The following is a 56532-nucleotide window of genomic DNA, read 5'->3' as shown; positions in this document are numbered from 1 at the left end:
ATAATCTTATTGAATTATTCCTCTGACACAGTTTACGTTACAGTCTCACTTTTCGAAAACAAAATCGCCTCTTAATCCTCTATCTCTTTCGCTTAAACCACGATATTGAAATACAATATTTTCAATAGCTATTCCTTCAGATTTTAATTTATCTATTCTAAGTGGTAAATAATTTGGTTTTGTTTTATAATACTCGTCACCACAATCATTTTTACATTCGTGTATTATACCAGAGATTTTATTTTTGCTTGGAATTTCTGAAAGATTATACATAGGAAGAGTGTTATCTAAATCAATTTTAAAAGATTGTGTGGAATCGATAATTACAAAACCAGATACATGAGAATCTCTTCCCCCCCAAGCATCATATTTATAAAGTAATTTAGACGACCCCTCTATTTTTTGTACATATAATTCAGCAATATCCCATTCACTAGACATGTCAAAACCACAGCTATTTAAGACGATTGTAAGTATAGATAAAAATAAAAACTTAAATTTCATTTTGTGAGCGGTTTTTCTATTTGCAGTATTCATTAATTCGTTCTTTCGCATATTCTGCTCCGTTGTCCAATGCTTTATTCCAATTTTCGCAAGCTCTCTCTTTGTCTTTTATATTGAAATAAGTGTTGCCTAAATTAAAATATGCCTGTTGTTTTGCTTCCTGCTCCAGTTTGTCAAGTTGCAAAACTGTTTCATAGTCAGCGATTGCACCTTTATAATCTCCATTTTCGTCTTTAAGTCCACCACGATTTATTAAAGCACTCGCAAATTTTGGTGCAATTTCTATTGCTTTGTCGTAGTCTTTAAGTGCCAATTTCCAAGTGTATAGCTCGTTTTTTACGATGGCTCTTGAATAGTAAGCATTTGGGTCTTTGGGGTCAATTTGGATTGTTAAGCTCCAATTAAATATTGCTCCGCTTAAATCTCCATTGTTATAACATGCTAAACCTTTGTCAAAATAATAGTCCGCCTTTGTTGAGTCAATTACTGGAAATTTCTGTTCCTTTGGATCAAAGGGTCCACCGTAAGCATCAAGTTTCGCGTCAAATTCAAAACCTCTTTTATACATATCCAAACCCCAAAAAAGTAAGTTGTCGGCTGTCATTGGAAATTCATTTGTCTCTCCGTTTAGTTCCCACAATTTTCCGTATTTCTTAACTTCTTGAACAGTGTATGGATAGTGTACCTTGATAAATTCTCCAAGCTTTTGTAAGTTCTCACTTTTATCGGAGATAAAAGTAAAGTCCATTTTTGTTAAGCAGTTGTCTTTAAGACCACTCTTTACCATACTATTAAAAACGTCTTCGACAGAAATCATTTCTTTGTCAAATCCGCCAACAAAATTGTCCCAGGTGAAGAATGTCTGTTCCATTTTCTTTTGTCCGTAGGATATTAAGGTTGTTAATAAAAGTAATAGTGTCAATATCTTATTTCTCATTCGTGGTGTCAGTTTTTAAATCGACTAATAAAGCTGTTCGCTTAGCAATCTGATATATCCTTCAATTTTTTTGATTGATATAGTGATCATCTTTATAACTATTAAAATCAACATAAATGCTACTGTTATTAGTTACTATTATGGCATTATACTTTTCAATCGGGCAAGGTTAATACCCGAGCCTAATATACATTATTTATGCTGAATTAATAGGTCTACAGCTATTAACTTTCAAGATTATACAAACTGTAATGCGAAGGTATTGGTTTGAAAGTAGGATTGGTTAGGGGAAACCGTAAGATATTATAGGCTATATGATAAACCCAATAAAAAAATGCGGGGCATCGTATAGATAATTTTTTCGGAACTGACGTATTCTGTCAGTACCGCAGTGCGGTAACTTGTATTTTTTAACACGTTTAGCCCTTGAATATAATAACTGAATGGAGATTTTACTTTCTGGTAACGCAATTCAAAATTTCCATTTATATTAGTAGGATCAGCACTGCTATCACCCAGCCCTGTCTTCAAGAGACTCCAGTCTGTCTTAAATACAAAATTCTTCAGCTGATATTTCCCGGTAATGCTCCATTTATTGAGCGCGACCTTTTGATTATCTGCCAAACTCTTTTGCCAGCTATCTGTTCTTGTCCAGGCTATTTTTACATCAGCCAGCTTTGGTATAAACCACCTTAAGGAAAGGTCCGTCGAAACCGTATTCTGCCGTAGATAAATCTCGCTGTTATCGATACCTTGTGCTAACCTCATATGGATATAGGACAGATATACACCCGGTTCAAACCTACCGTATCTTATGCTATAGCCCCCGATATTGGTGAAATTGAGATCGGGTCGGTCAAACAGCTGCACTGTCTTCAACTGCTCATAGGAAGAAGTCAAAAGGCTGTTCCCTTTGATCTTATCTTTCAAAGTCAATGTACTGTTAAAATGGATTACCCGAAAGTCTGTAAGTCTAAAATTGTTATAGGTAAAAGTAAGTTTATGGAATGTCTGTCCCTCCAGCAGGATATTTCCCCGAGACAAACTATTGTAACCTGTGATCCAATAAGACGGATTAAGGTCCATTGCTGTCGCAAAAGTATAACCTCTTCGGTAATTAAGGCGAAATCCATCCAATGCACTTTTCCCATATTTTAGATCCACCTCCGGTTGTAGAAACCATTGCCCATGACGATTATAGTTTGTTGGAGTCTGGTTGATTAAATATAAGTAATACTGCTTTAAAGAAAATAATATTTTTAACTTATCAAAGTCCAACCGATAGCTCCCACCCAAATAATTGCTGCTGTTTCGATAATATTGTCCGTGATCAAATAACTGTGCCCCGGTTGTATCCTGGGCTCCAACTGACTGCCCATTCTGCCGTAATAATTCATTTTGGGAGTTGACTTCCAGGTGAAGTTGCTGGTTTTGATTGATGACCCAATAGTATTTATAAGACCCATTGAAAAGATGCTTCTTCCGCTCCACAGGTCTCACTATACTATAGTTCGCCATAGAATCAAAACGTATAAAACCACGCAGGAAAAGGCTGTCCGAAGAAAGGGAAAAATTGTCTCTCTCCGAGGTATACTGATGCTGGAAAGCAAATGAGCTGTAACTTCGCAAAGAATGCTTCCAGCTACCTTCCAGGTATTGTTTTAAAACAACAGAATGTCCATCCTGGATTTGTATACTATTGTTGTCTACTCCAAATCTGTCAATGACATTGTTAGTATGTACCTGCTGCTTGGGCATTGTCCAGAATGTACCCAGCTTATAATCCAAGCTAAAATATGGACTTGGCTTAAAATTGCTCGAAATATTGAAAGACGCCTGCCTATTAACCTGCGAAGAACGCATATTGGTTTGTTCTGTATACCGAAGGTCGGGAAAAGAATAATGATTAGTGCCTTCTAACATGGTGCCCAGTCTGTTTTCGGAATATACGCCATAGAGATTTACGTTCAATTTCTTCTTTAGCCCCTTTTGAAAACCGTTGAATGCGGCGAATTTATTGATGTTTTTTATCACATTTCGATTGTCACGATTGTAACCCGTCAGACCATCCTTGGGAACTGAATTTGAAAAATACTGCAACTCGGCGCCCTGCACGCGATCGATATCTTCCTTGGATACCGGTGAAGTACCGATATTATTGATATCCCCAATAAAAGACATAGTTTTTGCCGGTGAGTAATAAAATAGAGCGGCGTGTTCCTTGTAAGATTTTTCGCTTCCCAATGAAGATTCAAGATCTCCAAAGATGAAATTCTTCTTATTCTCTTTCAGTTTGACGTTCATGGCAAGCTGATCATTTACCTGCACGTTTTTCAGCAGGTCGTTTTGGGAAAATCTACTGATCATCTCAACCTTGTCTACTGCATTAGCGGGAATATTCTCGATAGCGAGCTTACTGCCGCCACCAAAAAAGCGTTCATTTTCCACTAAGGTTACATTGACCTGCTTTCCCTGAAAACGCACTTTTCCATCTTCGATAGAAAAGCCAGGCATCTTTTCAATAAGATCCTGTAATTTTCGGTCGGTACTGTCCCTGAAGTAATCGGCAGAAAAACGGATGGTATCTTTGGCAATTTCCACCGCGCGGTATCGGTAGTCAATCTTTACTTCATCAAGTTTCTGGACAGATTTTAATAATTTGTATTTGATTTTCCGTTCTGCTGACTGATTATCTAAGGTATCAACAACTTTCTGATAACCTAACCTGGAGATTGTGAGCTCAATTTTTCCTACGTTCGGAAATTCAAACTGAAAATGGCCCTGCTGATCACTTTTCTGAAATAAGGGAGCACTTCCGGAAGAAGGAATACGCTTGATCACGATACTTGCGTTCTCCAACGGTTTGTCACTCTCGTCAACAACAAGACCTTTAATTAGCAAGCTTTGTTGCGCCGGTAAACTAGGGGGAAGAACAAATAAGAGAATAAATAATAGTATAAATCTAAACTTCACGCGCTATTAGTAGGGAATATTCAAATCTTTGGCTTTTTCATATAATCTAGTACGCCACTCTTCTTTAGTAATAATTTCTTTATTCGGTAATGGTGCAATCTCAGGTTTACTTGCAAAATTCAATTCCTTCAATCCATAAAGAGTTCCACCTTCTTGAAATTCAAAGATCAGTCCTGGAAGATTCCGTGTGTATATAGGACCAAAGGATACCGGAATATCAGGGCAAAACCAAGCTATAACGAGCCTTTTCTTTATCTTAGTAACTCCTTCCTCGATATAGCTTGTTTCCCTATTTCCCGTTGCTTTATAACAGATGAATTCACCTATCTGCTTAGTTTCAGCGCTAATTTTCCAATCAAAATTATTATTTGTTTTTAGCATTAAACCCTTTTTATCAAGCGGGTTTTTCATATCCCGATCAAAATTATAGCAATACGCTGTATCCTGCCATGTAGAATCCCTATATCCTATTAAAGTCTCAGTACTCCTTACATCTGCCTTGGCCAACTTGTCAATTTCTTTACTTTTGACTCTGGTAAATAAGGACCTGCTTGCTGTAAATTCAAGTTTAAAAGTCATCATGGAAGCGATTTTCGGGACAAAAGAATGGGCGCTCAATATCCAAAGCTCCTCTGGCGTGTTAAGTGAACTATCGGCGCTTTTTATTACTGAATAATATGCATAGCCGGAAGTTCCCTGACCTTGGCTTTTTAAAATAAAAAATAATAAAAAAAAAGGAAGTAGAGTTCTGTGTAATCTCATTCTTAAAATTATTAAAATGGCTGGATAAATCCAGCCATATTTATGAAATATAAATTTACCAAATTAATAATGACATTATGTCTGCGGCAATGAAGAGTGTGTACCATCTGCACACTTTTCCATTTCAATCTGCAAAATGTCATCCAATACATCTTGTGGATATGCCCCAACCATCTGACTCCCTCGAATTAGTACTTGTATAACGCAAATTACCCTCGGATCTTGAGCTTCAACCATCGTATTTTCTTGTTTGGTAGAGGTTTCTTCAACCAATACATTTTCATGTTTGATAGGAGCTTCTTCAGCGATGGTTGATGCTTGAGCATGATTAAACCCAAAGATTACGCCACCTAGTAGCATCATCTTTAAAATACTTTTTTTCATAATTTATATTTAATATAATATCGAATATATTTATAAAAATCACATCTATAATATGGTTTTTTGAAATTTACACAAATGTGTAGTAAATAAAAGATTGTCTGAATTAATTAATGTCACCTGAATACTATTATTTACATACAAATAATATATCACTTTATAAATCACCGAATTACAACAATAAAAAAAAGATAATCAACATGAAACGACATAAATTTTACCCTAAAAAAAGGTGTACCCAACAATATATTTGAAGCTATTTTCTTTTACACCATTACCTCTGTTTCCGTAAAAGGAAGTTAATTGATTGATGTAAAACGGAAAAATCTCCTCCATTGGTTTCATTCATAGCATAATCTGTGGGTAAAGAAATAGAATACTTGCTTTCCCCTAATTACCTTTCTTCCAATGATTTTACAAAAGTGGTATCCACCGAATGATCCACAGATTTATGATCATTATTTTGTCCAAAGCTGGTCAATATTAATGTTGTCAGCAAGACAATCATTGTCAATTGTATCTTCATAACTTGGTTGTCTTTGTAAGGATTGGTTATTCTAAATTTTATACTTCATGACCTAGCATATGACTCACTTTTTCTGAAAATTCGCCAATATCTTCATTTAACCCAATAATAGCATCAGCACTAATTGCATGTAAATGCTGCTTGAGCGTTTCTGTAACATGTTTATACATTTCCCGTACCTCCTTTTCATTGCTGGTCGAGCGACCTCCAAGGAAATCTACATAGCTCGCTCCTTACTCGTATTGGTTATCACGACTTTCCCTACTCCGCCAGATTCTGTGGAAGCTGCAAACTGCCTTTCTCAAAGAACTATACCCAACCAAAGGTAAAAATTCACATGGAGGAAGAATTGCTTTATTATAAAATTTTAATTTTCCACATTTCCATATTTTGTCTCGATTTATTACGAATGGTGATATAATTATTGTCATCCCATTTATAGTCTAAATAATAAACTATTTCACCACCGCTAGGCTCGTCTTCTGTTATCAAGTCTCGATTGATTTCACGACTAGCCTTGTCAAATAAAACCCAAAATAACCTAAAACAGTTAATCTCCCATTCGCACCAAAGTCCTAATTTCCATTGACGATTTGGTGAGATTTTGTATTTACTATTTATAAAGAATTTATAATTCAAATCGTTGTCAAGACAATATTTATATGCTTTCAATAATGGTTCAGTATCCCACTTTTCCAATTCAGCAATATTGGTCATTCCGGAATGAATCAAATCAAGCTGTAAAAACTTCTTTTCACATGCACTCATTTCAAAATACTGGTCAAAATTTATTTGCTTATAAACTTCGCGGAAGCCCTGATATGATGTTATTTTATCCACTTCTGAAGGATCATCTCCAACCGAAATCACACATTTCCTGACACCATCAGTATTATATTCACGAAGAAATGACCAATACATTTCCGCAATGCTCCAACATTCTTCATTAAATTCTTTAAAATTTTCACCTTGAACAAATTTCGCTCTCAGACTAATTTCACTTAAATTCATTAGGTCTACTATTTACTTAAAAGTGAGAGATAGTTATTTCCCTATGCATCATGAATCGCATAATTATAGAGTAATTCTGCCAGTTCTTCATTAGAAAGTGATCTGTTTTGACCATTATTTGCCTCTTCAATGGCGTCTAAGAAATAATAAAAATCAAATAAATTATGGTAATTTATTCCATTATCTGAATATTCTATACTACCTCCAGTTTTCTCGATTTCAAAATATCGCAATTCATTATGAATATCCAATGGGATCTCCATAAAAACCTCAATCACTTCGGATTGCTCATGCAATGACTGCAGATGGCAGAATTCTTTGAACGAACCACCATCCCTAAAAAAATCAATTAATTCTAAAAGCTTCATCTAACGCTGCTATTTTATGTTAAATTTAAACAATCTTAAAACACCTGGCAAAGAATTGAAGATAACAAAAACAACTGCAGATTAAATAATGAGCATACTGTAGATTTCGGACATCAGGGCCATGCAATTCCGACGCAAATTGACCACTATAAATAGGAACCATAAAATAAGCAAAAATGGATTTTAAACTTCTCAGCATAATATTTTAATGGTCAAAATTTTCCGAATTGAATGGTCATGAATTTTCGAATTCGGATGGTCTGCAGTATCGAAATCTCCACGTTATCGTACATATAATATCTATTTGGGCCTTTTATCTCGAAAGACTTAAACAACAAAAGCCCAATCTCATAAACCTGGATTGGGCCACTTTTATTTTTCCACAAGCTACCTTTACTATTTCAATTCTGATAAAAATACTTTAACAACAAAATTTCTTATTTCATACCAATTATTATCTGTTAGAAAGTCCTCAACATTCCATCTAAACTGATCCAAATCCTCAATAGCAGACCGTATCTTCATTAATAAAACAACACCATTGCTGGAAATAACATTAGACTGGTGTAATTCTTCAATAAAAGTTTGATTTAAAAATGAATGATAGTCTCCTTCAAGCTCTTCTAAGCTTCTTCGAACTTTTTCTTCATATAAAACACCTGGTTCTTTGAGTGGAACAAGTATCATGTTTAATGTAGATACCAGTAACTCGTATTTTTCAATTATATTTAGACTATTTTCCATAAATTATCCGAGATTTATCATCTTTAGCAGGCCTATATCCCTCTCCTACAACTTTAGTTTTTCCTGAGGAACCACTATTTATTTTATAATATCTTTACCCATTCCCTATAAATTCTCACCTCCATTTGTGACTTTGCCCATTATAATTCAAATAATCAAAGAAGCTTTAGACAAAGGAGGTTACGCGGTCTGTTATGACCTGGCCTCCAAGATATGTCGCAAATTTGTTCATGAATAAATATGTTGAACAATCTGAGAAAAAACTATCTTCCCCATTTCAACGATTTACTTATATTCTGTTACTTTCTCAACAAACACCTGTTAATTTAAAAAAATAAAAAGATCAATTTCTAATGGCTCATGTCGATCTTCAAATACGAGGAAAAATAAGAATTTGCATCAGACCTGATATACTTCCCAAACCACGCCGCCCAATACCAATTTGACAAGAGTGCCATCTTCAACCAGTGTATGTAGCATCTCATGTAATTCAGACTCCTCCAATTTAACTATTCCATATGCTTTATTGGTCAAAATAAATTCACGCATTTTCCATAGGCTGAACTTTATGGAATATGCATTGATAGGCATAAAATCAAATTCACATACTACACCATCTTTCTCTAAACGGCAGCCCGCACCATGAAACTGGTAATTGAATCCACCAATTTGTCCAGAGCGATTTCGACTGCTTTTTTGTTCAAATTCATCAATATTTGGAGAGAACTGATATTTGAAGTCGTTAATGAAAGCAACATAGTCATTCAAAACCTTCCGTATAATTAGATTATTCATGTTGTATTAAGATACAAAATAGATACGTAAATTAGTCGCTTAGTTATATATATTAATACGATGAGAATTTCTTGGATTCGTAAGTTATCATTTATGTTTATTGTATCAATAAGCATCTTATCGCAGTCTGTCGGTCAGTCCCTTGTTTTGGATGACTCAATCGCGGATATTCCTCCTCACATGATTGAAATATTTCCTGAGCCACCTTATGGTACAAACGGATTTAAAAATTGGATTGTTAAAAATTATAAGATACCAACTGCAGCCAAGAAAGCCAAAGTAAACGGCAAACTGATGATCAATTTTACGATTGAGAAAGATGGACGGCTCAGTAATTTTCAGATAACCAAAGATATCGGTTATCAAACAGCTGAAACACTAATTGAATTGATCAAAAAATCCAGTCCTTGGAAACCGGGATACCAAAATGGACGTGCTGTAAAATCCGGCTATACATACCCCCTATCATTCAGTGAAGGTGATTTAAAATTAAAATCTGAGGCAAAAAGACAAAGATGAAAATCCACATCGTTAGCGACCTGCATAGAGAATTTGGATACAATGATTTCGATCTGAATTTAGCAGATGTACTTATATTGGCTGGAGATACGGATCTAGGAGTAAAAGGGATCAGCTGGCTCAAATCACTTTCATTGGATATACCGATCATTTATGTGCTGGGTAATCATGAGTATTACAAAGGAGCCTATCCGAAAACACTATATAAAATCAAGGACGCTGCAAGCAATTCAAATATCCATGTGCTGGAAAATGAATCTTTGGAGATCGACCACGTTTGTTTCCATGGCTGCACACTCTGGACCGATTTTTCCTTAAAGGGCAATCCTGCCGAATATGGATCGTTATGCCAAAGCCGTATGAATGATTATAAGAAGATCAGATTAGGTGACAATTATGCCAAATTAAGAAGTATCGTTACGTTTAGAATCCACCAAACTTCCAGACAATGGCTGACGGAAAGTCTTAGTGTCAGCGAAGCGAAACACAACATCGTAGTGACGCATCATGCTCCGAGCATTCGATCCTTGTCCATGAAGTATTTAGACGATCCGATCAGCGCCGCCTATGTCTCAGATATGGAAGACTTGATAATAAAGCATCAGCCCTCCTACTGGATCCATGGCCATATACATACTCCTGTAAACTATAAAATCGGTAACACCGAAATTATATGCAATCCACACGGCTATATCAATGAACTGTATAATGGATTTAATAAGAACCTCGTCATAGAGATATGAACAAAAAACAACAATGAGAATGGAACAAATCGAAGTCCTATGGCAGGGAAAAGCTATTCAATTTCCATATCGGATATATACATTCATAACGAAAAACGACGTTGAAACGATGAAGGATTTTTTACCATGACACCGTGGTGCTTCCACTCCACCGGTTTGCGCTTTAAGAATAAAAAATACTAGCCATAGACGGATAGTCCAGCCTAATTTTGTAAATTCAACGTATAAGCCATAGTATGAAACAGTTCATAAAACTATTCCACATTTCTGCCCTTACTATCCTAGTTACCGGTTGCAAGGATCCATCTCGCACAAAGACAATGGATTTTGGTCTATTTACGCTTGAAGTTCCCTATAAATGGCAGCAGGTCAAACAAAACGGAATAGACAGTTATGTCGGCGCAATTGCTGTAGACAACAACGATACGCTTTACTTCGATCTGGGCATGTATTCCAATAGTTTGACAGAGCATAACATAGAAGTCATTACCAGACAGATGATGGAGGAAAGTGCAATGGACTCTTCGGACTATATTATTGTAAAAGATATGCCGATACTGGATCTGGATCTCGACGCCGATCTGTACAGAAAACAAAATGTGTCCTGGGATACTATCGATAATAGAAGAGCGAAAATCGTATTTCCGAGAATATCTGGAAAAGGAACCACCGGAGTGTATATCGGCAACCTATGGGGAGACTCTTCAAAAGTCCGATTTAACCTTCATGGTTCAAACCTGAAAGCGCAAACAGAACAGGATCTTCTTAAATCGATAAAGACATTGATATTCCACAAACGTAATATAGATAATGAAGAGAATTAACGCTACACTATTTGTACGTCTCAGTTTTATGGCTTTGACATTTTATGTAGTATTAATAGACGGAGATTGGCTGAGGTATTTTACGGGGAGTTAAAATTTTAACCTGATTATCTTTGGATTTCAAGTTGCAGCACTTATTTATGCAGGGTACCTACAGGCGCAGAGAAATAGAAAGATATTCTCCATATTCTGGCCAGCATTGATTGGACTACTGATGTTAATATTGACTAATTTATTTAAATTAGAGCTAAATATTTAGAAAACTCTATTAAGCAAAATGAAATCAACGGAAGTATATCGAATAATCAATAAAATTATCTTTCCCGAATTAAAAGGTGCAGGGTTTAAAAAGACTAAAAGTGGCATGCTGGGATTTTACAAACAATTAAAAGATCACTATTTAGTTATTTGGTTCCAATGTGCCCAAGGTGGTTTTGATGCTTATGCTGGTTCTAAATTTGTCGTTGAAGTACAGATTAGCAAGAACAATGACATCGGCTCTCCTTCTATTTTCAGGGAAAGAATCCCATTTTTTTTAACAGTGGACGATCTAGCCAGAGTAACTGAGCTCGAAAATAAAGTTAAAGACAAACTGCGTTTGCCACCTAATAACCATTATATTTTTGGCATGGATGAAAATATACAGCTTTGGTACAAGAAAAAGTTTGAGAAAGTTGAAAACATCTACAAAAATTCTAGTGATATCTGGTTTGTATATTTTGACGAAACAGATATCAACAATTGGATTGAATCCTTACAACCTGTCATAAGAAAGGTCATATTTGATTTTGAAAAATCAAATTACTAAATGGAAAGTTTTTAATATCTTATCTAAAAGAATAGTTTTCCAACATGTTAAATGCCAACAGTTCATTTCGGCAGAAAGAAACCATCTACATCGATGGAAAGGACAAAACCAAAGATATCCAGTCCTATTCTTTTGTGAGCGAGAAACGTATTGTGGCATTTAAAAGCAGTAATAAACAATACACCTACAACAAGGATAAAGTTCAGATCATCAAATCTGCTTTTCAGAGCAAAAAAGCGGCTACCACTTTCAACTATCTAAAAGCGATTGCCGATGCTGTAGGGCTTAATTCTGAAGATGGAAAAAACATTCTTGAAGATAGCTTTATAGAATATCATTTATCCCAGAATATGCCATCCTATCCAATTATCTGAATGAAATACAACCCAAAAATTGTGATCTCCTCGCCCCTGTTGAAATCTTTCCTTTTGGATTCAATCCCAGTCAAAAAGAAGCTTTAAATAATGCCTTTGCCAACCTACTCAGTATTATCGAGGGCCCTCCTGGGACCGGTAAAACACAGACGTTTACATGAAGATGTCTCGCTTCTTTAAAAGCTAAGTCAGTATTATTAAAAACGAACAAATTCCCTGGATACATTGGCAAGAATTATAAATAATTTAAATAAAGTACAATCGCCTACCAGATTTGAATCATGGATGGTTATTCATAAAAAACAAAAATATATTAATGGGAGATATTGGATTTAAAGGTGCTCCTAATGAACATAGTGAAGTTGCTCTTGTGTTTGTTCGTTTTTTGTAGATTTGAACCGTATTCAACGTTTTGTTTTAATTTTCCGCTATACAATTGAGGCACCGTTAATTATAATTGGGATTATTAGTGACCTTGGTAATATCACAATCAGATAAAAAATGAGCAACAGTGATACTAAACGACTTTCACGATTGACCGCAATCTTGACCCGCTTACAAACTAAACATTTAATAACAGCTTCTGAACTAGCTGATAGATTTTCAGTGAGTAAAAGAACAATTTATCGTGACATACGCGCATTGGAAGATGCCGGAGTGCCCATTCTTACGGAAGAAGGGAAAGGTTATGCGTTGATGGATGGTTACAAAATACCACCTGTGATGTTTACGGAAAGTGAAGCCAATGCGCTGATAACAGCAGAACAATTGATTCTGAAAAATAAAGATGCTTCGTTTGTAAAAGACTACACTGATGCGGTTAACAAAATAAAAGCGGTTTTAAGAAATAATACAAAAAATAAAGCCAATCTGTTGTCGAGCAGAATTTTATCCGGACAAAATACTGAAAGAGTCCGTACAAGTAACAATTTATCAATTCTGCAGTTAGCTTTGACAAACTATAATTTGGTGAAGATTAAATATTATTCTCCCGAAAATCATCAAACTACAGAAAGAATGGTGGAACCTTTTGCCATTTACACCACAAAAGAAAATTGGCTGTTAATTGCGCTTTGCAGACTCAGAAACGACTACAGGGCTTTTCGCCTAGATCGTATCGAAAGCTTATCGGTTCAGAATCAAACATTTGTACCGCACAAAATTACTTTCGAAGAATATATTGCCCTAATTGAGAAAAAATGTTTGTGACCCTTGACATAAGGCTGTCTTTAGCCTGATCTATTTTTGCATCAGTATAAATTTAAAACTGAAAAAAATATGATTCTACTCAACACTGGTCCAGCAAAAGCTATGGAATTTACGAGTTTTAGAAAAAGAGAAAATATCACCGATGATGAGCTTTTGTTTGCTGTGTTAAAATTTGAAACGGTCTTGGCTCAACAAGAAGATATCCTTTTTCATTGCCTGGTCAGGAATTATGAAAATGAATATGCAAATGTTCTTTTTGCGGATTCTATCGAAGCTTTAAAAGATTTGGGTAAAAATCTAGCTCATCAACCGGAAGTTCAACGTTTTTTCGAAATGGTTGATAGGAGAACCGTAAAAATCGAATATCACGACATACAAAAAGACAATTTTGAGATTCCGACGCATTTTTCCTGCATCGAGAAAGGAACATTTTCTTTGAATGATATTAATAATTCAGATAAATTATCGTCAGTTTCCGAGAATATTGAAAATGAATATTTAAGTGCTTTTGAAAATACTCAAGCGCATTTTATCGGAAAATTAGTTGAAAACAAATTTTCAGAAGTAACCTTTGGTAAAACTCTCGCAAAAACAAAGCAGACCTGTTTCGGTTATTTTGAGAATCTTTATGGTCTGGAATTATTAAATCTTGCTGATAAAGAAAATATGGAATTAAATTTTTGGCACTTAATTGCATAAAGAATGACAAAACAAATTCCACTTGTTGACAAGTTATATCTTCTTGAAAAATTTCAGGGAAAAGGGGGATGGACCTTTGCCAGAATACCTGAAGTCGCTCCAAACAACAACTCCCCTTTTGGCTTGGTAAGAGTTAACGGAACGATTGACGGTTGCAAAATCCGAAACTATAATCTGCAATCAATGGGAAATGGTCTTCTTTTTCTTCCAATAAAATCTGAAATCCGTAAAAAAATCAAAAAACAGGAAGGCGATTATGTTCACATAATATTGTATGAAGACGTGAATCCAATTGAAATCCCAGAGGAATTAATTCTTTGTCTAAAAGAAGTTGAAGGTGTTTATGAAGCATTTTTAGCGTATTCTGAAAGAAAAAAAATTACGATTCTCAACTGTATCTATTCGGCAAAAACAGACCAGACGAGAGTGAACCGAATTGCAAAAACAATTGATGAAATTGTTAACAAAATTAAATAGCGTAAAAATGGAAAATATAACGATTCAAAAATTTTATATCGCAGGAATTTCTGTGAGAACGACTAATCAAAATGGTCAAGCTTCAGAAGACATCGAAGCACTTTGGGAAAGATTCTGGACTGAAGATATTCAGAATAAAATCCCCAATAAAACCAGTGACGAAATATACGCCGTTTACACGAACTATGAATCTGATTTCAAAGGCTTTTACACAACGATTATAGGAATGTCCGTTGATTCATTAGAGAATTGTCCCGAAGGTTTTGTAGGAATAATTATTGAAGCGGACAACTACGAAAAATTTGTTTCTAAGGGCAAAATGCCTCAAGCGGTTGTAGAAACCTGGTTAGAAATATGGGCAGACCAAGACTTGAATTCAAGACGTGCTTACAAAGCTGATTTTACAATCCACGGAAAGAAATATTACGACGGAGATAACGCTGAGGTAGAAACTTATCTGTCAATCAAATAATTGCGTAAAACAAGCTATTACTATTTATTTCGGATAAAGGCCAAAAAGTGATTGAATACAAAGTTTTAAGATTGGCTTGATCTGGAAACTTTGGATACATTGCCAAGAATTATAAATAATTTAAGTAAAGTACAATCACCTACCGGATTTGAATCATGGATGGTTATTCATAAAAACACAAATATATTAATGGGACATCTTTTCTTTGTTACATTGATCATACTACTTTTCACAGTGACAAAAAAGGACATTTATTCATTAAACTTGTAAAAATAATTTCAATCAATTAAGTAAAAGTACATGGATGATCAATTATATGAATTGAAAGTAAACGACAAACATAGCTTCATCAAATTTCTTGATTTGTTGCGCCGGGATTTGCTCCATCACCCTGAAACTTGGGAAAACAAAACTTTGCCCGACTTTCTGGAGGCTTTGGCATCATACGCAGAAGACATCCAAGGGTATTATGATAATACAGACGCAAATGTAGATGCTGAAAAAGCTGCGTGGTCAACGTTTGCTGATATTTTCAAAGGAGCGAAAGTTTACGAGTAATAGTAAACGCTCCTTTCACATATTTGTATATTTACCAACGAAGAACATTCGCCTAAATATACTAACGAAAACTACAGAATAATATATGAACATACAGCTAAGTGTCAATAGAGATTTAAACGCAAACGACGTTCTGCAACTATACCAAGCTAATAAATGGAGTGCAGCCGAAAAACCAGAACTACTGATGAAAGCACTCTTGAATTCGCATTCCTTAGTTACGGCATGGGACGGTCCCACATTAGTAGGCCTAGGGAATGCCATTTCCGATGGTTATCTCGTGGTATATTATCCACATCTACTCGTACTACCCTCCTATCAAGGCAGAGGGGTTGGGCGTTTGATTATGGATAAAATGCAAGAGATTTATAGGGGCTTTCATATGCAGATGCTTACTGCTGACGGTAAAGCTATCGACTTTTATAAAAAGAATGGCTTTGAACGGGCAGGTCAAACAGAGCCTATGTGGATCTATAAAGGTAATGATCACTGAGAGAAAGTTAAGGTTATCTCCTACAAAACCCATGATAGATTCAATGGTTAAAAGCTTAGAGCCAGTTCAATGAGCTCCTAAAAATAGATACTTGGTTAGATAGTAAATTAATAATCGAATAGAAAAGATTACCTATCAGAGAGAAATATAAAGGCCGGACTTGCTTCCCCGACCTTTGACACAGTTTACTTTACACTTCCAAAAACTTAGAGTTTTTCGACCTCTTCGACTGAAAGTCCTGTGCCTTTAGCAATATCAGCTATTGGTAATCCCATTTCCTTAAATGCTTTGGCAGTCTCAAGAGCTTTTTTGCGTTCCCCTTCTGCCAGACCTTCTGCTAGGCCTTTAGCGTGACCTAAAGCTTCTCCTGATTTCTTGGCCGAATTAAATACGCTCTCCGCATCACGATTATGTTTTAAACTTGCTTCATATGACATGAGTTCCTCCTCCTTTAATTTACCTATCTCTCCTATCTCAAAGATAAGACCAAATTGATAGCAAATCTAACCTCTCTATATAATCTCAACTTTAATCTCATTTAAAAGGAGTTACACTGATTTCAATCATCAGATTTTCAAAATAAAAATAGAATCCAAATGAATCCCTTATTTTCTTTGGTGCGCTTTGAAATTTCAAACCGCTGTCGTTTATTAATTTCTGATATACCTCGTGAACAGCTTTCTCATCTTTTTGATAAAATCCAATATGGAAATTCGCTGGATACTTAGGTCTACTTTCTTCGTTGTTCAATTGCTGCCCCCAAAGGACCAAAGCAAAATTATTGCTACTTTCAAGCACGGCCATTTTGCCGTTTCTGTTTATTATTAAATTAAAACCCAAATTTTGGGTAAATAAGTCTACGGCTTTATCTACCTCTTTTACGACTAGATTAATGTGATTTAGATGCATTTTATTTTCTGTTATTTAATACAAAATTATGCATCAGGAATCAGGTTCAATTGGATAAATCGGTCATTTTCATTTTTGTTTAAAATAGTTGGCGTTACTCCGGCGTATTTTTTTACTTCACGGATAAAGTGAGATTGGTCGCCATAGTTCAGTTCTGGATAGAAGTTCCCTTCTTTCAGCTGTTTCAATGAATTTGAAAAACGTACAATGTTAACATATGATTTTAGTGTAAGCCCAAACCAATGCTGGAAATAACGGTTAATCTGCCTGCTACTCCAAAATATTTTACCTGCCAGTTCATTTACCGTAATTTCTCCTCTAGATTTACTGATAAACTCAAACAACTTCTGTTTCATTCCATCCATTTGTTTTTTATATTTAGAAGAAATAGTATAACAGGCCTTTTGATAAAAACACTCGAAGTCAATGAGGTCATCTTTTGAAAATCCCCAATAATCATCTGGCAACGTTTTTTTCGTATTTTTTAAATCCGAAAAAGAGTGATTAAAAATATATTCCGCAGCAATTGGATAAAAGCTAATGGCGAACATCCGAGATTTCGGAAATGGTGGCTTTATAACAGCTTCTGTACAGACTCCACAAATAAAAATCTCAAAGGCTCCTTTTTCATCTGTCAGAAGAAATAAGTCTATTTTGCCGTCTGGAACGATAATTCCTTCTTTATTCTCATCAGAATGATTTATTACCATCCAGATACTCTCTACGATGTGTTCAAGTGGTTGCCACGGCTTAAGTGAAATATATTCTAATTGATTATTTTGAAGATTCATCGTTAAGCAGCTCTAAAATTGATATTTACAAATGTATCATTTTAAATAATTCTCTGTTCACTCTTCTTAACATAATCTCATCGCAAAAAGCAGTGGATTGGCCGTCGGCGGTTTGCATCTGCGTAGCTATCTTCACTTGTATTTTAAATGCTCCGACAGAAAAGCCAGTATTTCCGTTACCAATTTTTGATGTATTGATTTTCTGTCCATGGCATTATGGTCTCGATAATAAACAGGTTCTTCATTAATCAATTTAAGCCCTTCATTCAAGAAAATGTAATGCCCCACTTTACCTTGAAGTACGCTGTATTTTGAATTTTCGATTACTTCATGGTATCGTATTGCGTTAGTTTTAAGAGGAGCAATCGAATCGTCAACCGCGCCAATGATCAAAACTGGAGATGTATTGGTTTGCTTCACTTTGGGAAGGCCGAGCCCAAGGGCTGGAGACAAGGCTACACTGGCTTTAACGCGACTATCTCTTAAATTTAGCGGCACCTGTTCGCAAGATATTTTTTGCATTAATTCCTGGAGGTCACCTAATTCAGGAACAACAAATTGTTTTCGATTTTCGGCTAACGATGCGTTTTTCTTGAGCGTATCGCAATCTAATTTGACCCCGGCAAGCGCCAAAGTAGTATATCCCCCCAATGAAAATCCTATACCGGCAATCCTACTGCTGTCTATGTAGCTATTAAACCGTGTGTCGTCAAGTAATGATGAAATCAGGAAATGAATATCTAGCGGTCTATCCCAATAACGTACAAAGTTTTCAGGGATTTTATTATCCAGCGTGTTGCCCCAATGATCTGGAGCAACAACAAAATATCCATTTTTCGCCAATTCAATCGCCAGCCAGGATAAGCTAAATCTGTTGCCTCCAGTGCCATGAGACAACACGATCAATGGATGTTTATTTTGTATAAATTCCGCATTTTTTGCTGTAGGTGGTAAAACAAATGGCCGTTCTGTATCCTTAACATTGCTGTCCTCGGTCGGATACCAGAGCTGCGCACTTAAAGGACGCCCTCGTATATAATCAGAATAGGCAATTTTCCGTTCGCCAACGTTGTTGACCGGTGTATAATAAATCATTAAAAACAGACTTAACAAAATAAGACTAAATGGGATATTCATATTTGATACCAATAAACTTAGGTTATTATCAATGAGAATAGAGACCAAGCCTCCTATCAACAGACAAATTTACGATCAGTACCGTTATTAGATCAATGGTTATCTTTAACCATAAAATCAGTTTTCTCTCCATTATCCTATTTTAGATAGCAGCTCAGACATAGACTAAGCTGCTAGTTGATACTGGCTAAAAAATTGATCCAACCCTTCTTGAGTAAGCTTCAATCCAAAGCGCCTAAGATTAACAGAAAAAATGTTTTTTTTAAAAGCATGGAAGAGTGGTCACATTGATTTTCTGATCACGAAAAGTACTCGCATACATTTCGTGATAACCTAAATTAATTATCGTTAATATTTTTCATTTCAAAAATTTGATATTGATCATTTTACATTCTTCTCCTTCTTGGTGATTTGTCATCCGATTGATCAGAAAAATGATTTTCTTTCTCCTTTGGGGCACGTAATCCGCCAAACTGCCAGCTGACCGTCAACGTAGCGGCCCTATTATAAAATCTGTTGATCACTACTTATAGCGGCTATTAGGTAAAAAAGCTTTATCTAACATAATTTTACCTATTAAAATTGATAATATTTATTATATTTATTTAATAGACCATTAAATTTTTGATGACCAATTTATCCTTAATTCCTGCAATGACGTATTGTCAAAACACTATTCTCTTTTATTGCTCTATGTTGTGATATTGAACAGTATTTCCTATCCTTAATGAAAGAACCACTATAATGGCAGATTATGAAATGGGATATAAAGGAAAGAAATGTACGCAGCCAATTCAATCATAATAGTAGAATACTTGCACTATTTATAAAGAAAAATATTTCAACTATGAAAAAATCAGTAATAATTGCTTTAATGCCAATATTGTTTCACGGTATCATTTACAGCCAAGAGACAAATAATCAATCCGTAGGTTTAGTTAACAGGGGCGACCTATAGTTTCTATTTTTCCGTGTAGTAATTCCAGATAGCTTTTGTTATGTCGGCAATAATTTTTTCAGTGACCTCTCGTTCTTCGGTGATATCTTTTAAGTAAACAGAAAGAACGACGTGATTTCCATTGGGAAGTTTAAAAATGCCTACATCGTTCATCGCTGCTCTTAAACCATGCTCATTTCTATCTGAAATTCCAGTTCTGTGTGCTAATTCTGTTCCTTTGGGAAGCCCTGCTTTCATCCAGGTAAGGCCTCTCGAGCATTCAACCATGAGTTGATAGAGGTATTTTGTGGTGTTCTTTTTAAGAACCTGCCCTGCATAAAATTTCTCCAATAATTCGGTGGACGCTAATGGCGTTGTTGTGTTAACATAAAGATTCTCCCAAGTTCGCATTTCTTGTTCATTGACTTTTATGGTAAAATCCTTTATTCCTTGTTTATGGATAAACTTTTGGACGGTCTCTGGACCTCCAATCAGGTCTAGAAGAATATCACAGCCATTGTTATCGCTGTGCGAAACAGTATATTGTAATAGTTGGTCCAAAGTTAAATCCATATTTCCGTTCGGAAATTCTTCCCGAATTGGGCTCCAGGTATCTGCATGCAGATCTTCTTTTTTAATGAAAAATTTCTGTGATAAAGAAAGTTTACCCTGATCAACCAAGTTCAAGGTCGCCAAAGCAATATGAAATTTAAACACGCTCATTAATGGTGCATTTAAATGTCCATTAATGCTTAATGTGTCTTTGGTTCCAATTCCCTTCATTGAAATACCGACTGTTGCATTCTTTGTTGCAATGATTTGATGAAGTTCTTTGCGGAGGCTATTACTTTGCTGTGCAAAAGACTGAATTGAAAACAAGAAAATACAGAAAAATAATGAAAGTTTTTTCATGAAGAAATTTAGTTTAAAAGGTTACTTTCTTTCACAATCTTTCTCACTTCCTGCACAAAATAGTAAGCGATATCAAAGTTTTCATTGCCTGTATTTTCCATTACAACTACGCTGGTTTTAGTTTTCGGATAATATAAATTAACGGCCGTAAAACCTTCACTCGGATGGAAACCTGTATGCCCAATTTCGTAAATATCCGCTTTATCATTTATGCGCAAGCCATAACCATATCCAATTGGCTTTTCGCTAAAAACCTGATGTTGGTTGGTAATTACATAATGGGTCATCATGTTATAAGTCGCAGGTTTTAGCACTTTTCCGCTATGTAGACATTCGTTCCATTTTGCCAGATCGGGTGCAGTAACTATCAGATGACTTCCGAAATAATTTGTACTATCGAAATCTGACTTTACATTTAATCGAAAAGTTCCGTCTTTTTTTATGGTGTGTCCTTTTACCAAAAGCTGGCTATTTTTTTTATTGGGATAATAACTATTAGCCATTTTACATTTTTTGAATAAGGCTGTAATTAAAGTTTCAAAACTTTTACCACTTTGTTTTTCCAAAACCAATCCTGCAACATAATACCCAACGTTTGAATAGCTAAAAGCCGTGCCTGGCTTAAATTTCAAGGGTTTGTCCATGCTTTCGCTGTACAACCCCGATGTATTGTTCAGCAAGTGATGAACCGTAACGGTATCTGCCCAGGAATATTTAAAATCAGGCAAATACTTTCGGATTGGGGCTTGCAAATCAATTGTTCCTTTTTCGACTTCCTGTAAAATCAGGGCAGCTGTAAATTGTTTAGCTATGGACATTGTCGAAAATTTATCATCGATTTTCAACGGCGTCTGTTTGTTAAAGTCAGCAAATCCATGCGCTTTTGCATATTTCGTTTTTCCGTTTTGTTGAATGTGAACAACACCATTAAATGCTCTCGGATTTGTAGCGTTTAGTAAACTATCTATCCTTGTCGGGTAATCATCTTTTTGCTGTGCCGAAGAAGTACAACTTGTCAAAAGAAATCCCAACGCAAGAAATGTTAATTTGAAAATTTGTGTCATTGTATTGATGTTCTGAACTAGTCCTCTTAATTTTTACGGTTATTGGGCTTAGGAATTTAGGTTTGATGCAGATTTTGTATCCGTAAAACCAACTCAAGCGCTACCACCAAATAAAGAAACAAATAAAAAATGGAATACCTGAGCAAAATTAAATTAACATAAAACTTAATGTCAATTTCTTATCTTTTGGAAATACTCCGACGGGGACACTCCTTTTACAACTCGCGCTCCACGTATTCAATCTGGTAACCGATGCGTGCATGTTGCAGGTAGTGGTAAAATCCGTACCAGTATACTTTTTCAGTATATAGGACATGTAGCGTTCATTGGTGCCGATCAGTGCTGCCAGGTCGGATAGGTTGTGCCCTTTCTTCGACTAAGCACTTCTGTTATTAGATTTATCCATTGCATAATAAAAGGAAAAAACAACAGTAGTCGCTGTAATTAATCCTATTGTGATATATCTCGCAATTCCAGGATTTGGATCTAAGAAATAAAGTACGAATTATCAAACCATTCCGCCGTCAATAAAGCGCGCTCACCCTTTCATGAAGCTATGCACAATAAACAGCAAAAAAACCAATCTCACAAACCCGATTGGGCCACTTTGATTTTCCCACAATCTACCTCGACTATTTCAATTCCGATAAAAATACATTAACAACAAAATTTCTTATTTCATGCCAATTATTATCAGTTAGAAAGTCCTCAACATTCCATTTAAAATGATCCAAATGCTCAATTGCGGACCGTATATTCATCAATAAAACAACACCATCTTTGGAAACAACATTAGACTGGTGTAAATCTTCAATAAAAGTTTGATTCAAAAATGAATAATAGTCTCCTTCAAGCTCTTCTAAATTTTTTCGAACTTTTTCTTCATATAAAACACCCGGTTCTTTGAGTGGAACAAGTATCATGTTTAATGTAGAAACCAGTAACTCGTATTTTTCAATTATACTTAGACTATTTTCCATAAGTTATTCCAGATTTATCATCTTTAGCAGGACTATATCCCTTTCCTACAGCTGTAATTTTTCCTGAAGAACCACTAAGATACCAACGGCAGCCAAGAAAGCAAAACTAAACGGCAAACATTTATGCGACCAGCCGTTTGAAACTTACCAATGACCATTTAATTCCCGAATAGATGAACCGTAAAGACAAGTAAATTGAACCGTAGAAGAAAGCAAAATGGTAATTAAATCAAGACCTTTGTATAATAAAATTAAATTCGTCAAATGTCAGAAATCACCAAAATTCAATTGGGTCAAAACGGCCCCACGGTTTCAAAGCTTGGTCTGGGATGTATGCGGATGTCATCAATATGGGGTGGCCCAACTCCCGACGAAACCGAATGTATTGCAACAATCCATCAAGCTTTGGACAGCGGGATAAACTTCCTGAATACGGGAGATTTTTATGGTGCAGGCCACAACGAAATGCTTATTGGCAAAGCAATTAAGGGTAGACGGGATGATGCCTTCATCAGTGTCAAATTCGGTGCTATTTTTCACAACGGCCAATGGATTGGCTTGGATCTCCGTCCTGTAGCGATCAAGAATTTTATCAACTATTCGTTGACCCGTCTGGGCATTGAAACTATCGACTTATATCAACCCTGTAGAATGGATAGCAGTGTGCCAATAGAAGACATCATTGGAACGATTGCAGACCTCGTAGCTGAAGGAAAAGTACACCATATAGGCGTATCGGAAATAACCGCCCATCAGCTCCGTAAAGCCAATAGCGTTTATCCCATCAGTGCACTGGAAATCGGTTATTCTTTGGCTGACCGTCAGATCGAAAATGAGCTGTTGCCTGCAGCTAAAGAATTAGGGATTGGTGTCGTGGCATTTGCCAATACGGCCGAAGGACTCTTAACAGGTGACCTGCAACCTCCAATTCCTGCGGATGACCATCGAAATCACTTTTCCCGTTTTCAGGGTAATAACTTAATCCATAATCTTGAAAAAGTAGAAGTATTAAAAGAAATTGCTTTACGTAAGAATGTCAGCCCTACACAACTTGCGATTGCGTGGGTAAAAGAACAAGGCGACAATATCATGCCATTGGTGAGTATGAGCCGCAGATCAAGACTACCCGAAAATATCACTGCGATGGAAATTGTATTTACGCCAGAGGAGATGAATATTTTAAACACTACATTTGCAATAGGTGCTATCAAAGGCGGTACTTACTTACAAAGATAAATGGAAAGTCCAGCAGAAATACTTCCCGGCGTGATATTCTATTCTTACCTTTCTTCTCTAAAGAAAGAGAAAGCATGCGTCTGGAACCATCATACCCTGGTATTACAGGTTTCGGGCCAAATGGTTCTCGAAACCGCTGAGCAGCATGTAAATATATCTGCCGGGGAAGTATTGCTAATTCACAAGAATCAGCTTGGAACCTTGACTAAAACTCCCGGGCCAAATGGCCACTATGAAACTATCGTAATATCACTGCAAGAAGATCTGATGCGCCAGATAGCACTAGAGGAAAAGATGGAAGCTCAGGGTAAATACACCGGACTTCCGAATATATGCCTTCCCAATAATGCGTTTATCAAAGGTTATTTCCAGTCGGTCATTCCCTACGCGCGAAGCGCTGGTCATGAAATGACTGACGAGATGGGCCTTTTAAAGGTGAAAGAGGGAATCAAGTTAATACTGATAGCTATCCCGGCACTGCGTAACTTTTTGTTTGACTTCTCAGCATCTTATAAGATGGATCTAGAAAAATTTATGCTGAGCAATTTTCATTTCAATGTCCCTATTGAAAAGTTTGCACAACTCACAGGGAGGAGCCTTTCAGGATATAAAAGAGATTTTCAGAAAACCTTCGGTATGCCGCCACGTAAGTGGTTACAGGATAAAAGGCTGAATGAAGCATGGCATTTAATTAAAAGAAAAAACAAAAAACCATCAGCTATCTATCTCGATCTTGGTTTCGAGAACCTGTCCCATTTTTCTTCCGCCTTTAAGAAGAAATTTGGCGAAGCGCCGACTTTAGGTGAATAGGATTCCCACCCTTTTAATTGAATTTTTAACTCTTAAAAACCTACCACCTATTGCCCATATTTTGTCATCTATTCCATTGATCGACCAATTAAGAAAGTATCAGCTTGGAAAGGTTACTTTTAAGCTCTTAGATGGTTTGAACTACCTTATATCAGAAGCTATTTAACAAACATTCCGGAAAGCAACATATGCTCGTTAAAATTCAGCGTTACTGTATAAGGTACTGTTTTGATTTCGATATAATTAGCAAAATCCACCGGATGATAAGTTATTTTGAGCTTATCTAACAGCTTTAGCACTTCTTTAAATTGTAAGCCTGGTTTTAAGTTATTTTCAAATGAGATGTTAACCTTTCCAAAGTCGTTGATGGCGTAACCATTGATCGTGTTTTCCTTTTGGTTCTCCGGATCATTTTTGCTGACAGCAAAATAAAGGTTGAAATCATGATAGGTATCCTGATAATAGATCTCATTGGTTTTTCCGGTAGCGCCATCAAACTCTGTTATCCGTTCAAAACGATTATTTATAGGAGATTTCGTAAAATCCTCTTCAGTTGTTTTGCCAACAATGAAATTGTTTATATTCCAGTTATTATCAATTTTCAGCGTGGGTTTGTCTTTAACATCTTCTGGTCTGGTCGCATTTTTTAGCAGGTCCGCCATATATTCTTCATTGTTGCATCCGCCAAAATCAATTAAACCATTCATGATATCCCAATAACACGTTTTAGACAGGTTTGTATTGTTCAGCATGATTAACCTATTATAGTCTGGCGCGTATAAAATAAACTTGTTTTGGGGCTTTAAATTCCAGTATAAACCATGGTCGGTATTTGGATTTTTTGTTCCTTTACCATATTTTGCCTCTAGTTTCTTTAAGATACTCGCCTTTAACTCTTGCGTCTTGAGCTCAATTCTTACGCCATATATTTTACCATCAGCATCGTATCTTTTTAAAGTTTCGTCTAACTCAATGGCGGTTTTGGCTTGTTTGAGATCAATGTGTCCACCGCCAAGACGTGTAATACTATCTGTTTTTAATGTTTCAGAGTTGATTTGAAATATAATCCGCTGCCCTGCTAAATCAATTCCATCGAAACGATACCTTTGTGATTTTTCAACCTCGAGCAACAGACTGAAGGGATACTCGATAGTCTCAACGCCAACCAATAATCGATCCTCAAATTTACTGATGTGTTCAATCGGCTCATTTAAGTTCAAGTTTGCTAAATCTATTTTTTCCTGACTTCTGCAACACATAACAAGGGGTAAAACAGCTAGTAATGATAATTTCTTCATGATTCTTATTCTTTTTTATAACAGGCAAAACGCTACTTTTCACTGGATCTTTCCCACCTTAATCTCCGATCACCAAAAGGTTCTGTTTTCCCTTTTTTATAAATAACCCGTTTACGAATTGTTCCATCTTCTTTATAGTAAATCCATTCACCTTCCTTAAGGTTGTTTAGATATGTGCCCCTCTCTGCCAGCTTCTTATTTCTGTAAACGCTGGCCTCTCCATTTTTAAAACCATCTGTAAATGGCTCGAAATTGGTTTGAAACCCATTAAATTTTATCGCATAATTCCCGTTTAAAGGTTCTCCCGTTTCCTTTAAACAAGTTTTATCAGTAGCATCATCGTACTCGGTTTCCTCAAGTTCAATCTTGATCCATGTTTGTGCAAAACCATTACTCATTGGAATTAAAAGAAAAAATAAAAAAGTGATGCCGCCAAGCATCTTCCTTAAAGCAGTTAGCGGTAAAATTAAAATCGATGGAATTAATATTACTTTATTCATTTATCAGGATGCTAAAATGTTGACATTATTGTTTAAGATTTCAGCTTCATTTACCCAACAAATTTAGCTGTAAATTTTAGCGCTAAATGAACCGATTACGATTCGCTTGGTATAAATAACGATTCGTGGCCATTTGCTTTTTTTCCTTCTTCGATGGGACCTTTAATTCATTATGCTGCTGCCAGATCTGACGACTTTGTATTCAAACAATGGCTTCGAACAAAAACGGTCGGATTATATTACCTTATAATTTGTTTAAATAATACATGGTATTCTTCTTCTATACTCTTCTTGAATTCAAGGCTTTGCTCCATTGTGTTTTATTGCATCTTGGACATGCCTTGGAATCGTTCTCAAAACTAAATACGACATGGCCGCAATACATGCATGCGAATGGCCCTTCAGCACTGAATACATCAACCTTTTTGAAAGAAGATGGGAATAATGGTAGCCCATACCTCACATCACTATCAGCATAAAATAAAACGCTTAATGTTCCATCGACTTCTAGAATCCCTTCCTTAACCTGTCCCAAATGTTCAACATTTAAATTTCTCAGTTCAGAAAAAAATTCCATACGCGAAAAGGTATTATCATTTTCATGTTTTATATCAAATACGCCATCCTTTACTACAGGTAAAACTTTACCTTCCAATAAATGGGCAATATTCTCTGATCGGGAGGCAATCCAGGTTACCAACTTATAAACAAAGATTACACATATAAAGACAACAATCGCATGAAAGATGGGTATTTCTTCTTGAAACATGGGATCTCCCGCAGCTGAGCCCAAACTGATTATAATCGCAACCTCAAAAAGAGTTAACTGCCGAACTCCCCTTCTACCCGAGAGCCTTAGAATGATCAATATTAGAAGAAACATTATAATTGTTCTCGCGCCTATTTCAATAAGAAAGGAGCTTTCCACCCCCTCTGCAAATATTTTTTGTATATCAATCATAACCTTTTAAAATCCAAAAATCTTAATGTGGCCGCCGCCATTCAATCCTAAAACATTCCTCCGGTCGCAATAGTTCATCACTTAGCAAAAACAACAAACATACGGTATCAATCTTCAATGATGGCAAAGTAATAGTCACGGTAAAGAATCTATTGACTAATACATAGATGTCAAGGTCGATATTTCTGAAGGAAACAAAGTTTTTATTGGAGTTTTTGTATATTGGCTCCACAAACCCATATTATCTAGCTTTATATATTCCCAAAAATGAAAAAAATATTATCGCTCATTGTCATAATTTTGTTCTGTCAAAGTCTAAGCGCCCAGACCATAGAAGAATTAAATGCGCAAGGTATAAAATATGCTAAAAAAGAAAAATTTGACGAGGCTTTTTCAGCTTTCGATAAAGCAATAAATCTGTATCCCAATTCACCTGGTACCTACGTAAATAGAGGCAACATTCACAGGTTTCGAGGAAATTACGACCTTGCAATAGCTGATTATTCAAAATTTCTGGATTTTTCTCCCAAGAACATCGATGTGCTCTATGCCAGAGCGGGTGTTTATAAAGAAGTTGCTGCATTTGACAAAGCAATTTCTGACTATTCGAGGGTAATTGAAATAAATCCATCCTATACAGACATATATTTTGACAGAGCATATTCTTATATCAGATTGAAAGATTATGAGAATGCAAAAAATGATCTAATAGCACAATTAAAAATATCGCCGAAAGATTTTAAGTCGCTTGCAAATCTGATAAACGTTAAAAAGGAATTAAAACTATTTGACGAAGCGCTTGTGGACTATGATAAATTACTAAATGAATTTTCTAATCAGCCAGACCTTCATATACTTTATAACAATCGAGCGAATCTCTATAGAGAAACTAATAGACCTCAAGAGGCACTAGTGGAAATAGAGAAAGCTTTAAAAGCAAATAAGAACTATGCTATAGGTTACTTTAATCGGGCAAGCATCTATCTGGATCTTGGCGATGAAAACAATGCTTGCAAAGATTTTAAAAAAGCATTGTCCCTAAATCTTCAGGAAGATCCCCATTTTGAAGTAGATGAAGATTTTGAAAAGCTGAAATCACTTTGTAAATAAATGATTTGCTGAACTCTTTTTATGCAAAATTGCATATATTGGATTTGAAATAAAGGCTATTCATATTAAATCAATATTTTATGGGCAATATATTTGACGAGCAAAAGTTATACCCTTATGATGGGACAATCAAAGGCCATTTCAAAGATCATTATGACAGCGTTTTCATTGCTCTCCTCCCCTTCTTTCAACTTGACAGAGAGGAAACTGATAAAAGTAATCTAAAAAAAGCTAAGTTACTATCGCACGAAGAAGCGCTGAAGGAAGTTGATTTTTTAAAAAGACTTCCCGAAGCGAATAGGGAAATCTATAGCTACGACAATGACCGATACCCTGCCGATGAAGAAATTTTTAGGAAGGGTAAATCAATATCTTGGGACAATATCGCGAAAGGGTCTTGTCTTGCAGGCTATGCGGAAGTTAATACGGCCCTAAGGACTTCTATAGGTGGGCTAAACCAGAATTTTACGAGACCGGACCTCATGGAAAAGCTTAACAATTTTACAGACCACGAAAGTATCTACCAACCGACTGAAGGCGCGCTTGGTATACTTTCAAAGATGGCTATCCGTAAAGCTTTCAAACTCTTGGGAAAAAACCAGATCCTGATAACAGACGAATTTTATGAAAACACCACAACTATAGATCTTGATCGATTAACGGAATATGAATTCTGTGATGAGATCGGCGGTAAAGATTATTATCTATACTCGGCTGATAAAGAAATTCTATTTACCATTGAATGGGATAGCTTCTTCTTTCTCATAGCAACAGATCATAAAAAAATGGATAAGCTTATCGCCAGCCATTTGTTTGAGGGTTTTCTTTGTAGTGACAAGACAGAACATTATTGGGAATACACCTTTGAATAAATAACAATTATAGTCTAAAAAAGGCTCATTATAACATAGTTACACAGTCATTTATGAAACCAGAAACTCAAGAAAAATTTGACAGAATCATAAAAGAAAGCTTTATTGAAATCTTAAAACCGCTCGGTTTCAAAAAGAAGGCCAACAACTTTTATCTGCAGCTTGAGAAAATCGGTCACATCATAAATATTCAAAAAAGTTGTTATAGCACCAGAGATTCTAGTTCCACCCGAAGCAATGTTTTTTAAATAGAAAAGCGCAGATCGATGATTTTAATGGACATATGTATTCGATAGCATATTGAACCATTCCCAAAATCTCACCTTACCAAATCGTCATTAGACTACTAAATTCGGGAAACTGTTCAAGTATTTCCCTCTTTGAATAGGGAGTTTGCTACAATACTTAATCGATGATAATGTCTGTTTCATTTTTCTATCCAAAGAACTCACACTGTTCAATATGGTAATGAGTTAATTCTTAAAATATCTGGGTAACGAAAATGGAATCCAATTGAAGAATCTTTACTATTTTCATTAATAAGATTTTATCTATATTCATAAGAATTTGCTTTTAAAATATAAGGCTTGGAACATATTCAATTAAATCATTTAATTAAAATTATCAAGCAGTTGTTTCCTTTGAATGATAAGGAGATTTCACTCTTGAATGATGGTATCAGTTTTTTTTCTGCAGAAAAGGAAAAGAATCTGATCAAACCGTTGCATGTTGCCGATCGGCTTTTTTTTCTAGAAAAGGGAACTGTTAGAAGTTTCTATCAGAAAGATTATAAAGACATCAATACTGAATTCTTTTTTGAAAATGATTTTTTTACCGCGTTTACAAGTTTTCTGACCCAGGAGAAAACGAACTTACATTTTCAATGCATTGAACAATGTGATTTAATAAGTATACCAAGGGAGCTCTTGGATAAATTGCTCCAGGAGGATACCAAATGGAATATTTTATTGAATAATATTTTAGCCAAAGAATATATCAAAAAATGCCGAAGGGAAAGTTCCTTTCTACTTTTGGATGCAAATGAACGATATCACTATTTTCTAAAACAGTTCCCGGATGCAGATAATCGGATACCGCTTTTCCATATTGCTTCATACCTTGGGATGAGTCCTGAAACACTCAGTAGGATCAGAAGTAAAAAAATCAATCAAATTGATCTAAGTCAAGTAAACAATATTTAGATTTCCACACTTTTGTCATAGTAAGATTGAAACATTCTATGGAAAAAAGAGTAAAATTTGACTTCGAGATATTCTTTACAAATGGCGGTAGTATCAAAGGGGAAGATTTCAGATTAGATATATCCGGAGACGATATCAGCGAGAGTGCCCTGGCCGACTACATCGTTGAAGATATGCAGTTGCTAATGGTAGGAAAAGTTAATATCCTTAACAAAGAAATCCTGATTGAGTCCCATAAACGTAAGCCAATCGATGAAAGTGTGGTAGAAGACTCCTTAATTGATTTGAGTCATACAATCGAAGATGGACTGATAACTTACAAGGGGCTACCGGCACCTCATATTTGCGATTATCTTTCTAGGGAACAGTCAAAAAATAACTATGACGGCGATACATCTTTTCAAATTGGAAAAATCGAGATGGTCACTAACACCGGAACTTATATTGATTGCCCGTTTCATCGATTTGCGGATGGCAACGACACAGCCCAAACGGCATTAAAGAGTTTTGCGGAGCTTGACGCGGTAATGATTCATATACCATTTACAGAAACCCTGAAAATTACGGAAGATCATCTTAAGAATAGAGAAATCAGAAATCGAGCGGTGTTAATACAGACTGGTTGGGATAAACATTGGAATACCGAGCTATATTATCAGGGCCATCCTTATCTTACCGAGCAGGCGGCAATGTATCTTCGGGACTGTAACGTCAAACTTGTAGGTATTGATTCCCATAATATAGACGACACAGCCGGGAGAACAAGACCTGCTCATACCTTGCTATTGAGTGCCGGGATTTTAATCGTTGAGCATCTCTGCAATTTAAATAAATTGCCAGATCATAACTTTAAGTTCACCGCTGCCCCACCAAAAGTCAAAGGTGTGGGGACTTTTCCGGTGAGAGCATTTGCTTCCATTGAAAAAAAATAATTATATTCAAATACGAAATCACTTTCAGCAAGAAACACAATTACATGGAAAATAACATCGGATTGACAAAGGGTGCAGGCTGGCAGTTCGGAATCAGAAAAACAATGCCAGCGAACCTGGAAACACTATGGAATATCTTTTTTTCAGACCGGGGATTAAGCTATTGGTCTGAAGGCGTAGACCAGGATTTTTCAACTTTTAATAAATATTCACATATCCGGACAAAGTGGAGGCACAAAGATTTCACAGAAGCCGCCAATTTACAGATCAGATTTATTCCTTCGAAAAATCAAGATAAAACAACAATTTCATTTCATGTTGATAAATTAAAAAATGAAGGCCAGCGTGAAGTGACTAGAGAATATTGGTCAAAAGTGATTGAAGATCTAAAACTGTTGCTGGAATCTCAGAGCCAGAGTTAAGCCTACGAATCGACTACCTCATTTGACATAATGGATATTTAAAATATGCACGCAATGCATGTTCTATGCACCGGACTGAAATCGAAACAAACACTTTGTGTGGATGCTTTTATTGTTTACAGACTTTTTCTCCAGTTGAGATTTTGGAGTAGATAGATGGAATTTGGTAAATTTAAGGATATAATTGCCTAACTTAATACGCTATAAGCATGGATATAAAGTTAGTTAAATACGTAGAAAGTGATTTTGATCTTTTCAAGACAATGGTAAGTGATGATGAGACAATGAAATATATAGCCGGAGATGGCTGGACAGAAAGTCAAGCAAAGGTTCACTTTGACGCAATGATTGAAATTAATCGCAAAGAAGAGGGTTTGGGATTTTACAAAGTAATCAATCAAGAAAACCTATTTATAGGAAATTGCTCATTAGAACGCTACAAACATGATTGCAAAATTCTTGAAATCGGATATGTACTGAAAAAGGAATTTTGGAGAATGGGATATGGATCTGCAATATGCCTAGAAATACTTGCTAAAGCCAATGGTTTATATCCCGAATCGCAGGTTATCGCAATTATAAATCCAGATAATCTTGCTTCGAAAGCACTACTTGAGAAGTATGGTTTTGAACTTTATTTTAGAGGACTGGAAGACGGTCAGTTTTGCGAAAAATTTATATTAAAAACGCGGAGTGTAGATTAGAGAATACGCATATAGATAAACCTTCTCCCAGAAAAGTATCAGGAGGTGAAAATTCTAAATGAACCTTTATGTGAAGGACAAGGAGAGCCACTGAATATCTTCCTTTCTCCATTTTATTTCGCCGCGCTGGATCATAGCGATATATTTTTGGGCATGATCGTCGGTCAATAGGCTTTGGTCGTCAATATGATATTGAAATATCCCGGTAGTCTTATCGCAGGTGATACTTCCAACAATGGCTTCGTTGAGATAGATATGCCAAAGACTAAATTTCTTCACGCGCACCTCAATTACCTGACGCTTACCCTGGTGATAGAAGATTTCCGGCACATCGTTATCGAATCGGATAATCAACGAATCTATAAACGCTTCTTTGATATCGTCGGCAAGTTCAACGTAGGCTAATTCGTATACTCCATGAGATTTTCTGAAAACACAGTATGTGAATCCATTTTCGTTGTAATGAAGATAGTCCTTCATTCCCATACTCTTATCGTGTATCCTCATTCGAACAAACATAAACTGATTTCGGTGATAGACTTCAAGAGGTTTCATGAAGCATTATTACTAGTATTGTTAGTAATAAATCAAAAAAGGATTTACAATTTTTCTAAAAACAAAGGTCTAGCTGTGCATTATCCAGGAAATTTTATCCCTGATTAATTGTGATTGATCCAACTGTCTATATCGGATGAAATCAAGTTGCAACGTGACTTTCTATTATAATTGGCTTTCGATTAACGCGACAGCTTCTAAAGCGGAAATTTCAGTATGTGACAACGTCAAATAACATCTTTCAACCATTTGGTATACCAATCTTCAAACGACACCCTCAAGCCATTCGAATCTAATAAAGGGTTTATTCCTCCATAATCAGCCCTCTCATCAATCCAAATATTTCCGTATTCAACTCCATTTACAACCAAAAGATAAGTACAACCATGCCCAATATGGCAAATCTGCAAACATCCATGTATATGGTCTGTATCCATATATGCATTTAACTGATTTTCATCCGGTCGCTCTCCACTCTCCCAATCAATCTCAAAAACCCAGTCTTCATTCCAGCTTTCAGAACAAGGAAAAGGCATTGTCAGATCAATAGCAGGTTTTGTTTTAAGTTTGAAGTCTATCATTGATTCCTCTAATGACAAAAGCCCATAATCTGGTCCAGTACAACCATTCCCTATTTTGGTAATGAAGTCCCTGTAATTTTCAGGAAACTTAATCCTTAGATTACGTTCAATGTAAATGACCACGGACTCAGGAATAGTGGGATTAAGGAGAAACTCTTTTTGTATAATTTTGTTTAATTTATTTGGGTTATCCTGTAGAAAGCGTAATTTCTCTTTTATATAATTTATATCCATGCATAATTCCATTGTTGCAACCTCTCACCTAACTGGGGTATTTAAAAGTAAAGAATTCAGTGGTGAATTACTAATTTTAAAAGTAAGAAAAAGCGTATCTGATTATCGGATTTCACTGCATAGATCATGCGAGGCACCTTGCTTCTTCAATTTCTTCCAGTTTGGATGGATGACTCATTACTGTCTCAAATGAATAACTAATACCATTCTCTAGTAAATGATACCGTATAAAAGAGCTAATAAGCGAAACTTCATAGCTATGTGTATCCTGCGGCTTGTCCACAATCATATTTTCACGAAGACAACAAATAAATTCAATTAGTACCGTAAATTAGAAAAGTCCAATCCCAGCTTTCGGAAAAATGGGGTACTTACACACCAATAATGCTAAAATATATTTTAGTGAATATGGTAAAGTTGATAAACAGCTGAGACAATATTATTTTATTAAACCGAACGATTCAACCCACTTCTCTGTTATGGGTGATTGGGACTCTCCTTCGAATTATAGATTTAATGATGATAGCATGATATTTATCTTTTCAGTTGATTCTATACAGTTAAAAACAGAAATGTTGGATAAACATCCACAAACTATTATTCGGAAATTTGAAATAGCCCAAAAGACATTAATCGATAACAATTGGCGTTTTGAAATCAAGTAGCCCCTCACGAAAAAAGTGCATCAAAAGATGACAGTTTGGTGATAAAAATTGAGGCAAAACACAATAATCACCTGCAAATAAACCACTTATTAATTCACCAAAATAGTTAAGACTGTAAAGTAAAATTTGTCCACAAATTTAATTGGCTCAAGCCATTCATCCATTGGCGTGACAGTCACCCCATATTAGATAACATTTTGAAAAACTGAAAACCTTATGTCGATAGACGACTTGCAGATCTGATTGTGACTTATTCAGTGGCTAACCATTGACGACTTCACCACCATTGGGATGTAAAACTTGACCACTCATAAAATGTGAATCTTCGCTAGCTAGGAATAGAAAGCTTGGTGCAATTTCATTTGGCATTGCTGCCCTTCCCATTGGGGAGTCGCTTCCAAATTCGGAATTCTTTTTAGGATCAAATGAAGATGCTATCAATGGAGTCCATACCGGCCCCGGCGCAACAGCATTGACCCTAATTCCTTTAGCTATAAGATTTGCTGACAAGCTTCGTGTGAAAGAAATTATTGCACCTTTTGTAGCAGAATAATCGATCAACTTTGGACTGCCTCGATATGCAGTCACCGAGGATGTATTAATGATGCTTGCCACCTTCTTAAGATAAGGCATAGCATACTTCGTAATCCAGAAATAGGAATAGAAATTATTCTGAAAAGTCTTGTGTAACTGTTCAGTGGTAATTTTTTCAATTGATTCTGTTTCCCAATGCAGCCCCGCGTTATTAACGATAATATCAACTTTCTTATGCGTTTTTATCGTAAATTCAATTACTCTTTTACAGTGATTTTCTTTTCCCAAATCACCTTTAATCAGCGTACATTTTCTAGAGAAGGATTCAACCTCCTTCTGGGTTTGTTTTGCATCTTTTGTTTCACTAAGATAGGCAATAACAATATCAGCTCCCTCCTTCGCAAATAACAAAGCTACAGCTTTCCCGATGCCGCTATCTCCTCCCGTAATTAATGCTACCTTATTTTTCAATTTTCCTTCTGCAGGATACTTTAACGGCGAAGTGTCAGGAACTGGTGTCATATTTATTTCTAATCCGGGTCGCTTTTGCTTTTGCAACGGTCGAATCTTTTTACTTGCTGCTTTTTTCATACCATTTTTTAGAATAATGACAGATAATAGCTGATTTCCAAAATGTGTAAGGGTCAGTGCAAATGGCAAAGTCCTAAAGTCTCGGTAATCTTTAGTAATCTGTATTGATAAATGGAGGTAATCGCCATTCTGCGAAAGAGTTTAACCGATTCATCCATAGAGTGAACAAATCCAAAGTCTGAAAGGTTTGGCAGCTATTTACATTTGCGCTATCGCTTTTGCCTTATCTTCAATTAAAGCCTTCTCATACTTAAATACAAACCCTTTGGTCAATAATCCCTCGTCACCTTTAAGTCGTTTTTGATTTGTGTAGCCTAATTCAAATTCTACTGAATGTCCTTGACTTACTTTTATCCTATCAAGTGTATCATTAAATGCAAATCTCTTTTTAGAATTTGTTGCTACAATGTGGTTAGGAGTCTCCCTGTCTAATTTTATTCCTGAGTTGTTTGCTTTTTCAATTAAGTTATTTATATCAGTGCACCTATGTTGGTCAAGCGATAAACAATATGCGCCTACTAGACAAGAGTCTTCGCGGATTCTTCTAATATCCAGAGCCCAAGAATTTCTTCCACCACGTCCGTCTCGCTTTGGGCAAGCTGTTGTTAGGTGCAGCAATTTTTCCCTCTTTCATTATTTCTGTCACGTCCATAATTAAACCTTCCACCATTGGAGAAAAGTTTCTGTACTTTTTATGCTGAACTTTTATAATATGATATGAGTTCTTAGATGTCTCGTCTGAGGAGTTATTTATTCTAATAATTATTCTGCAAAGTTGTTCAATACAATTTCGTACAATATTGCTGTTATCTGTTCCTTTTATTATGCTCTCAAGGATTTCAAGAGCTTTGGTATTTTCACCGGTCTCAACATATAACGCTGCCAATTCTTGATTGTAGACTTCGGTTAGAAAATCTTTATCATTTTTTTTGAGTGTCAATTTAAACGCTTCAATTTCTAAAGCCTTGTCGTTTGTATATTTCACGTATGTCCTATATAAACTTAGTTCTTCATAAGTCCACGCTCTTTCTTGATCGATCCATTCGGGTAGTTTCTTCAAAAATAGTTCCCGTTCATTTGTCGAATAGAGAAAATACAGCTCGTCATGAATTGGTAATTTGTAACTTCTGAAATAGGACTTTTTGTATTCTTTCCAATCGTCAATGTCTATTTGCGAATAAATACAACTTTCTTCAGCTTCTCCAATATACTTTAACAGTTCAGTTTTCTTTGGGTTGTCCGCTGTTTTTAAATATCGGTAAGTTTCTTTAATTCCTGCCGAAACCAAATATTCGCTATCAAATCCGATTCCGCTGTCAAAATCAATATTTTTAGCTTCAAAGAACAACCAAACAATTTCAGGTGAATTGAAAAGTGTCAGTATGAAGGCGCAGAAATATAAATTATCAACTTCACCGCCCTTTCCATATTTTCGCCATTCCATCTCTTCTGCAAAAAGAAATTTTACGATTTCATAGTCTGTCTGTTTAAGGTCATTGTAAATCGCAATATTGAGTCTTAATCGGTCAAAGTGTTTTGAATCTATAGCGTCTTTGTCAAAGCGATAATTGTCCAAGAGTTTTGGGTTCTGTCGGACTAATTCGAGTTCAGCTTTATAATTTTCTACTACTGTCACGGTGTCTTGGTGTTATTATACATAGCTCTCAAATATACGCAATTCAACAGATTAGAAAATGGATGCTTTGTGGAGATTTCGGGCATTGAGACCTCTCGCTTTTTTAGCTCGGTCAGAATTGCCCGAATTGAATGATCATCAGTTTTCGAAACAGATAATCAACGGTATCAAAATCTCCAATTAAGGGAAGATCATTACCCGTCGAGTGGCAGATATGACACATACTTTGTACTATAGGTTCGGGTGGCTTTCTGAAATTTTCAGCTCTTCATAAAATTACATATATTGGATTATTAAAATAAAGGCTATTCATAGTATAGTTGAATTGCAAAAGAAGTTAAACTATGACCTGACGGTAAATCTGATATCCGAAATATCGGTATTATTAAACTGAGTTCAGGCAGAATAAATCATAAGGCCGTATTATTGGCAATTGCAAATCAGGACTTTCCTTCAAGATTCCCGAGGTTAGAGGATAATCACATAATTTCGAACAAAGAGATTTACTTTATAAATATCAATAAAAAACTTATTTTAAATATGTACGACGACAGAGGTCTTGATGTTGTCGCTACTGATATTGAAGCACTGCGACCAATTTACGAAAAACATAGAGACTGGATCCTTGACTGTGACAGGGAGCAAATAGAAAAGCTCCTCAGTACTATCTCCCAATGATACGAGGATAGATGGAACGCCAGACAAGCCATCAATGCCGGAATAAAATTGAAGAAGTATTTCATCTCTAAGGCCAGCTTTGGAAACGTTCTGTGAAGTTTTCCTCATCCCACACGTCATAGACTTATAACCAACGACTTGGCAAAACAGATCCACTTTCGTATCTTCGATACGGCTACGATACTTCGCTAAGTCGCCACACCAGTTACCTGAAAACATACCACGACTCATCAAGACAACAAAATTGAATTTATGACACCGACGGAAAAACTAACATCCATTTTGACCGAACAATATATCTCAGAAGATTTTGTAATTGCAGACTTGATAGACGAACAAATTCAAAGCGGATTTGCGTGGGGCAAATTCGGATCAAACATTGACAAAGCAAAACGATGCGAAACTGAATTAATTTGGCTAATTGAGAAGTCAAAGGACTTTTATCAAAGCTATTTGGACGATAATGATAATAGGCAATCTGACAATGTTTAGGGAGTACAAATAAACCGTAGCATGAAATTCTTAAATCATTCATTTTAACGCTAGCTTTATGGAAACTAATGGAGCAACAGTAGTAATTTCTCACCATATCAGAGAAGGACGGGATCATGATTATGAGCGATGGCTGAATGAGATAGGACCGCTTTGTAGAAATGCAAGAGGACTTATCGACTGGCAGATCATTCGTCCGATTCAGGGGCTAACTTACCTGTATACAGTCATCATTCGGTTTGATACGATAAGTAATTTGAAACACTGGATGCAATCCGACGATAGAAAACAATTGATTGAAAAAATCCGTCCCCTTTTGGCGAAAGATGATAATTATTACATTAAAACGGGGCTTGATTTTTTATTTACTTCAGAAAATGGCACGATGAAGCCTCCAGTGCGCTGGAAGCAATTTTTGGTAACATGGTCGGCTATTTATCCTTTATCAATAGTAATTCCGATAATTTTACTTCCTATATTAAAAAGGCTGGGATTCCCTTCCATCCGGTTGGTTGATTCACTGTTTATATCTTGCGCTGTCGTTGCATTAATGGTCTATGTCATTATGCCTAACTATACGAAATGGATAAAAAAATGGCTTTATCGGTAAATTAAAATGATAGAAAATTTGTTATAGGAAACGACACCCAGCTTTACAAATTCTGCACTCATAAAACAATTACTTTGTGGTATTAAATATTGTGAGAAAATTCAGGGTTTATGAAATCAAAAAACCTTATCTGTTTTCATAATAATCTGTACGACGGTAATAATGTATGGTCGAATTAGATTTTTTCATCCTATTATTATAGTCTTTTTTAAACAGAAACGCTATAATCACAATAAATACGAACAATGATAAATAGACAAATAATATATCGCATAGCCAAGATCCTTGCAGATAAAAAGAATCGTCTGCAAGAAAAAACTTTTGCTGTTCAATATTTTGTGGATTGTAAAACAATATGTATTCCTTATCGGATATTTTTCTCTTTGCTCTGTCAAACAGTTCAGTCCGCATCTCTTCAAAACGTCGCTGGCCCATAACAGGTAAAAATGCATAGCGCTTTTCCGCCTTATCTAATTTCCGCAAATACAGCTGTCCGTTCGCAGTATACCGGTATTCGATACTTAAATACGCATATTTTGTTTTTCCTCTTTGTATTTTAGACTCGAAGTTTATGATAGCGGGTGCTGTAGCAGCCCAGCTCGGATGCGTCAGCGCAAACTCTTTACGTTCCAAAGATGGACTTACAGAAAAAAGGGAAATTATTAAAATATAAACTGCTACCAATAGGATCCCAAACGCCACGCGCTTGCCACCTTGCATCGTTATGCGTCTTCCATTCACATCATAGTGGGCTTCCCGGCCATCGCTATTACCTAATTTGCTAAGGACTATTTTTTGTAAAAGGAAATAAAGCAAAGAAGAGCATACCAGCGCATAAATAAAATAACGGTAACTATTACCCCAAAAAACGATGACAACGATGAAGGCAGCAGCCACCAACCATTGCAGAAATTTCCCAATTGATTTCATAAGACTTTGTTCAGATTTAAGCACCAAGCATAGTAATAACTTTTATAGTTTATTCCGTTACAGTTCCCAATTATTCAAGAATAAAAATAAGGTATTCGACAATATCCATAGCCCCCTATTTAAAATCCGTGAGCAGAAAATTATGATTCGCTGTACAGTTGTAAATTTTTGTAACCTGGATCAAGGAGCGGAAGTACCACTTCCTTTTTATCATCCTGAAAATTACAGCAAAAGCTTATCGAATGAAAGTACCTTGTCCATTCAAACTTTAGCGCGAGACAATCTTTTTTCGTTCATAAATATTCAGAAAGACTTTAACGGTTATGTTTTTATTCAGGAAAGTGTCTTTCAATCAATTTTAAACCAATCCCAATTGGAGAGCAAATTAAAAGAATCCGGTAGTGAATTACTAATTTTCAAAAGAAGGAACCGCATTTCAGATAATCGGATTTCATTGCATAGATCATGCGAGGCATCTCTGCTGGGTTCCAGAGTGTGTTATGATAAACTTTGAAGACGCAATGAGGGTCATCCAAATATTGAGTCAGTCAATAGAAATTTTAGCGATGAGTCCCAGAAAAATACATTGTTTTCTATCTTTATAAGACGCCAATAATCATAATCTATTTTTTCACTGACAACGCAATTTTGGCTAGTTGTATCGGTAAACTGGCGTCCAGATGATCTTCCTCCATCCAGATTGCTGATAAGCCTACCCATGCGATTACCCAGTCTAGCATTCTATGGAAATCAATATTGGTCTCTTGGCCAATTACCTCAATTTGTCTAACGAGTCGACCTTTATCTAAAGCGACTTCTTTATAAGGGTTACACAATATGTTTGCAAAGTCGAAGGCTCTATCGCCACATAATGCTTTTGGATCTATTGCTAACCAACCGTTAACATCCGAATAAAGGATGTTTTCATGGTGAAGATCTCCGTGAAGCACACAGAGTTCAGTTTGGTTAGAAAGTAATCTACTTGCTACTAAAGCAGACTCTTTTAAAATTTCATCGGAGAAATTTATTTCGTTTAAAAGTGGGGCAAACCAATCCATTAGAGAAATTAAAGGGGGTAATTCTTTTCCTTGAGAACTATGGAGCTTATTAGCGGTCTGGCAAATGATACGAGTTGCTTCGTTGTCTTGACCCTGCTTTACTAAATTTATCAATGATACATTATTTTCATTTTCTATTCTCTCGAGTAGAATGGCTTTAGAATCTACTTTTAAAACTTTGGCTGCGGCTTTACCATCCCACCACTGCAAAAGTTTTGACGCACGAAGTTCTTCTTCTATAAATGGAATTTTGAGCATTGCTTTTAATCCGTCATAAACACAGGGTTGTAATAAGCTTGAATTTGTTCTAAAACTTGCTCCTTCCCGTGAAAGATTCCATTTTTTGATATATAACGCTAGTATTGGTTCAGTCATTTAATGGTTTTATAAAATTTACATCCTTGACTTTAATTGCCTTAAGATATTAGCAAAGAAGTAAATTACACAAAACCATTCGAATCATAAGCGCCCAGTGTAAGAAATTGTAAGTACAAATAAATGTAACATGGTTTTTTGTGCATTCTTTTTTCATATATTTAGTTGATATTCTCATAGAAATAAACGAAAGTAAGCGATATGGATACAGGATAATGTAGATATCCCCTATCAATTAGAAAAGTCCAACTATAGCTTTAGGAAAAATAGTCTATTGGCCAGACATATTGGGAAAGCTAGATAACAATGGGCCGAGCGAACTTCGAGGAACTTGGAAATTAAGGTCAGAATACCGCAAATGCACCTGTATGAATAGTATAAAGGATATTCTTTTAGTATTGGATTTGGACGAAACATTGTTGTACGCGACAAAAAATAAGTTGATACAGCAGGAAGACTTTGTTATAGGGCCATATTATGTATATGTCCGTCCAAATTTAACCTATTTTTTAACAAAGATGGCTGGAGATTTTAAACTGGCCATTTGGAGCTCTGCGGATGATAGTTACGTGCAGGAACTCGTTGATAAAATAAAACCAGCCGCTGTCAATTTTGAGTTTATCTGGGGACGATCGCGCACGACAAAAAAAAGAATGAGTGTGACTGATGAATACTATTACGTAAAAAGGTTATCCAAAGTAAAACGCAAAGGCTTCTTATTGGAAAAAACGCTTATTATTGATGATACGGCTGAAAAATCAATGTTGAACTATAGCAATGCAATCCAAATAGTTGAATTTGTAGGAAATACTAACGATGGCGAGCTACTCCTACTGGCTTCCTATTTAAAGAAATTTAAAAATGTCGAAAATGTCAGGAGAATCGAGAAAAGATATTGGAAGAGTGAAGTTTTTGCAGATTACGTGTAGGATTCAGCTATAAAATTAATCGAAATAGCGAATATATTTTTTGCTGTCCCCTTACCGAGATAATTTCCGACTTGTATATTTATATTTACGAACGAATGATATTAGAGATCAAATTCAGACGCGCATTAAAAACTGACCTCAAGTTTCTGCTGGACCTCAGAAAACAGACCATGACTCCGCATTTAATTGCCAGTTCATTACCCATCTCAGAAAAAGCGCATTTACAAAGGATTGATTATAAATTTGAACATGCCTTAATAATTGAAATGGAAGACATTCCTATTGGGCTTTTAAAAGTGGATAGACAACACGATAATATTGATCTGATACAAATTCAGATCACACCCAACTACCAAGGTAAAGGGGTCGGTAGGAAAATATTGAATGATTTGATAAAGGAAGCTATTGAAACAGAGAAATCGATCACATTAAGTGTCTTAAAAACCAATCAGGCTAAAAAACTATACTTAAACGTTGGTTTCAAAATTGTTGGTGAGACGGATAATTCCTATCTTATGCTATCTGATGCCCACAAGAAAAGGTCTGTTTAACAGGCCTGCTATCGTATCCTTTTGGTCAATCCATTATTTGGGGCGACTCAATAAGGAATATCCCTTCTCACATGCATGAAGTATTTTCGGAGCCACCTTACGATACAAACGGATTTAAAATTTAGGATACCATCGGCTGCTAAGATTAAGGAATATAAAACAATTTTAGAAAAGTCGATCAACAGCCGAAGCATCCAAACTAAAAATTACATAAAAAATAAAAGTAGGTATATTTACTTTTGTATCAGGTAAAACAACGACTAATGTACGATACTTTAATCAACTATATCAATTCGCGGGTCTCCAGACCCCTAACCTTAGATGAAATCGGGATCCTAAAAAATAATTTTGTGCACCGTAAAATCAAAAAACGTCAAACATTTTTGCAGGAAGGTTACATAAGTAATAACATGGGATTCCTTGTCAAAGGTGCTATGAAAAAATACAGTATAGACGCTAAAGGTACCGAGCACATCATGAGTCTTTATATTGAAGGCTGGTGGGTCGGTGACCGTGAAAGTTTTGCAAAAATCACACCCTCCGCCTTCTATATTGAAGCTTGTATAGATACTGATTTGCTTGTATTGACAAAAAATGCCGCAGAAAATGTATTTTCTCTTCCAATCATGAATGAACTTACACGCCTATTGGATGAAAATTATTCTTATGCAAGCCAAAAAAGAATAAATGCTGCCCTAAGTATGACTGCTGAAGAACGTTATAATATGCTCATTGATAGCTATCCTGAATTTACACAGCGATTTCCACAGCAGCTGATTGCATCTTATCTAGGTATTACCAAAGAAACGCTGAGCAGAATCAGGTCCCGGGCAGTCAAAAAATAATCAGGATTGATTTACCATGGGAATTACTTTTGTTCCGATTAATTCAATAGCTCTGAATGTATCTTCCTTGCTCAGTCCTGGGTTATCCATCTGAAATGTAAATCTTGAGATACCACCCAATGCCTCACTATGTCGCAATATCTTTTCTGCAACTTCTTCGGGACTGCCAATAACATAGGCGCCAGTCGGCTCAGCTTGGGCCTCAAACATTTCCCGCGTTGGCGTCGACCAGCCTCTCTCCTTTCCAATTTTGCCCATCATTTCCTGATACCCCGGAAAATAAAGATTTTTAGCCTTTGATGTTGTATCCGCGACAAAACCGAGTGAATGTAATCCTACTTTAAGCTTCTCCCGAGGATGTCCGGCTTTTTGTCCGGCCTCATAATATAAATCTATCAAAGGCCGAAACCGATGGGTTTCACCGCCGATGACGGCTACCATTAATGGGAGCCCCAGTATTCCGGCTCGAATAAATGATTGTGGCGTACCTCCCACTCCTATCCAAACAGGGAGTTGCTCCTGCACCGGCCTCGGATATACTGCCTGTTGTTTCAGCTCTGCCCGGAATTTTCCCTTCCAGGTTACTGTTTCATGATCACGTAATTCTAGAAGCAATTTGACTTTCTCCTCGAATAGTGCATCATAGTCTTGCGTGTTGAACCCAAATAACGGAAAAGCATCAATAAATGATCCTCTTCCGGCTACAATCTCAGCCCGCCCTTTAGAAATAATATCCAATGTTGCATACTCCTGGAATACCCTTACCGGATCCGCCGCACTCAGTACAGTAACCGCACTCGTTAGACGGATATGCTGAGTTCTAGCGGCCGCTGCAGCCAGTATAACTGCTGGTGATTCATCTAAAAATTCTTTTCTATGATGTTCCCCGAGCCCGAAGACATGCAAGCCTGCCTGATCTGCAAACGCTATCTTTGACAATAGGGCTTCCATTGCTGTTATATTTTCCGCTGAACTCAACCCACCATCATATGCTCCGGTAGCGATAAAACTATCTATTCCTATTTCCATAATTACTTTTAATCTGATAGACTTCCCTTATTGAAAGCTATTCAAATTTCTATTTTTCCGACGGCTTAAAACGATGATCTAGATCAAAAAAGATGTTTTTTCATTTTAGATTGGCACTTAAAGGAGCATGCATTGAACAATGCAATCTGATAAGTCTATCAACTCGAATCTTTCTTAATTCTTGCTCATCGCTTTCATGGCTAGACCAGCGGCCACTCCTCCGATCACATACCAGGCCACGGTCATTAACTTGGTACGATCAGTCTTTTTTATTGGCTTGGCATCCAGTCCGGCCTGTTCAGGAATAGTCAGTGTTGCCAGACCAACTACTGTTCCGAGCAGCGCTCCTTTGAGCAGCATATTTTTCTGACCTCCATATCCGATGAGGGTATATAACATGGCATTGGAAGCTACATCTGCCCCAAAAGTTGCCGCCACCAGTGCATTACCCTTTGGCGGTTTAAATCCAGCAAAACGCACTGTTTTCTGCATCGCTTCTTCGCCTACTTTATCCACTTCTGGTGCTTTGGGATCGAATCTCTTGGCAGCACTATGGACCACATTGAGTACGAGCGCACCGATCAATCCGCCCAACATATTTTTATTAAATCCATTCATATTTTGCTTTTTACGTTTTCAACCTTTTTTGTACTGTTTTTGTGCAGTTATTCTGAGAACAATGGACAAACTAAAATCGTTTAATCAAATCCACAGACGAAATTTTTGCTACAATGTATTAAGCTTTCAGGACAGTCCAGAGAAGTTTGTTCAGAACTGGCAAATCGATCGTTTGCTCTTGCGGAGGATGGTTGCAGAAATACCTCACCCTATATTGAAGTAACTTTTCGGAAGATTATTTTAAGTTTTCTTTTGTGAATGCTGCGATGTCCCGAAAAGCTTCTCTGGTTTCTCTTAAAACAGCTCCCATATGCAAAAAACCATGGACCATCTCTTTGTAATGAGTAATTTTGACTGGTATTTCGGAGGTTTTCATATTCGCTGCCAATTGTTTTCCTTCATCCCGCAAAGGATCGTGTTCAGCCAATAAAATCAACGTTGGAGGCGTATTTTTAAAATCTTTAATCAAAAGAGGAATTGCCATGGGGTTCTGTTGATCCATTGGGTCGGTTAGATACCAATTCCAGGCTTTTATTCCTTCCTCTTTATTAATAATCGGACCATTTTCATAGTCTTTCCATGACTGTGTATTTAATTGATTATCAGCTGCCGGATAAATCAACACCTGAAACCTCAAATGCTCACCAAGCCGTGTCGAAACTCCTACGGCTAAGGCTGCCCCCGCACTGTCGCCAATAATTCCGATCATATTTTTATCGATGTTTAAAGAGTCCGAATTATTAACGACCCACTCAGTCGCTGATTGAGCATCATCGAAACCAGCCGGAAAAGGATACTCTGGCGCCAGTCGATAGTCGACAAAAACAATGGCAGAACCCGTAGCATTGGCCAATTGACGGACAATAGCATCGTGCGTCTCAAAACTTCCCGAAATAAACCAACCGCCATGAAGATAAACGATAGCCGGTGATTTTTCATTTATAATTTCATTGGGTCGGTATATTCTCACAGGAATTTCGTGATTCTTGCTACGAATATTAAATTCTTCTATCATTTTCACTGCTTCTTTTTTGCCGCTGAGCTGAATGGCCATTGTCTCATATCCTTTGCGGCTTATATCTAATGAATTTATGCCGTCAAACACATGAAGCTTGTTCAGGTTTTCAATTATTTTAGTTATTTCAGGAGTCAATTTAGTTGTATTCATTTCTTTACTATGATTTATGTTTTTATTGAAAATCATTCCCGGTATCACGCGTATTCCGAGAATCTTTTTGATAGGCTATCAAAATTTCAAGTAAAATTAAATAGAAGTCATACATTTACTATAATACACCGCTGAATGTATGTTACTAACAAATTTGTAAGTAATATTTTAGGCAATATTAGGATATGGTACCAGAAGACTAAATAAGAGCTATTATGTTTCCCATAGATCATGAATTTACAATGGTATATACATTATATATACTTCTATTTTCCTATATTATCTATCGAATTTTAGCAGCTGGCAACGGAGAAAAAGTTCGACTGATATTTATTGTGTGTATTAGCCTTATAGCTAATGTTTTTCTTTATATAGATCCTGCTGATTTTCAAGGTGGAGCATCATTAGTGGTACTATTTTACTCATTAATTATTTGGGTGTTAACCTTCCTAGCAACAGCTGTCAATTACATTTTTTCAAGTTGGAAAAAGAAAAATTAGCTATCGTAGTTATGGAAAAAGAAAGAAGTCAAAAAACTATACGGACTCAAAGAATCATCCATATATGCCGAATGCTATGTTGCCAACCTGTTTATGTTTTTTTTATTTTGGAAGATTGAAATCCACTTAAAATAATTGACACTAATACAAGTAAAATTCCAACTATTAAAAATGGAATCCAAGATATGAAGCAAAATTCTGATAATTCTATTATGAATGAGCTATAATCACCTCTCGAAGCAAACATTCCGACGCCAAATAATAACATTAGAATTGACGAAAGACATAATGTTATTCCAATGAAGAATAATTTTCTACGATGTGACATTTTATTCGGTGTTTTCAGGTTCATAGCTTCCCCAAGCCGATCTTAGGATAATTATATCCTCAAATTTCCTCCCCTTCGACGTAATTGGAAGTGGGTACTACCATAGAATTCTACTTTTCAACTGTGAAATTAATATGAACATCCACAATTTACTCAAGCCAGTATCACTACGATTATTGACTAATTTTAATACTAAGATAGTAATTGTCTTTAGTTCTTTTAGCTGTTTATTAAATAATGGAAGCGAAATCATTTTACATCTCAATTTATCCACTGAGCGTGTTTCAAATACGCTCAGTTTATGTTGTTTGGTGTACAGTACCACGTGCTAGCTAAACTCCTGACGCGGATTTATACGTGTTTTTCAAAAAAAACAGGCTGTTTTTCATTGGTTTTAGTTTTATAGATTAAATTGGACAACAATATTTGGAATACAACACTATATGGGAAAACGTGCGTCAGGCATTAATGAATTAAATATATATCTTAAGGCTTTAAATTCTGCTTATTCAGGCATTATTATCACCGATAATTTGCAGCATGATAATCCGATTATCTATTGCAATAAGGCCTTTGAAAACATCAGTGGTTATTCACACGATGAAATTATCGGCCACAATTGTCGCTTTTTGCAAGCGCAGGATCGTTCTCAACCTGAACGCTACATCCTCAAAGATTGTATCAAAAATGGTGAAGAATGTAAGATCGAAATTCGCAATTACCGCAAAGACGGAACACTTTTTTGGAATGAGCTTTTCATTTCACCTGTGAAGAATGAGGCCGGCCAGGTGACGCACTTTATTGGTGTTCAAAATGATATTACCTCGCGTAAAAAGGCCGAACACGAACTTCGGGAGGAAAAAAACAATGTTGAGATCAAAATACAGCAACGGACCAAAGAATTGCAGGAGAAGGAAAGCTTCCTCTCGAGCATGATTGAAACGGTTCGCGAAAGTCTTCTAGTACTCGATGGCAATTATACTGTGCTGAGTGCAAATAAACATTTTTTAACATCATTTCACGTCTCCTCAGAAGAGACTGTAGGAAAATTATTGTTTGATCTGGGCAATAAGCAATGGGATATCCCCTCCTTGAAGGAACTTCTTACGCATATTTTACCAACCAGCAATCCCGTAATTGACTACGAAGTAGAACATGTATTTCCGCATATCGGCCGCAAAGTGATGTTATTAAATGCCTATCGCATAGAGTTTGAAGGGCAATATAAAGACCGTATCCTGATCGCCATTGAAGACATCACCGAGAAAAAAGAACAGGATCTACGTAAAGACGATTTTTTGTCCGTCGCTAGTCATGAACTAAAGACGCCCCTAACGACCATTAAGGGGCTTGTACAGATTCTGCAACGACTTAGTATAGACCATTCCGACAATAAATTTGTCAGTACACTGGATAAAATTTCGGCCTATATAGATCGACTGAATATATTGATTACTAAATTACTAGACACCTCAAAAATACAGTCTGGCCATATTGAGCTCCACATGGAGCCATTTGCCATAGATCATACAATTCGGGAAGCCATTGACAATATAATGGTAGGTGTACCTGGTTACAAAATAAACCTATTAGGCTCCACAGATGCTACAGTTAGCGGCGATGAATTACAAATTATTCAGGTAATCAATAATCTGTTGTCCAATGCGATCAAATATTCACCGGGTTCAAATAGAATCGACGTTGCCATTCACAGGGTTGCCAATTTTGTCAAGATCTCTGTACGAGACTATGGCATGGGAATAGCAAATGTCGACAAGCAAAAAATATTTGAGCGCTTCTTTCGCGCCGGCCATACCCAAAAGAAATTTCCGGGATTAGGTATTGGACTTTATGTTTCGCACGAGATCATAACGCATCACAACGGAACCCTTTGGGTAGAAAGCGAACCCGGAGAAGGTTCTACTTTTAATTTCACATTACCAATAATGAGGACAGAAAACGATGGAAAGTAAGAAAATAATGATCTGTGACGATGACCAAGGCATTGTTGAGATGCTGGAATTATTCTTGGATCTGGAGGGTTACCAGGTCTTAAGCGAAACAAACAGTACAAATCTGACCAAACAGCTCATAGCATATCAGCCAGATCTTTTGTTATTGGATCTCTGGATGCCTGTGCTTTCGGGCGACCAGCTGATTAAAATCATACGCAATACACCCGAAATCAAAAATATACCTATCCTTGTTCTATCCGCCAGTGTAGATGGTCGCGATGTTGCCGAAGGACTTGGCGCAAACGGATTTATTGCGAAACCTTTTGATTTAAATGAAATTACATCCAGTATTCACGACGTATTGGCTAGTTAAAAGTATAGTACAATCTCCTAATTTCGTCCGACTTCGTTGGGTAGGCCCTGCTGGCACACAAAACTATACAGTCGAAAATCCGGATATCCTTGATTTCTTGATCACTAGCGGTTTTTCCAATAAATTAGAAACTTTGACCGCTAGGTTGTTGTTATAATAATCAAAAATGTGACTTAAATAAAGTAAAATATCATGGCAAAAAAACAACAGAACTCAAAACAGGAAATTGCGAACTTTTTAGGTGAAATGATTTCATTCAGAAACGCATTGAAGCTGACCCATTGGTCGATAACAGGAAAAGGGAGCTATGAGGCTCATATTTCTTTAGACCAAGCGATTGAGTCTCTTATTGATATTACAGACAGACTGGTGGAAACCACTTTTTCATTGGAAGGTACACTTGATATCGTGATTCCCCAAACGTCAAAACCGGCTAATTACATCAAATACATTGAGGATTTTTACAAGCAAGTTGAAAACAAACGAGAAGGACTTTTTAAGGAAAACTTCTCACAATCCATTATTGATGATGCGCAAGAAGCTGTCCAACAGTTATTGTTCAGATTAAAAAGATTGGAGTAATGCCCATGTTCGGGAGCTTTTCCTGAGTAACGGTCGAACCTATATTCGGCCGTTTTTTTATAGATTAAATTGAGTAACCAATTGCTCTCCCCTCCAGTAACAAAAATAATAGCACGCTATTTTTACTAGCCAACGTCTTGATTACTGCATTTTTTAATGATTTTATTTTCTTGCAAAGAGCAAGAAAATAAAAGAGAAATTTTGGATAAACTAAAATACTTTACCAACTAGAGCAATTAGGGGTATTATCCTAAAATTCTTTTTAAAATTATTGTCCGCAGTCTATCTTCGTTTTGATCACCCCAGTGTCCTAATGCGGAAATTATGGGTATTAAACTCATCCCTAAATCTGTAAGCGAATATTCAACTTTTGGAGGAACGACAGGATATATTTTCTTCATGACTAGCTCATGATCTTCCAGTTCTTTCAGCTGTATATTCAGCACCCGTCTGGAGGCGTCTGGTATCTTACGCTGCAATTCACTCGGTCTTTTATGTCCCTGGTCAATAAACCAGAGCAAGCGTATTTTCCATTTTCCGTAAAGCACTTCACCTATCAAGTCGAGACCGCAATTTAGGTTCGGAATTATTTTTCTCTCATACATATTTTCAAAATTAAGGGTATGTTCCGATTTGTACAATAGGGGAAAAATTTATCCCTATATGAATCGAAATTCCGTACTTGCACAGGCTGGTTTTATACCTCAATTTTGTCCTATAAACAATTTGTAAAAATGGAACAATTTAATTTCAACAACGAATTATCAGACAAGATTGCCTTGGTAACAGGGGGTACAAAAGGCACTGGAAGAGCAATCGCGGAAAGACTATTACAGGCTGGAGCAACAGTTGTGATTACCGCAAGAAACGTCCCCGACCTGGAAAACAGCAAGCTGCATTTCATTGCTTCCGATCTGAGTACAGCAGAAGGGGCTCAAAAAGTGGTGAGCGAAGTGCTTTCGAGCTATGGTAGACTAGACATCTTGGTAAACAACCTTGGTGGATCTTCTACCCCCGCAGGAGGATTTGCTGTGTTAAGTGATGAGGATTGGGAATCGACACTGCAAGCTAACCTTTTGGCTCCGATCCGTCTAGATAGGAGCTTTTTACCGCAGATGATAGAACGCCAAAACGGTGTGATCATCCACATTGCTTCTATTCAGGGCAAATTACCCTTATATGATTCAACATTACCTTACGCAGCGGCAAAGGCTGGATTGAGGAACTACAGCAAAAGCTTATCGAACGAGGTTACTCCTAAAGGTGTCCGTGTACTGACGGTTTCGCCTGGCTGGATCAATACCACCGCATCTGAAGCCTGGCTAGGCGAAATTGCAAGAAATTCGAACAGTACTATAGAAGAGGCGCAACAGGGCGTAATGGATGCACTGGGCGGGATCCCTTTCGGGAGACCTGCAGAGCCTGCAGAGGTAGCTGAACTTGTTGGCTTTCTAGTTTCACCAAGAGCCAGCTATCTAACGGGGACAGAATACGTAATTGACGGCGGAACATTACCAACCATTTAATAATCTTCCTAAGATTTGAAAATATGAATTTACCAAACATTATCTCCGAACTCCTGAAAGCACAAAACAAATTTGACAGTGGTGCTTATGCGAATTGTTTTACTGAAGATGCAGAAGTATTTGATGAGGGAAAAAAACACAAGGGAAAAATTGAAATTAGAAACTGGATTGACAAAGCTAACAAAGAATACGGGGCGACCATGGCACCATTAGATTTTAATGAAAGCGAAAATATTTTATCAGCAGAGACTGCAGGCACATTTCCTGGTAGTCCCGTTGTTTTGAGATATCATTTCCAGTTGTTTAATGATCGAATTAAATATCTGAAAATAACAACTTAACAGTGCAATATATTATTGGCGCCGATAGTAGCATTGTCCACCTTTGGATTATTATTCAAAGTATTCAATAGGAAATCTGGGGTAATTATTTACTTTTTTAGTATCTTAACAGTAAACAACCATCCTATGCCAAAAAAAATTATTAGAAATCTTCAGATCGGTGTAATGCTCTCTTTAATACTGCTGATTACGGGTTCTATAGCCTCTTATATTAGCATACATAAGCAGATGGAAAGTAGGCAAAGCCTCTTAAAAACGAAGGAATCTATCAGTTTAATAAAGGATATTTTAAACACGCTGTTAAATGCTGAAACTGGCAATCGGGGTTACCAGCTTACCGGCAAGGAAGAATTTCTTGAACCGTTGGATAAAAGCGGGAAAGAATATCCCCTGCTTATTGCTGACAAAGAAAGGTTTAATCTTAAAGATAAACTCCAAATTAATATCTTTCATGAACTGCGGCACACCTCAGACCTGCTGATGAAAGAATATGCCTCGCTGATTAATAATCGTAAAAAGGGTATATTAATGACCCCAGAAGAGCTTGAACAAAACAAGCAGATCATGGATAAATGTCGAATGCTTGTTCAGGAATTTGTAAAACATGGAGAAAGTCAGCTTGCTATAAAAAATGAAGACCTGAATAACTCCACCAAACGGACCGTTTTGTTCATTATATTTTCTGCAGTTGCGGCAATCGGTGTCACCATTTTCGTCTATATTCAACTAAAATCTGACATAATGCGCCGGGACAGGTTGGAAAAAGATCTGTTTTATACGAAGGAAATGCTCGAGGAAACAAGTGCGGTTGCCCAAGTGGGAGGCTGGGAAGTCAATATGAAAAGCGGAAAACTCACTTGGTCTCAAAGTGTGCGAGAAATTCATAAAACTAACATTAATTTCCAACCAACTTTTGAAAATGCCCTTGGATTTTACGAAGGAAAAAATAGAGAGCGAATAGAATATCTATTTGACAGAGCAGTACAACAAGGAATTTCTTTTGATGAGGAGCTGCAACTCATGCGTAATGACGGCGTTACGATTTGGGTAAGGATAAAGGGTATTCCCGAATTTGAAAATGAAATATGCCACAGGGTTTTTGGAATTATTCAGGACATTGATGCCTTCAAAAAAATGTTTCTGGAGGTTGCCGAGAAGGAGGCTATGATGCAGTCCTTTGCCACTGATGTTCCTATTCCATTGGCAATGTTTGACAAAGCCCTTAACTACGTTGCTGTAAGTAGTAGATGGCGAGATGAATTTAGTATGAATAATGTCGATCTTATCGGCAATAATCTATTTACAATATCGCCTAATATTCCAGAAGAAAGAAAAAAAATTTACAGAAATGCGCTTTTGGGAGAAACGTACATCGATGGGGATTTTGCGGTAAAGGTGGAAGGTAAAGAAGAAATTCAGCATTACGACCTTAAAGTCGGGCCGTGGTATCTTACAAAAGATGAGGTTGGAGGTATAATTATTTCCATACAGAATATTACAAATGCCGTTAAAATAAACGAAGAACTGAAAAGCGCTAAGGAAACTGCTGATATAGCCAGCAGAGCGAAATCCGAATTTCTGGCCAATATGAGTCATGAGATCCGTACGCCTTTGAACGGAGTTATTGGATTTTCAGACCTCCTCCTCCGTACACCGTTGAATGAAACACAAACACAATATCTGAATTACATCAACGAATCAGGAGAAAACCTGCTCAGCATCATCAATGATATTCTAGATTTTTCTAAAATAGAATCCGGAAAAATGGAACTTTTGATCGAAAAAAGTGACGTGTATGATATGTTAAGTCAAGTCATCAACGTGATTCTTTATCAATCCCAGAAAAAAAACATCGAACTTCTTCTCAACGTTGAGCCGGGCCTCCCAAAAACACTCTTTATTGATGAAGCCAGGTTAAAACAGATCTTGATCAATCTACTAGGGAATGCTGTGAAATTCACAGAAAAGGGTGAGATTGAACTAAAAGTTGAGAAATTGCGCATGGATAATCAGACGATTGCTTTGCGTTTCTCGGTAAGAGATACAGGGATAGGCATTCCTATTGAGAAACAGAAATATATTTTTGATGCCTTTACCCAGGAAAACAGTTCAATCAGCAAGCGATTTGGCGGTACGGGGCTGGGGCTAACGATCTCAAACAATATCCTGGGCTATATGGGGAGTCATTTATCTCTAAAAAGCGAGATAGACAGCGGATCTGTATTTTTCTTCGATCTTACGGTTCCATACGAAATGTCTGAATGGAAAGAAGAAGATGAAACGGCTATTAAAACGGCATTAGTGGTAGATGATAATGAAAGCAACAGGGTCATCCTTGAACACATGCTTACCTATAAAAATATCAAATCCACATTGGCTTCTAACGGCATGGAAGCACTGGATATCATGTTGAAGGGTGAGCGGTTTGATGTGATTTTGATGGACTATCATATGCCTATCATGTCTGGATTGGAAACAATTGAGAAAATAAAAGCCTTGTTAAATCAGCGAAAGGAGATCGCTCCATTTATAGTACTTTCTTCTTCTTCGGAAGAACTGGATATACTTACCTCGGTTAGGAAAATAGAAAATACACATTTGCTGTTAAAGCCTATAAAATCACATGATCTATACAAAACCCTAAAAAAGGTAGACAGAAGTACTGTATTAGAAATTATTCAGGATCAGCCAGAGAAAGATTCGCATGCATTTGCACGAGAATTAGATGTGCTTTTGGTTGATGATAACCCAGTAAATATGGTCCTGAACAATAGGATAATGAAGTCTCTAGCTCCCAACATACATTTAACGGAAGCTGCAAACGGTTTACAAGCTTTGGAAGAATGCAGGAAAAAGCAGTTTTCCCTTATTATTATGGATGTACAGATGCCGATAATGAGTGGTATTGAGGCGACACAACATATTAGAATGTTGTCAGGCTATCAACACATACCGATCATAGGCGTTACAGCCGGAAATGTGCTGGGAGAAAAAGAAAAATGTCTTGAATCCGGAATGAATGACTTTCTTCCTAAACCAATACGGCGGGCAGACCTTCTCGAAGTACTCAAAAAATATATTAGTGTTTAATAGTTATAGAAATAGGAGTGCTTAGCATATAAATGAGTTCATATTATCGCGCCATCTATAATTTATCGTCCACCAAAGTGCTTATAATACATTTGGTAATACTTATCCTATGTCAAGCTTGAGTTTTGGATACTAAAGCTTAATTTTGGTTATCACAACAAAAATTATAAAACCGCCAATTTGGAAAATTACAGTATTACAACAACTCTGCATTCACCTGCAGAAAAAGTACTCGGTACATTGATCAATGACATTCCACTATGGTGGACTGAAATTTTTGAAGGCATTTCAAATAAACAAAGGGAATCTTTTACGACTCTTTTTGGAGAACCAATAGTTAACCAATTTCGCCTACAGGAGCTCCAAGCAAACACAAAAGCCGTGTTTTATAGCATCCTCTGAGTTATTTTGCCGGTAGTAGGAAATTTACACCCGTTTGAAAAGCAATCCCGCCAAATCTATTTTCGGTTGCAAAATTCTGCGTTACCCGGGCCATTATACCGATTTTATGAGGTACCACCCAATACGATCCGAATGCACCTATTCCAGCATTTTGGTCAGAAAGAAAACTTCCTTCTGTTCCCTTGTCATCGGATACTTGTTTTGAATAGTTACCAAATAACCCTACTTCATCTCCCCGAGAATTCAGTAGATATGAACCACCTAAATCAAAAGTAAGATGACTTCCTTCTTTAAAGTCAGTGTTTTTTTGCCACTGATTGATCTCTAATGTAGGAGCAATACTTAAATTGATCTTGGAAGTTGGTTTATATTTAAGAGCACCACGGATATTATGTGACCAAT

64 protein-coding genes and 1 pseudogene (1 of these 65 only partly in view) are annotated in these 56532 nt (G+C 36.5%); 32 read left to right on the top strand and 33 right to left on the bottom strand.

The annotated features are described in order from the left end of the window. Positions 1 to 45 precede the first annotated feature (45 nt). The 11 genes and pseudogenes from B3600_RS18880 to B3600_RS18835 form a co-directional block, all read right to left on the bottom strand. On the bottom strand, positions 46 to 504 hold the full coding sequence (locus B3600_RS18880; RefSeq protein ID WP_286754000.1) for a hypothetical protein: 459 nt from the start codon (positions 502 to 504) through the stop codon (positions 46 to 48). Between the two features lie 16 nt (positions 505 to 520). Further along, complete coding sequence (locus B3600_RS18875) at positions 521 to 1441, bottom strand: tetratricopeptide repeat protein (RefSeq protein ID WP_286753999.1); 921 nt, start codon at positions 1439 to 1441, stop codon at positions 521 to 523. A gap of 303 nt (positions 1442 to 1744) precedes the next feature. Next, positions 1745 to 4414 (bottom strand): carboxypeptidase-like regulatory domain-containing protein, encoded by a 2670-nt coding sequence (locus B3600_RS18870; RefSeq protein WP_286753998.1) that lies wholly within the window; start codon positions 4412 to 4414, stop codon positions 1745 to 1747. Positions 4415 to 4420: 6 nt separating this feature from the next. Then, the gene (locus B3600_RS18865; RefSeq protein ID WP_075993086.1) at positions 4421 to 5176 is read right to left on the bottom strand and encodes a GLPGLI family protein; all 756 of its coding nucleotides are present in this window, start codon (positions 5174 to 5176) and stop codon (positions 4421 to 4423) included. Between the two features lie 75 nt (positions 5177 to 5251). Next, a complete protein-coding gene (locus tag B3600_RS18860; RefSeq protein ID WP_286753997.1) occupies positions 5252 to 5560 on the bottom strand; it encodes a hypothetical protein in 309 nt (102 codons plus the stop codon). A 391-nt stretch (positions 5561 to 5951) separates the two neighbouring features. Then, on the bottom strand, positions 5952 to 6083 hold the full coding sequence (locus B3600_RS18855) for a hypothetical protein (RefSeq protein WP_286753996.1): 132 nt from the start codon (positions 6081 to 6083) through the stop codon (positions 5952 to 5954). A 38-nt stretch (positions 6084 to 6121) separates the two neighbouring features. Then, a pseudogene (locus B3600_RS25635) lies at positions 6122 to 6295 on the bottom strand (hypothetical protein); the annotation flags it as partial. A gap of 145 nt (positions 6296 to 6440) precedes the next feature. Then, positions 6441 to 7094 (bottom strand): hypothetical protein, encoded by a 654-nt coding sequence (locus B3600_RS18850; RefSeq protein WP_286753995.1) that lies wholly within the window; start codon positions 7092 to 7094, stop codon positions 6441 to 6443. Positions 7095 to 7135: 41 nt separating this feature from the next. Continuing rightward, positions 7136 to 7462 carry a hypothetical protein gene (locus tag B3600_RS18845; RefSeq protein ID WP_286753994.1) on the bottom strand — a complete coding sequence of 109 codons (327 nt, stop codon included), beginning with the start codon at positions 7460 to 7462 and terminating at the stop codon, positions 7136 to 7138. A 396-nt stretch (positions 7463 to 7858) separates the two neighbouring features. After that, a complete protein-coding gene (locus tag B3600_RS18840) occupies positions 7859 to 8206 on the bottom strand; it encodes a hypothetical protein (RefSeq protein ID WP_286753993.1) in 348 nt (115 codons plus the stop codon). Positions 8207 to 8605: 399 nt separating this feature from the next. Beyond that, the gene (locus tag B3600_RS18835; RefSeq protein ID WP_286753992.1) at positions 8606 to 9001 is read right to left on the bottom strand and encodes a DUF6896 domain-containing protein; all 396 of its coding nucleotides are present in this window, start codon (positions 8999 to 9001) and stop codon (positions 8606 to 8608) included. A 60-nt stretch (positions 9002 to 9061) separates the two neighbouring features. Here B3600_RS18835 and B3600_RS18830 point away from each other — a divergent pair, with 60 nt between their 5' ends. From B3600_RS18830 to B3600_RS18780, 11 genes are all read left to right on the top strand, one after another. After that, on the top strand, positions 9062 to 9520 hold the full coding sequence (locus B3600_RS18830) for an energy transducer TonB (protein WP_286753991.1): 459 nt from the start codon (positions 9062 to 9064) through the stop codon (positions 9518 to 9520). Further along, positions 9517 to 10263, top strand: coding sequence for a metallophosphoesterase (locus B3600_RS18825; protein WP_286753990.1), 747 nt, complete (start codon positions 9517 to 9519; stop codon positions 10261 to 10263). Before B3600_RS18830 ends, B3600_RS18825 begins: the two co-directional genes overlap by 4 nt. 236 nt (positions 10264 to 10499) lie before the next feature. Then, positions 10500 to 11087 carry a hypothetical protein gene (locus B3600_RS18820; RefSeq protein WP_286753989.1) on the top strand — a complete coding sequence of 196 codons (588 nt, stop codon included), beginning with the start codon at positions 10500 to 10502 and terminating at the stop codon, positions 11085 to 11087. Between the two features lie 277 nt (positions 11088 to 11364). Continuing rightward, positions 11365 to 11895: a hypothetical protein gene (locus tag B3600_RS18815; protein WP_286753988.1), complete on the top strand. Its 531-nt coding sequence runs from the start codon at positions 11365 to 11367 to the stop codon at positions 11893 to 11895. 44 nt (positions 11896 to 11939) lie between these two features. Then, a complete protein-coding gene (locus B3600_RS18810) occupies positions 11940 to 12269 on the top strand; it encodes a hypothetical protein (RefSeq protein WP_286753987.1) in 330 nt (109 codons plus the stop codon). A 501-nt stretch (positions 12270 to 12770) separates the two neighbouring features. Next, on the top strand, positions 12771 to 13478 hold the full coding sequence (locus tag B3600_RS18805; protein WP_286753986.1) for a helix-turn-helix transcriptional regulator: 708 nt from the start codon (positions 12771 to 12773) through the stop codon (positions 13476 to 13478). A 69-nt stretch (positions 13479 to 13547) separates the two neighbouring features. Then, positions 13548 to 14177: a hypothetical protein gene (locus B3600_RS18800; protein ID WP_286753985.1), complete on the top strand. Its 630-nt coding sequence runs from the start codon at positions 13548 to 13550 to the stop codon at positions 14175 to 14177. A gap of 3 nt (positions 14178 to 14180) precedes the next feature. Beyond that, a complete protein-coding gene (locus tag B3600_RS18795; RefSeq protein WP_286753984.1) occupies positions 14181 to 14654 on the top strand; it encodes a YdeI/OmpD-associated family protein in 474 nt (157 codons plus the stop codon). A gap of 7 nt (positions 14655 to 14661) precedes the next feature. Further along, entirely contained in the window at positions 14662 to 15126 is a 465-nt protein-coding gene (locus B3600_RS18790; protein ID WP_286753983.1) for a GyrI-like domain-containing protein, read from the top strand. Positions 15127 to 15426: 300 nt separating this feature from the next. Then, positions 15427 to 15684 carry a DUF7660 family protein gene (locus tag B3600_RS18785; RefSeq protein WP_286753982.1) on the top strand — a complete coding sequence of 86 codons (258 nt, stop codon included), beginning with the start codon at positions 15427 to 15429 and terminating at the stop codon, positions 15682 to 15684. Between the two features lie 85 nt (positions 15685 to 15769). Beyond that, positions 15770 to 16177, top strand: coding sequence for a GNAT family N-acetyltransferase (locus B3600_RS18780; protein WP_286753981.1), 408 nt, complete (start codon positions 15770 to 15772; stop codon positions 16175 to 16177). Between the two features lie 206 nt (positions 16178 to 16383). Here the strand turns inward: B3600_RS18780 and B3600_RS18775 are convergent, their stop codons facing one another. The 7 genes from B3600_RS18775 to B3600_RS18745 all read right to left on the bottom strand — a co-directional run bounded on the left by B3600_RS18775 (position 16384) and on the right by B3600_RS18745 (position 22907). Next, the gene (locus tag B3600_RS18775; protein WP_286753980.1) at positions 16384 to 16614 is read right to left on the bottom strand and encodes a hypothetical protein; all 231 of its coding nucleotides are present in this window, start codon (positions 16612 to 16614) and stop codon (positions 16384 to 16386) included. Positions 16615 to 16711: 97 nt separating this feature from the next. Further along, positions 16712 to 17086, bottom strand: a complete 375-nt coding sequence (locus tag B3600_RS18770) for a VOC family protein (protein ID WP_286753979.1) — start codon at positions 17084 to 17086, stop codon at positions 16712 to 16714. Positions 17087 to 17112: 26 nt separating this feature from the next. After that, complete coding sequence (locus B3600_RS18765) at positions 17113 to 17877, bottom strand: helix-turn-helix domain-containing protein (protein WP_286753978.1); 765 nt, start codon at positions 17875 to 17877, stop codon at positions 17113 to 17115. Between the two features lie 132 nt (positions 17878 to 18009). Beyond that, entirely contained in the window at positions 18010 to 18972 is a 963-nt protein-coding gene (locus tag B3600_RS18760; protein ID WP_286753977.1) for an alpha/beta hydrolase family protein, read from the bottom strand. A 1003-nt stretch (positions 18973 to 19975) separates the two neighbouring features. Further along, entirely contained in the window at positions 19976 to 20863 is an 888-nt protein-coding gene (gene bla / locus B3600_RS18755; RefSeq protein WP_286753976.1) for a class A beta-lactamase, subclass A2, read from the bottom strand. Positions 20864 to 20871: 8 nt separating this feature from the next. Continuing rightward, entirely contained in the window at positions 20872 to 21927 is a 1056-nt protein-coding gene (locus B3600_RS18750; RefSeq protein WP_286753975.1) for a serine hydrolase domain-containing protein, read from the bottom strand. Between the two features lie 632 nt (positions 21928 to 22559). Next, the gene (locus B3600_RS18745; protein WP_286753974.1) at positions 22560 to 22907 is read right to left on the bottom strand and encodes a hypothetical protein; all 348 of its coding nucleotides are present in this window, start codon (positions 22905 to 22907) and stop codon (positions 22560 to 22562) included. Positions 22908 to 23171: 264 nt separating this feature from the next. On the opposite strand from B3600_RS18745, the gene B3600_RS18740 reads away from it, so the two are divergent. Beyond that, positions 23172 to 24143 (top strand): aldo/keto reductase, encoded by a 972-nt coding sequence (locus B3600_RS18740; RefSeq protein WP_286753973.1) that lies wholly within the window; start codon positions 23172 to 23174, stop codon positions 24141 to 24143. Further along, positions 24144 to 24953, top strand: a complete 810-nt coding sequence (locus tag B3600_RS18735) for a helix-turn-helix domain-containing protein (RefSeq protein ID WP_286753972.1) — start codon at positions 24144 to 24146, stop codon at positions 24951 to 24953. A 158-nt stretch (positions 24954 to 25111) separates the two neighbouring features. On the opposite strand, the gene B3600_RS18730 is transcribed toward B3600_RS18735, so the two are convergent. From B3600_RS18730 to B3600_RS18720, 3 genes are all read right to left on the bottom strand, one after another. Beyond that, positions 25112 to 26251: a hypothetical protein gene (locus B3600_RS18730; RefSeq protein WP_286753971.1), complete on the bottom strand. Its 1140-nt coding sequence runs from the start codon at positions 26249 to 26251 to the stop codon at positions 25112 to 25114. Between the two features lie 32 nt (positions 26252 to 26283). Next, on the bottom strand, positions 26284 to 26751 hold the full coding sequence (locus B3600_RS18725; RefSeq protein WP_286753970.1) for a toxin-antitoxin system YwqK family antitoxin: 468 nt from the start codon (positions 26749 to 26751) through the stop codon (positions 26284 to 26286). A gap of 280 nt (positions 26752 to 27031) precedes the next feature. Next, a complete protein-coding gene (locus B3600_RS18720) occupies positions 27032 to 27712 on the bottom strand; it encodes a DUF421 domain-containing protein (RefSeq protein ID WP_286753969.1) in 681 nt (226 codons plus the stop codon). Positions 27713 to 27979: 267 nt separating this feature from the next. Between B3600_RS18720 and B3600_RS18715 the strand changes: the two genes are divergently transcribed. From B3600_RS18715 to B3600_RS18690, 7 genes are all read left to right on the top strand, one after another. Then, on the top strand, positions 27980 to 28822 hold the full coding sequence (locus B3600_RS18715; RefSeq protein WP_286753968.1) for a tetratricopeptide repeat protein: 843 nt from the start codon (positions 27980 to 27982) through the stop codon (positions 28820 to 28822). Between the two features lie 80 nt (positions 28823 to 28902). Next, positions 28903 to 29694, top strand: a complete 792-nt coding sequence (locus tag B3600_RS18710; RefSeq protein WP_286753967.1) for a DUF2711 family protein — start codon at positions 28903 to 28905, stop codon at positions 29692 to 29694. Between the two features lie 53 nt (positions 29695 to 29747). Then, a complete protein-coding gene (locus B3600_RS25630; RefSeq protein WP_353681986.1) occupies positions 29748 to 29942 on the top strand; it encodes a DUF4304 domain-containing protein in 195 nt (64 codons plus the stop codon). Between the two features lie 339 nt (positions 29943 to 30281). Continuing rightward, on the top strand, positions 30282 to 30896 hold the full coding sequence (locus B3600_RS18705; protein WP_286753966.1) for a Crp/Fnr family transcriptional regulator: 615 nt from the start codon (positions 30282 to 30284) through the stop codon (positions 30894 to 30896). A gap of 38 nt (positions 30897 to 30934) precedes the next feature. Next, a complete protein-coding gene (locus B3600_RS18700; RefSeq protein WP_286753965.1) occupies positions 30935 to 31828 on the top strand; it encodes a cyclase family protein in 894 nt (297 codons plus the stop codon). A 44-nt stretch (positions 31829 to 31872) separates the two neighbouring features. Then, a complete protein-coding gene (locus B3600_RS18695; protein ID WP_286753964.1) occupies positions 31873 to 32250 on the top strand; it encodes an SRPBCC domain-containing protein in 378 nt (125 codons plus the stop codon). A 209-nt stretch (positions 32251 to 32459) separates the two neighbouring features. Beyond that, positions 32460 to 32954, top strand: a complete 495-nt coding sequence (locus B3600_RS18690; protein ID WP_286753963.1) for a GNAT family N-acetyltransferase — start codon at positions 32460 to 32462, stop codon at positions 32952 to 32954. 66 nt (positions 32955 to 33020) lie between these two features. On the opposite strand, the gene B3600_RS18685 is transcribed toward B3600_RS18690, so the two are convergent. Beyond that, complete coding sequence (locus tag B3600_RS18685) at positions 33021 to 33509, bottom strand: hypothetical protein (protein WP_286753962.1); 489 nt, start codon at positions 33507 to 33509, stop codon at positions 33021 to 33023. 227 nt (positions 33510 to 33736) lie between these two features. Further along, positions 33737 to 34324 (bottom strand): hypothetical protein, encoded by a 588-nt coding sequence (locus tag B3600_RS18680; RefSeq protein ID WP_286753961.1) that lies wholly within the window; start codon positions 34322 to 34324, stop codon positions 33737 to 33739. Between the two features lie 362 nt (positions 34325 to 34686). Between B3600_RS18680 and B3600_RS18675 the strand changes: the two genes are divergently transcribed. Beyond that, positions 34687 to 34989 carry a hypothetical protein gene (locus tag B3600_RS18675; RefSeq protein WP_286753960.1) on the top strand — a complete coding sequence of 101 codons (303 nt, stop codon included), beginning with the start codon at positions 34687 to 34689 and terminating at the stop codon, positions 34987 to 34989. 261 nt (positions 34990 to 35250) lie between these two features. Here the strand turns inward: B3600_RS18675 and B3600_RS18670 are convergent, their stop codons facing one another. The 3 genes from B3600_RS18670 to B3600_RS18660 all read right to left on the bottom strand — a co-directional run bounded on the left by B3600_RS18670 (position 35251) and on the right by B3600_RS18660 (position 37750). After that, positions 35251 to 36114: an SDR family oxidoreductase gene (locus B3600_RS18670; protein ID WP_286753959.1), complete on the bottom strand. Its 864-nt coding sequence runs from the start codon at positions 36112 to 36114 to the stop codon at positions 35251 to 35253. A 198-nt stretch (positions 36115 to 36312) separates the two neighbouring features. Continuing rightward, complete coding sequence (locus tag B3600_RS18665; RefSeq protein WP_286753958.1) at positions 36313 to 36732, bottom strand: RNA 2'-phosphotransferase; 420 nt, start codon at positions 36730 to 36732, stop codon at positions 36313 to 36315. Continuing rightward, positions 36659 to 37750 carry a hypothetical protein gene (locus B3600_RS18660; RefSeq protein WP_286753957.1) on the bottom strand — a complete coding sequence of 364 codons (1092 nt, stop codon included), beginning with the start codon at positions 37748 to 37750 and terminating at the stop codon, positions 36659 to 36661. The genes B3600_RS18665 and B3600_RS18660 overlap by 74 nt, the downstream gene beginning before the upstream one ends. Positions 37751 to 38176: 426 nt before the next feature. Between B3600_RS18660 and B3600_RS25655 the strand changes: the two genes are divergently transcribed. Further along, complete coding sequence (locus tag B3600_RS25655) at positions 38177 to 38428, top strand: DUF3885 domain-containing protein (RefSeq protein WP_422663610.1); 252 nt, start codon at positions 38177 to 38179, stop codon at positions 38426 to 38428. Positions 38429 to 38978: 550 nt separating this feature from the next. Then, the gene (locus tag B3600_RS18650) at positions 38979 to 39530 is read left to right on the top strand and encodes a hypothetical protein (protein ID WP_286753955.1); all 552 of its coding nucleotides are present in this window, start codon (positions 38979 to 38981) and stop codon (positions 39528 to 39530) included. 126 nt (positions 39531 to 39656) lie between these two features. Here B3600_RS18650 and B3600_RS18645 read toward each other — a convergent pair whose 3' ends face one another. Together B3600_RS18645 and B3600_RS18640 are read right to left on the bottom strand one after the other, a co-directional pair. After that, complete coding sequence (locus B3600_RS18645) at positions 39657 to 40460, bottom strand: hypothetical protein (RefSeq protein ID WP_286753954.1); 804 nt, start codon at positions 40458 to 40460, stop codon at positions 39657 to 39659. 623 nt (positions 40461 to 41083) lie between these two features. Continuing rightward, positions 41084 to 41893, bottom strand: a complete 810-nt coding sequence (locus B3600_RS18640) for an aminoglycoside phosphotransferase family protein (RefSeq protein WP_286753953.1) — start codon at positions 41891 to 41893, stop codon at positions 41084 to 41086. Positions 41894 to 42261: 368 nt separating this feature from the next. Here B3600_RS18640 and B3600_RS18635 point away from each other — a divergent pair, with 368 nt between their 5' ends. The 3 genes from B3600_RS18635 to B3600_RS18625 all read left to right on the top strand — a co-directional run bounded on the left by B3600_RS18635 (position 42262) and on the right by B3600_RS18625 (position 44218). Beyond that, on the top strand, positions 42262 to 42822 hold the full coding sequence (locus tag B3600_RS18635) for an HAD family hydrolase (protein ID WP_286753952.1): 561 nt from the start codon (positions 42262 to 42264) through the stop codon (positions 42820 to 42822). 95 nt (positions 42823 to 42917) lie between these two features. Then, entirely contained in the window at positions 42918 to 43373 is a 456-nt protein-coding gene (locus B3600_RS18630) for a GNAT family N-acetyltransferase (protein ID WP_286753951.1), read from the top strand. A gap of 263 nt (positions 43374 to 43636) precedes the next feature. Further along, on the top strand, positions 43637 to 44218 hold the full coding sequence (locus B3600_RS18625) for a Crp/Fnr family transcriptional regulator (protein WP_286753950.1): 582 nt from the start codon (positions 43637 to 43639) through the stop codon (positions 44216 to 44218). Here B3600_RS18625 and B3600_RS18620 read toward each other — a convergent pair whose 3' ends face one another. The 3 genes from B3600_RS18620 to B3600_RS18610 all read right to left on the bottom strand — a co-directional run bounded on the left by B3600_RS18620 (position 44219) and on the right by B3600_RS18610 (position 47033). Beyond that, complete coding sequence (locus B3600_RS18620) at positions 44219 to 45247, bottom strand: LLM class flavin-dependent oxidoreductase (RefSeq protein WP_286753949.1); 1029 nt, start codon at positions 45245 to 45247, stop codon at positions 44219 to 44221. It lies immediately after the preceding gene. A 174-nt stretch (positions 45248 to 45421) separates the two neighbouring features. Then, positions 45422 to 45865 carry a hypothetical protein gene (locus tag B3600_RS18615; protein ID WP_286753948.1) on the bottom strand — a complete coding sequence of 148 codons (444 nt, stop codon included), beginning with the start codon at positions 45863 to 45865 and terminating at the stop codon, positions 45422 to 45424. A 235-nt stretch (positions 45866 to 46100) separates the two neighbouring features. Continuing rightward, positions 46101 to 47033 carry an alpha/beta hydrolase gene (locus B3600_RS18610; protein WP_286753947.1) on the bottom strand — a complete coding sequence of 311 codons (933 nt, stop codon included), beginning with the start codon at positions 47031 to 47033 and terminating at the stop codon, positions 46101 to 46103. Between the two features lie 1271 nt (positions 47034 to 48304). On the opposite strand from B3600_RS18610, the gene B3600_RS18605 reads away from it, so the two are divergent. The 3 genes from B3600_RS18605 to B3600_RS18595 all read left to right on the top strand — a co-directional run bounded on the left by B3600_RS18605 (position 48305) and on the right by B3600_RS18595 (position 50771). Further along, the gene (locus B3600_RS18605; protein WP_286753946.1) at positions 48305 to 49834 is read left to right on the top strand and encodes a PAS domain-containing sensor histidine kinase; all 1530 of its coding nucleotides are present in this window, start codon (positions 48305 to 48307) and stop codon (positions 49832 to 49834) included. Beyond that, positions 49824 to 50189: a response regulator gene (locus B3600_RS18600; protein ID WP_286753945.1), complete on the top strand. Its 366-nt coding sequence runs from the start codon at positions 49824 to 49826 to the stop codon at positions 50187 to 50189. The genes B3600_RS18605 and B3600_RS18600 overlap by 11 nt, the downstream gene beginning before the upstream one ends. A gap of 192 nt (positions 50190 to 50381) precedes the next feature. Beyond that, complete coding sequence (locus B3600_RS18595; protein ID WP_046672983.1) at positions 50382 to 50771, top strand: DUF5856 family protein; 390 nt, start codon at positions 50382 to 50384, stop codon at positions 50769 to 50771. Positions 50772 to 51016: 245 nt separating this feature from the next. Here B3600_RS18595 and B3600_RS18590 read toward each other — a convergent pair whose 3' ends face one another. After that, positions 51017 to 51376, bottom strand: a complete 360-nt coding sequence (locus B3600_RS18590; protein ID WP_286753944.1) for a winged helix-turn-helix transcriptional regulator — start codon at positions 51374 to 51376, stop codon at positions 51017 to 51019. A 129-nt stretch (positions 51377 to 51505) separates the two neighbouring features. Between B3600_RS18590 and B3600_RS18585 the strand changes: the two genes are divergently transcribed. The 3 genes from B3600_RS18585 (at position 51506) to B3600_RS18575 (ending at position 55728) form a co-directional block, all read left to right on the top strand. Beyond that, on the top strand, positions 51506 to 52297 hold the full coding sequence (locus B3600_RS18585) for an SDR family oxidoreductase (RefSeq protein ID WP_115049220.1): 792 nt from the start codon (positions 51506 to 51508) through the stop codon (positions 52295 to 52297). A 23-nt stretch (positions 52298 to 52320) separates the two neighbouring features. Continuing rightward, the gene (locus tag B3600_RS18580) at positions 52321 to 52638 is read left to right on the top strand and encodes a nuclear transport factor 2 family protein (RefSeq protein WP_286753943.1); all 318 of its coding nucleotides are present in this window, start codon (positions 52321 to 52323) and stop codon (positions 52636 to 52638) included. 126 nt (positions 52639 to 52764) lie between these two features. Then, positions 52765 to 55728: a response regulator gene (locus B3600_RS18575; protein ID WP_286753942.1), complete on the top strand. Its 2964-nt coding sequence runs from the start codon at positions 52765 to 52767 to the stop codon at positions 55726 to 55728. Positions 55729 to 56131: 403 nt separating this feature from the next. Here the strand turns inward: B3600_RS18575 and B3600_RS18570 are convergent, their stop codons facing one another. Further along, positions 56132 to 56532: the 3' portion of a SphA family protein gene (locus tag B3600_RS18570; RefSeq protein WP_286753941.1), read on the bottom strand. The gene runs 553 nt beyond the window's last position; the window shows 401 of its 954 coding nt (coding positions 554–954); its start codon lies off the right edge, out of view; it ends in the stop codon at positions 56132 to 56134.

Origin of the sequence: Sphingobacterium sp. UBA2480, from assembly GCF_002341965.1 — a bacterium.
Taxonomy (GTDB): Bacteria; Bacteroidota; Bacteroidia; order Sphingobacteriales; family Sphingobacteriaceae; genus Sphingobacterium; species Sphingobacterium multivorum.
Note: the sequence above shows the minus strand (reverse complement) of the source record. Positions and strands in the feature narration are given on the sequence as shown.

Bases quoted from the DNA above. Each gene is read 5' to 3' on its own strand.
- B3600_RS18640 (WP_286753953.1), bottom strand. From the start codon at position 41,893: ATGACTGAACCAATACTAGCGTTATATATCAAAAAATGGAATCTTTCA.
- B3600_RS18685 (WP_286753962.1), bottom strand. From the start codon at position 33,509: ATGAAACCTCTTGAAGTCTATCACCGAAATCAGTTTATGTTTGTTCGA.
- B3600_RS18855 (WP_286753996.1), bottom strand. From the start codon at position 6,083: ATGAAGATACAATTGACAATGATTGTCTTGCTGACAACATTAATATTG.
- B3600_RS18730 (WP_286753971.1), bottom strand. From the start codon at position 26,251: ATGAAGAAATTATCATTACTAGCTGTTTTACCCCTTGTTATGTGTTGC.
- B3600_RS18680 (WP_286753961.1), bottom strand. From the start codon at position 34,324: ATGGATATAAATTATATAAAAGAGAAATTACGCTTTCTACAGGATAAC.
- B3600_RS18770 (WP_286753979.1), bottom strand. From the start codon at position 17,086: ATGCATCTAAATCACATTAATCTAGTCGTAAAAGAGGTAGATAAAGCC.
- B3600_RS18625 (WP_286753950.1), top strand. From the start codon at position 43,637: ATGTACGATACTTTAATCAACTATATCAATTCGCGGGTCTCCAGACCC.
- B3600_RS18785 (WP_286753982.1), top strand. From the start codon at position 15,427: ATGGATGATCAATTATATGAATTGAAAGTAAACGACAAACATAGCTTC.
- B3600_RS18825 (WP_286753990.1), top strand. From the start codon at position 9,517: ATGAAAATCCACATCGTTAGCGACCTGCATAGAGAATTTGGATACAAT.
- B3600_RS18735 (WP_286753972.1), top strand. From the start codon at position 24,144: ATGGAAAGTCCAGCAGAAATACTTCCCGGCGTGATATTCTATTCTTAC.
- B3600_RS18595 (WP_046672983.1), top strand. From the start codon at position 50,382: ATGGCAAAAAAACAACAGAACTCAAAACAGGAAATTGCGAACTTTTTA.
- B3600_RS18600 (WP_286753945.1), top strand. From the start codon at position 49,824: ATGGAAAGTAAGAAAATAATGATCTGTGACGATGACCAAGGCATTGTT.
- B3600_RS18860 (WP_286753997.1), bottom strand. From the start codon at position 5,560: ATGAAAAAAAGTATTTTAAAGATGATGCTACTAGGTGGCGTAATCTTT.
- bla (WP_286753976.1), bottom strand. From the start codon at position 20,863: ATGAAAAAACTTTCATTATTTTTCTGTATTTTCTTGTTTTCAATTCAG.
- B3600_RS18690 (WP_286753963.1), top strand. From the start codon at position 32,460: ATGGATATAAAGTTAGTTAAATACGTAGAAAGTGATTTTGATCTTTTC.
- B3600_RS18635 (WP_286753952.1), top strand. From the start codon at position 42,262: ATGAATAGTATAAAGGATATTCTTTTAGTATTGGATTTGGACGAAACA.
- B3600_RS18720 (WP_286753969.1), bottom strand. From the start codon at position 27,712: ATGATTGATATACAAAAAATATTTGCAGAGGGGGTGGAAAGCTCCTTT.
- B3600_RS18590 (WP_286753944.1), bottom strand. From the start codon at position 51,376: ATGTATGAGAGAAAAATAATTCCGAACCTAAATTGCGGTCTCGACTTG.
- B3600_RS18670 (WP_286753959.1), bottom strand. From the start codon at position 36,114: ATGAAAAAAGCAGCAAGTAAAAAGATTCGACCGTTGCAAAAGCAAAAG.
- B3600_RS18875 (WP_286753999.1), bottom strand. From the start codon at position 1,441: ATGAGAAATAAGATATTGACACTATTACTTTTATTAACAACCTTAATA.
- B3600_RS18675 (WP_286753960.1), top strand. From the start codon at position 34,687: ATGGGGTACTTACACACCAATAATGCTAAAATATATTTTAGTGAATAT.
- B3600_RS18750 (WP_286753975.1), bottom strand. From the start codon at position 21,927: ATGACACAAATTTTCAAATTAACATTTCTTGCGTTGGGATTTCTTTTG.
- B3600_RS18645 (WP_286753954.1), bottom strand. From the start codon at position 40,460: ATGAAATCAATTGGGAAATTTCTGCAATGGTTGGTGGCTGCTGCCTTC.
- B3600_RS18650 (WP_286753955.1), top strand. From the start codon at position 38,979: ATGGAAACTAATGGAGCAACAGTAGTAATTTCTCACCATATCAGAGAA.
- B3600_RS18850 (WP_286753995.1), bottom strand. From the start codon at position 7,094: ATGAATTTAAGTGAAATTAGTCTGAGAGCGAAATTTGTTCAAGGTGAA.
- B3600_RS18845 (WP_286753994.1), bottom strand. From the start codon at position 7,462: ATGAAGCTTTTAGAATTAATTGATTTTTTTAGGGATGGTGGTTCGTTC.
- B3600_RS18835 (WP_286753992.1), bottom strand. From the start codon at position 9,001: ATGAATAATCTAATTATACGGAAGGTTTTGAATGACTATGTTGCTTTC.
- B3600_RS18710 (WP_286753967.1), top strand. From the start codon at position 28,903: ATGGGCAATATATTTGACGAGCAAAAGTTATACCCTTATGATGGGACA.
- B3600_RS18805 (WP_286753986.1), top strand. From the start codon at position 12,771: ATGAGCAACAGTGATACTAAACGACTTTCACGATTGACCGCAATCTTG.
- B3600_RS18610 (WP_286753947.1), bottom strand. From the start codon at position 47,033: ATGAATACAACTAAATTGACTCCTGAAATAACTAAAATAATTGAAAAC.
- B3600_RS18745 (WP_286753974.1), bottom strand. From the start codon at position 22,907: ATGGAAAATAGTCTAAGTATAATTGAAAAATACGAGTTACTGGTTTCT.
- B3600_RS18760 (WP_286753977.1), bottom strand. From the start codon at position 18,972: ATGATTTATTATACACCGGTCAACAACGTTGGCGAACGGAAAATTGCC.
- B3600_RS18700 (WP_286753965.1), top strand. From the start codon at position 30,935: ATGGAAAAAAGAGTAAAATTTGACTTCGAGATATTCTTTACAAATGGC.
- B3600_RS18775 (WP_286753980.1), bottom strand. From the start codon at position 16,614: ATGTCATATGAAGCAAGTTTAAAACATAATCGTGATGCGGAGAGCGTA.
- B3600_RS18585 (WP_115049220.1), top strand. From the start codon at position 51,506: ATGGAACAATTTAATTTCAACAACGAATTATCAGACAAGATTGCCTTG.
- B3600_RS18765 (WP_286753978.1), bottom strand. From the start codon at position 17,877: ATGAATCTTCAAAATAATCAATTAGAATATATTTCACTTAAGCCGTGG.
- B3600_RS18795 (WP_286753984.1), top strand. From the start codon at position 14,181: ATGACAAAACAAATTCCACTTGTTGACAAGTTATATCTTCTTGAAAAA.
- B3600_RS18830 (WP_286753991.1), top strand. From the start codon at position 9,062: ATGAGAATTTCTTGGATTCGTAAGTTATCATTTATGTTTATTGTATCA.
- B3600_RS18630 (WP_286753951.1), top strand. From the start codon at position 42,918: ATGATATTAGAGATCAAATTCAGACGCGCATTAAAAACTGACCTCAAG.
- B3600_RS18790 (WP_286753983.1), top strand. From the start codon at position 14,662: ATGGAAAATATAACGATTCAAAAATTTTATATCGCAGGAATTTCTGTG.
- B3600_RS18820 (WP_286753989.1), top strand. From the start codon at position 10,500: ATGAAACAGTTCATAAAACTATTCCACATTTCTGCCCTTACTATCCTA.
- B3600_RS18620 (WP_286753949.1), bottom strand. From the start codon at position 45,247: ATGGAAATAGGAATAGATAGTTTTATCGCTACCGGAGCATATGATGGT.
- B3600_RS18580 (WP_286753943.1), top strand. From the start codon at position 52,321: ATGAATTTACCAAACATTATCTCCGAACTCCTGAAAGCACAAAACAAA.
- B3600_RS18865 (WP_075993086.1), bottom strand. From the start codon at position 5,176: ATGAGATTACACAGAACTCTACTTCCTTTTTTTTTATTATTTTTTATT.
- B3600_RS18815 (WP_286753988.1), top strand. From the start codon at position 11,365: ATGAAATCAACGGAAGTATATCGAATAATCAATAAAATTATCTTTCCC.
- B3600_RS25630 (WP_353681986.1), top strand. From the start codon at position 29,748: ATGAAACCAGAAACTCAAGAAAAATTTGACAGAATCATAAAAGAAAGC.
- B3600_RS18780 (WP_286753981.1), top strand. From the start codon at position 15,770: ATGAACATACAGCTAAGTGTCAATAGAGATTTAAACGCAAACGACGTT.
- B3600_RS18615 (WP_286753948.1), bottom strand. From the start codon at position 45,865: ATGAATGGATTTAATAAAAATATGTTGGGCGGATTGATCGGTGCGCTC.
- B3600_RS18740 (WP_286753973.1), top strand. From the start codon at position 23,172: ATGTCAGAAATCACCAAAATTCAATTGGGTCAAAACGGCCCCACGGTT.
- B3600_RS18695 (WP_286753964.1), top strand. From the start codon at position 31,873: ATGGAAAATAACATCGGATTGACAAAGGGTGCAGGCTGGCAGTTCGGA.
- B3600_RS18810 (WP_286753987.1), top strand. From the start codon at position 11,940: ATGTTAAATGCCAACAGTTCATTTCGGCAGAAAGAAACCATCTACATC.
- B3600_RS18725 (WP_286753970.1), bottom strand. From the start codon at position 26,751: ATGAATAAAGTAATATTAATTCCATCGATTTTAATTTTACCGCTAACT.
- B3600_RS18880 (WP_286754000.1), bottom strand. From the start codon at position 504: ATGAAATTTAAGTTTTTATTTTTATCTATACTTACAATCGTCTTAAAT.
- B3600_RS18605 (WP_286753946.1), top strand. From the start codon at position 48,305: ATGGGAAAACGTGCGTCAGGCATTAATGAATTAAATATATATCTTAAG.
- B3600_RS18575 (WP_286753942.1), top strand. From the start codon at position 52,765: ATGCCAAAAAAAATTATTAGAAATCTTCAGATCGGTGTAATGCTCTCT.
- B3600_RS18840 (WP_286753993.1), bottom strand. From the start codon at position 8,206: ATGGAAAATAGTCTAAATATAATTGAAAAATACGAGTTACTGGTATCT.
- B3600_RS18800 (WP_286753985.1), top strand. From the start codon at position 13,548: ATGATTCTACTCAACACTGGTCCAGCAAAAGCTATGGAATTTACGAGT.
- B3600_RS18715 (WP_286753968.1), top strand. From the start codon at position 27,980: ATGAAAAAAATATTATCGCTCATTGTCATAATTTTGTTCTGTCAAAGT.